The organism is Clavibacter lycopersici (assembly GCF_003576405.1).
Lineage (GTDB): Bacteria > Actinomycetota > Actinomycetes > Actinomycetales > Microbacteriaceae > Clavibacter > Clavibacter lycopersici.
In genome coordinates this window covers 1-41408 of the sequence record NZ_QWGT01000002.1, presented here as the reverse complement: position 1 = coordinate 41408, position 41408 = coordinate 1, and the positions used below count along the sequence as shown (strand labels likewise).

The following is a 41408-nucleotide window of genomic DNA, read 5'->3' as shown; positions in this document are numbered from 1 at the left end:
CCGACAGCCGCTCGAGGGCCGCCCGGTCGGCGAGCAGGTCGCGGATCGCGCGCGCCCAGTCGGCGGGATCCCGCGACGGCACGAACACGCCGCTCACGCCTGCGCGCACCGAGTCCACGAGCCCCTCCGTGCGCGACGCGACGACGGGCGTGCCGCACGCCGCGGCCTCGAGCGCCACGAGCCCGTAGGTCTCCGCCGCCGACGGCATGAGCGCGAGGTGCGCGCCGGCGAGCGTCCGCGCGGTCGCCGCCCGGTCGAGCGCGCCCGTGAAGACGACGTCGTCCTCGAGCCCGAGCGAGCGGACGAGCGCGTGCAGGCTCGCCGCGTACGCGTCCCGGCCGGGCGAGACGCCGCCGGCGATCACGAGCAGGGGCCGGGTCGCGGGATCCAGCAGGGCGAGGGCCCGGAGCGCCACGTCCTGCCCCTTGAGCGGCTGGATCCGCGCGAGCAGCACGATCCGCACCCGCCCGCCGCCGCGGCCCGACGGCTCCCGCAGGAACGCCTCCTCCACTCCCGGCGCGACGACGTGCACCGCCGCGGGATCCGCGCCGTACGCCTCCACGAGCAGCCGCTTCTCCGACTCCGCGGACGCGACCACGAGGTCGGACGCGCGCACGAGCCGCCCCTCGTCCGCGAGCCGCGACGCCGGCTCCGGGGTGTCCCCCGCCACGAGCCGGCGGTTCTTGCCCGCGGACACCGAGTGCAGCGTCAGCACGTGCGGCACGCCCCACGCGCGCGCGACCGGCAGCGCCGCCACGGCCGACAGCCAGTAGTGGGCGTGCACGACGTCGGCCGGCGGCAGCGCGGCGAGCGCGTCGGCGAACGCGTCCGTGATCCCGGGCAGCTCCTCCTTCGCGAGCGGCCCGGCTGGCCCCGCGCGCAGCGACAGCAGCTCCACGCCCGGCGCGACCGCCTGCACCCCGGGGTCGGCCGGATCCGTGGCCCGCGTGATCAGCCGCACCTCGTGCCCCTGCCGCCCGAGGCTCCGCGCGAGCTCCAGGAGGTAGACGTTGAGCCCGCCGGCGTCGCCGGTGCTGGGCCTCTGGATCGGCGACGTGTGCAGCGAGACGAACGCGATCCTCATGGGCCGATCCTACGAGCGGCCGTCCACGCGCCCGGATGCGGGCGTCGACCCCGCCGCGCGGACCCGTCCGTCACGCCGACGCCGCCCGGACGGGGGCGGTGCCGCCGCGCCCCCGATCCGGGAGAATGGCCGGATGCGGTCGCCCGGCCGCACCCCCCATCCCTCTCCCTACCCCGGGATCCCCTCTGGAGGCCCGCATGACGCGCCCTGCCGGCACCGCCACCATGCAGATCGGCGAGCTCGCCGAGCGCACCGGCCTGTCGCACCGCACGCTCCGCCACTACGACGAGACCGGCCTCCTGCGTCCGTCCGGCCGCTCCGACGGCGGCTTCCGCCTCTACACCGACGAGGACCTGGAGCGCCTGCTCCTCATCCGCCGGATGAAGCCGCTCGGCTTCTCGCTGGAGGAGATGATGCGCCTGCTCGAGGTCTCGGACGCCCTCGACGCCGCAGGTCCCGACGACGACACCGCATCGCTCCGCGCGGATCTCGCCGCCTTCATCGCCGACGCCGAGGAGCGCCGACTCCGCCTGGCCGAGCACCTCGCCATGGCCGACGAGTTCCTGGACCGGCTCCGCGCGCGCTGACCCGTCCCGCCCTCTCGCCCCGACCTCGCGGATCCCCCGCCCGACCCCGCCTCGTACCATGGGGAGGTGTCGACCATCACCCCTCCCCGCGCGCCCGCCTCGGCCTCCGCCTCCCCCGTGCTGCGCGAGGCGTCCCGCCGTCGCACCTTCGCCGTCATCTCCCACCCCGACGCGGGCAAGTCCACGCTCACCGAGGCGCTGCTGCTGCACGCGCACGCCATCGGATCCGCGGGTGCCGTGCACGGCAAGCAGGGACGCAAGTCCACGGTCTCCGACTGGATGGACATGGAGAAGGAGCGCGGGATCTCGGTGAGCTCCGCCGCGATCCAGTTCACCCACCGCGACACCGTCATGAACGTCGTCGACACCCCCGGCCACGCCGACTTCTCCGAGGACACCTACCGCGTGCTCTCCGCGGTGGACGCCGCGATCATGCTCGTCGACGCCTCCCGCGGCCTCGAGACCCAGACCATGAAGCTGTTCGAGGTGTGCCGCCAGCGCCGCATCCCGATCATCACCGTCATCAACAAGTGGGACCGCCCGGGCCGCGAGCCGCTCGACCTCATGGACGAGATCAAGGAGCGCACCGGCCTCCTCCCCACCCCGCTCACCTGGCCCGTCGGCGAGTCCGGCGCGTTCTTCGGCGTGGTCGACCGCTCCACGGGCGAGTGCGTGCACTTCACGCGCACGGCCGGCGGCGCGAGCATCGCCCCCGAGACGCGCATGTCCCCCGACGAGGCCCTGGCCGCGGCCGGATCCGCGTGGACGAACGCCGTCGAGGAGAGCGAGCTCCTGCACGAGGAGGGCCAGGACCACGACGAGGAGTCGTTCCTCTCCCGCCGCACCACGCCCGTCCTCTTCGCCGCCGCGGTGCTCAACTTCGGCGTGACCCACATCCTCGACGCGCTCGACGCCATCGCGCCCGCCGCCCAGCCGCGCCCCGACGAGCAGGACCGCACGCGTCCCGTCGAGGACGACTTCTCGGGCTTCGTATTCAAGGTCCAGTCGGGCATGAACACCGCCCACCGCGACCGCCTGGCCTTCATGCGGATCTGCTCGGGCGTCTTCCACCGCGGCATGACCGTCACGCACGCCCAGACCGGGCGCCCCTTCGTCACCAAGTACGCGCAGCAGCTGTTCGGCCGCGAGCGCTCCACCGTCGAGGACGCCTACCCGGGCGACGTCGTCGGCCTGGTCAACGCGTCCAACATCCGCGTGGGCGACACGCTCTTCGACGGCGCCCCCGTCACCTTCCCGCGCCTCCCCCAGTTCGCGCCCGAGCTCTTCCGCGTGGTCCGCTCGAAGGACACCAGCACGCACAAGCAGTTCCGCAAGGGCATCGAGCAGCTGGACCACGAGGGCGTGATCCAGGTGATGCGCTCCGACCTCCGCGGCGACCAGGCGCCCGTCCTCGGCGCGGTCGGCCCCATGCAGTTCGAGGTCGTCGTGGAGCGCATGACCAACGAGTTCCGCGCGCCGCTGCGCATGGAGCCGCTCGAGTACCAGGTCGCCCGGATCACCGACGCGGCCTCCGCGCCGGCCCTCGCGAAGACCATCGGCGTCGAGGTCCTCGTCCGCTCCGACGGCACGCACATCGCCCTCATCACGACGCCCTGGCGCCTCAAGGCGATCCAGCGCGACAGCCCCGAGCTCACGCTCATCGACGCCGCGACGGCCCTGCCGGACGCGTGATGACCGCGATGCGCGCATGACCCCCTCAGCCGGTCACGGCCTCAGGGGCGGCCGGCCGGTCACGCTCCTCGGTCCGGCGGTCGACGACGAGACGCGGTGCGTCCACTACGGGTCGGCCCTCGACGTCGTCGCCCTCCGCGCCCCCTGCTGCGGCGCCTGGTACCCATGCCACCTCTGCCACGAGGCCGTCGCAGACCACCCGCTCCGGGTGATCCCCCGCGCGGAGCACCACCTGCCGGCCGCCCTCTGCGGTGTCTGCCGGAACACGATGACGGTGCCGGAGTACCTCGTTGCCGACGACTGCCCGTCCTGCGGGGCCGCCTTCAACCCCGGCTGCGCCCTGCACGCGCACCTCTACTTCGCCCCCTGACGGGGTCCGCGTCGCCACCTGACGACGAGCGCGGGTGCCCTTCCGCTAGCCGCCCGCAGGCATGTCCGCGAAGCGCGAGAAGTGCCCGTGGAACCCGACCGTGATGGTGCCCGTCGGGCCGTTGCGGTGCTTGGCGACGATGAAGTCCGCCTCGCCCGCGCGCGGGTTGTCCTTCTCGTAGGCGCTCTCGCGGTGCAGCAGGATGACCATGTCGGCGTCCTGCTCGAGCGACCCGGACTCGCGGAGGTCGGAGATGGCCGGCATCTTGTCGGCGCGCTGCTCGGGACCGCGGTTCAGCTGCGACAGCGCGATGACCGGCACCTGCAGCTCCTTCGCCATGAGCTTGAGGGCACGCGAGAACTCCGAGACCTCCTGCTGGCGCGACTCGACCTTCTTGCCGCTCGTCATGAGCTGCAGGTAGTCGATGACGACGAGCTTCAGCCCGACCTTCTGCTTCAGCCGCCGGCACTTCGCCCGGATCTCGACGAGGGTCATGTTCGGGCTGTCGTCGATGTAGAGGGGCGCGTCGTTGATGCGACCGCGGGTCTGCGCGATGGTCGTCCAGTCCCGCGCGTCCACGGTGCCCTTGCGCATGCTCTGCAGGGGCACGGAGGCCTCGGCGGAGAGCAGGCGCATCGCGATCTCGCTGCGCCCCATCTCCAGGCTGAAGAAGATGGAGGGCATGTCGTACTTGATGCTCGCCGCCCGCGCGAAGTCGAGCGCGAGCGTGGACTTGCCGAGCGCGGGACGCGCGGCGACGATGATGAGCTGCCCCGGGTGCAGGCCGTTGGTGAGCGCGTCGAGGTCGGCGAAGCCCGTGGGCACGCCGGTCATCTGGCCGTCCTTGCCCTTGGCCGCCTCGATCTCGTCGATGGCGACCGTGACCGCGTCCGTGAGCGGCACGTAGTCCTCGGCCTCGACGCCGCCGGTGACGCCGTAGATCTCCGCCTGCGCGTTGTTCACGAGGTCGACGACCTCGCCCTCGCTCGCGTAGCCCATCTGCACGATGCGGGTGCCGGCCTCCACCAGGCGCCGCAGCACCGCCTTCTCGGCGACGATGGACGCGTAGAAGCCCGCGTTGGCCGCCGTGGGCACGACGCTCGTGAGCGTGTGGAGGTAGTCCGCGCCGCCGGCCCGGCTCAGCTCGCCGAGCTTCGTGAGCTCGTCGGTGACCGCGATGACGTCCGTCGGCTCGCCGTGCGAGTACAGCGACAGGATCGCGTCGAAGATGATCTCGTGCTTGGGGATGTAGAAGTCGATCGCCCGCACCTGCTCGACCGCGTCGGCCACGGCGTCCTTGCTGAGGAGCATGCCGCCGATGGCGCTCTGCTCGGCGAGGAGGTCGTGCGGCGGCGTGCGCTCGTGACCGGCGCGCTTGTCGCGCTCGTCCCGTTCGCCGGCGAGACCCAGATGGGCGATGGACACGTGCGGCTCCCCTCGGTCGGCTGGGCGGATGCGCCCGCACGACCGTTCTAGCTCGGACCTCCGACACCGCTCGGGACGGCGTCGGCCGGACCGCTCGCGGGTCCTCGGCGACCCGTTCGACGGGCGCTGCCCCACGATATGGATCGACCCCGTGCGGCACCAAATGCACCTGTGGACGGGGGTGTGGACAAAGTGGGCGAAACGCCGGGCATCGTGTGGAGTACCTGGGGACAAGCCTGTGCACTACGAATGGATTTCGGCGCCGAATCAGCCTGTGACCAGGCACCGCGAGTTCCACACCCGATGTGGGAAAACTTGTCTGCACCAGGGCTTGAGAGTTCGTCTGCTAGGGCCGGGCCTGTGGATGGGCCTGGGGAACGAGGGCCCTCTGACCGGCTGCTTAACCGCCGATGGCGGTGGGCATCATGCCCACCGCCATCGACCTCGTGCAGCGTTACTTCGCGGCGACGACCTGCAGGCTGATCGTGGCGACGATGTCGTCACGGAGCCGGATCGTGGCCTCGTGGTTCCCGGTGGCCTTGATGGCGTTGGGGATCTCGATCTTGCGCTTGTCGACCTGGCCGATGCCGGACTCCTCGACCGCCTTGGCGATGTCGGACGTCTTGACGGAGCCGAAGAGGCGCCCGCCCTGGCCGGCCTTGACGGTGAGCTTGACGATCTTGGCCTCGAGGCGGCTCTTGAGGTCCTGCGCCTCCTCGATGGTCGCGTGCTCGCGAGCGGCACGCGCTGCCTTGATCTGCTCGATCTGCTTCTCGCCGCCGCGGCTCCAGATGACCGCGAAGCCCTGGGGCACGAGGTAGTTGCGGGAGAACCCGTTCTTGACCTCGACGACGTCTCCGGGGGAACCGAGGCCGGAGACCTCGGTCGTGAGGATCACTTTCGACATTCCATTACCCCTTAACGGCCGGAGCCGGCGTAGGGGAGAAGTGCCATCTCGCGCGCGTTCTTGACTGCGCGCGCGATGAGGCGCTGCTCCTGCACCGAGACACCGGTGATGCGACGAGCGCGGATCTTTCCCCGCTCGGAGATGAACTTGCGGAGGGTGGCGACATCCTTGTAGTCGATGACGCCGACGCGGATGGACTTCGCCGGGGCGGCGTTCTTGCCGCCCTTGGCTCCGCGGAGAGGCTTGCGGCGGTCGCCGCTGCTCTTTCCAGCCATGATTCTTCCTGTCTTTCGTACGTAGTGCGACGAGCCCTAGAAGGGCGTCTCGTCGTTGAAGTTGCCGGGGTTGGACCAGCCGCCGTCGCCGCCGCCGGAGTTGCCGCCGGAGCTCGCGGGGGTGCCCCACGGCTCCTCGGCCACCTGCTGCTGCTGGGGCTGCCCGCCGCCGAACTGGCCACGGCCACCGCCGCCGGAGTTGCCCCCGCCGCCGTTACCGCCGCCGCCGGCCGCGCGCGTGACCTGAGCGGTCGCGTAGCGGAGCGAGGGGCCGATCTCGTCGACCTCGAGCTCGATGGAGGTGCGCTTCTCGCCCTCCTTCGTCTCGTACGACCGCTGCTTGAGGCGGCCGGTCGCGACGACGCGCGATCCCTTGGTGAGCGAGGACGCCACGTGCTCGGCGAACTCGCGCCACACGCTCGCACGGAGGAAGAGGGCGTCGCCGTCCTTCCAGTCGTTGCTCGCGCGGTCGAAGGACCTCGGCGTGGATGCGATGGTGAAGTTGGCTACCGCCAGCCCGTTCTGCGTGTACCGCAGCTCCGGATCACTGGTGAGGTTGCCCACGACCGTGATGATGGTTTCGCCGGCCATCGACTACTCCCCGGTCTTCTCGCTGGAAGCAGCCTGCGCTGCCGGCTTGCCGGGCGTCGCCGGAGCGGCGTCCGTGGCGGGAGCCTGGGGTGCGGCGTCCGCGGCCTTGGACGTGGCGGCAGCCTTGCGGGCGGCCTTCTCGTCGGCGAGCTTCGCGGCGGAGGCGACCATGGCCATGGCCTCCTCGGCACGCAGCACCTTGGTGCGCATGACGGCCTCGGACAGGCCCAGCTGGCGGTCGAGCTCCTGCGTGGCCTCGCTCGTGGCGGTGAGCTGGACGACGGCGTAGATGCCCTCGTTCTTCTTGTTGATCTCGTACGCCAGTCGACGACGGCCCCAGACGTCGACGTTGTCGACGGTGCCCCCGCTGGTGCGGATGACGTTGAGGAACTTGTCGAGACTGGGAGCGACGGTGCGCTCATCGATCTCGGGATCCAGGATCACCATGAGTTCGTACTGATGCGTCACTAACCCACCTCCTTCGGACTTGAACGGTCGCAGACGATCTGCGACAGGAGGGTATGTGCATCTGTCCGCGCGGGGCAGGGGAATCCCGTTGCCGGGCGGACAACCTCGCAAGACTACCGGATGGGGAGGAGTCGCACCAGGCCGATGGCCGGGGTGACGCGGTTCAGGCCTGCTCGGCGGCCCACCACGCGACCAGCCGACGCTCGGCCTCGTCAGCGGGGAGCGGCCCCTCGTCGAGCCGCAGCTCGAGGAGGAAGCGGTAGGCGCGGCCCACGACCGGGCCAGGCGGCACGTCGAGGATCCGCATGATGGCCTCGCCGTCGAGGTCGGGTCGGACGGCCGCCATCTCCTCCTGCTCGGCGAGCTCGGCGATGCGGGCCTCGAGGTCGTCGTACGCGAAGCCGAGTCGGTCGGCCTTGCGGCGGTTCTGCGTGGTGACGTCGGCGCGCGTGAGCATGTGCAGGCGCTCGAGCTCGGGTCCGGCGTCCCGCACGTAGCGGCGGACGGCCGAGTCGGTCCAGCCGCCCTCCGTGTAGCCGAAGAAGCGGAGGTGCAGCTCGACGAGGCGCGCGACCGACGCGATGGTGTCGTTGTCGAAGCGGAGGGTGCGGAGCCGGCGCTTGGCCATCTTGGATCCGACCACGTCGTGGTGGTGGAAGGTGACGACGCCGCCGGGCTCGAGCCGGCGCGTGGACGGCTTGCCGATGTCGTGCAGCAGCGCGGCCAGGCGGAGCACCAGGTCCGGTGCCTCGCCCGGGTGACGGCTGCGCTCGTGGTCGATGGCCTGGTCGAGCACCTGGAGCGAGTGCTGGTAGACGTCCTTGTGCCGGTGGTGCTCGTCGGCCTCCAGCTTCATCGCCGGCAGCTCGGGCAGCACGTGATCCGCGAGGCCGCCCTCCACCAGGAGGTCGAGGCCCGCCCGCGGCTCGGGCGTGCGCAGCAGCTTGGACAGCTCGTCGCTCACGCGCTCGACCGAGATGTCGAGGATCCGCGGGGCCATGTCGCGGATGGCGGCGAGCGCGGCGTCGTCGAGGCGGAAGCCGAGCTGGGAGGCGAAGCGGACGGCGCGCATCATGCGGAGCGGGTCGTCGCCGAACGAGACCTCGGGGGCGACGGGCGTGCGGAGGACCTGGGCGAGCAGGTCGTCGATGCCGCCCGACGGATCCACCAGCACGACCTGCGGCAGGCGCACGGCGAGCGCGTTGACCGTGAAGTCGCGGCGCACCAGGTCCTCGTCGAGGGAGGAGCCGAACTCGACCTCCGGCTTGCGGGAGACGCCGTCGTACTGGTCGGTGCGGTAGGTCGTGATCTCGACCTGCTCCCCCTTCACGCGCGCGCCGATGGTGCCGAACGCGCGGCCGATGTCCCAGTGGGCGTCCGCGACGGGCTTCACGATCTCGAGGATCCGGTCGGGGCGGGCGTCCGTGGTGAGGTCGAGGTCGGTGGCGGCGCGGCCGAGGAAGGCGTCGCGCACCGGTCCGCCGACGAGGGCGAGCTCGTGGCCGGCCTCGTGGAAGGCGCGCGCGAGCACGGCGACCGGGGGCGATGCGGCCAGCTCGCGGAGACGCTCGAGGGCCTGTGCGACGCTGTGCATGGTCGGACAGTCTACGGCGGGGCGGCCACCGGCATCCGGCGTCCACGGCGAGCGCACACGGGCCGCGCGGGGCCAGCGCTTTAGAATCGCCAGATGCACGCCGCGCCTCGACACGACGCCGGCCCCACCCGCACGGACAGAGCCCTCCGGCTGATCCGGCGATCCGCCAGACGCACGATCTCCACCCTCGTGTGCGTCACGGTCGCCGCCGGGACGCTCGCCGCCGGGACGGTCGCGGGTCCGTCGACCCCGGCGCGCGCGGCCACCGACGGGGTGACGCTCACCGTCACCCCCGGGGACGAGGGGATCCTCACCCCGGGCCAGGACCTGGCCGTCACCGTGTCCGTCGTCAACGCGACGGAGGCCGCCGTGCCCGCGGGGCGGATCGACCTCGACCTCAACCGCACCGTCCTCGACACCCGCGCGAGGATCGACGGCTGGCTCGACACGGCGGCCTCCGACGCGAACACGCGCACCGGCCCGCGAATCGGCCGCGCGGACACCCCTGAGGTGCCCGCGGGCGGCACGGTCGACGTGGCCATCACGGTGCCGTCGGCGACCGTGGCGCTGCAGGGCAGCCGCGGCGGCTTCGGCCCACGCGGTCTCACGGCGGAGCTCGAGGCCGGCGGCGCGGACGTCGCGACCGGGCGCGGCGCGGTCGTCTGGAGCCCGGGCGCGGATCCGGCGCCCACGCCCGTCGCGGCCGTCGTGCCGCTCACCGTCCCGCCGAGCGGCTCGGACTTCGTCGACGCCGAGGCCCTCGCGAACTACACCGGGCAGGGGGGCACGCTCACCCGTCAGCTCGACGCGGTCTCCGGGCGGCCCGTGGCCGTGGGCATCGACCCGCGGATCATCGCGTCCATCCGGATCCTCGGCGCCGACGCCCCCGCGTCCGCCGTCGAGTGGCTGCAGCGGCTCCGCGAGATGCCCAACGAGACCTTCGAGCTCGCCTGGGCGGACGCCGACGTGACGGTGCAGGCGCAGGCGGGTGCCACGACCCTCCTCGCACCCACGGACACCACCTACGCCGTGCGGGCGAGCCGGTTCGCGGCGCCCGGATCGACGCCCGCCCCGAGCCCGACGCCCTCCGAGACCCCCTCCGCGACGGAGTCCCCCGCCGCGAGCGGCACGCGGGGCGGATCCGCCGTCTCCGGGGCCGCGGCGGCCGACACCGCATCCCCCGCCGAGACGCCGACCCCCGCGGAGCCCGAGCCGAGCCCGTCGCCCACGGAGCCGGCGCTCGCACCCGTGCCGAGCCTCGCCGACCTGACCGCCTGGGACTACACGATCTCCGGCGTCTCCTGGCCCGCGGCAGGCACCGTCACGTCGGACGACCTCGGGGTCCTGGCCGCCAGCGGCACCACCACAGCCATCCTCTCGAGCGGCGACGTGCAGTCCACCGGCACCGCGGCCGTCGGCGCGACCGGCACGATCGGCGACACCGCCGTGCTCGTGACGGACGCCCGCGTCTCCGCCCTCGTCGACAGCGCCCTGTCCGCGCAGACGGACGAGGCGTTCGGGATGACGCTCGCCCAGCTCTCGGCCACCCTCGCGGCCGACGCGCGAGCGGCCGACGGCCACGTGGTGGTCGCGGCCCTGGAGCGCGGCTGGGCGGCCTCGGGCGGGCGGCTGGGACAGCTGCTCGACGCGATCCAGGCGCTCCCCTTCAGCGACGTCGCGCAGGTCAGCGCCGCGCTCGGCAGCGCATCGACCCCCCTCCAGGTCGTGGACCACCCGGAGGATCCCGCGCGCGTGCAGCGGGTCGCCGACGCGATGTCGCTCGAGGCGCAGGTCGCCGCGTTCGCGAAGGCGGTGGAGCGCCCCGAGCTCATCACCGGCCAGCAGCGGATGCTGCTCCTCGCGACGCTGTCGAACCGCTGGCGCGATGATCGGGATGGGCAGGTGACCGTCCAGGACGGTTACACGGCCCAGGCCGACGCGCTGCTGGGATCGGTGGCCATCACGACGCGCCAGAACACCGTCATCAGCGACACGACGAGCCTCCTCATCAACGTCAGCAACGAGCTCGACCAGCCCGTCACGGTGCGGCTGTCGATCATCGCGGGCAGCGGCCGGATCCGCGTCGACGACTCCGCGCTCGTCACCGTCCCCGCGCACGGCAGCGCGTCGGCCCGCCCGCCCATCACCTCCATCTCGAACGGCGACGTCGTGGTGACCGCGCGGCTCACCACCGAGGACGGCTCCGTCCAGATCGGCGAGAGCGCGCCCGTCGAGCTCTTCATCCGGGCCGGGTTCGAGGCCGTCGTCACCACGCTGTTCGTCGCGGCCGTCGCCCTCCTGTTCGGCTTCGGCCTGTACCGCAGCATCCGCAAGCGCCGCCGCGCCCGCGCCCGGCAGCTCGCCGGCCTGCCCGAGGAGATCGATGACTGACCGGATCGCGCCGCCCTCCCCCGCGCAGGACGCGTCGTGACCGCCGCCCCCGCTCCCCGCGGCGGCATCGGCCGGGCCTCCGCCCTGCTCGCCTCGGGCACGTTCGTCTCGCGCATCCTCGGCTTCGTCAAGGCCATCGTGCTGCTGCAGACCATCGGCGCGACGCTCGGCAGCTCCAACGCGTTCTCCAACGCGAACCAGCTGCCGAACAACATCTACGTGATCATCGCCGGCGGCGTCCTCAACGCCGTGCTCGTGCCCCAGGTCGTCCGCGCGGCCAAGCACGCGGACGGCGGCGCCGGCTACATCAACAAGCTCGTCACCATCGCGATCGTCGTCCTCGGCGGGGTCACGATCCTCGCGACGGTCGGCGCCCCCGTGGTCTCGCGCCTCTACGCCGCCACCCTCCCGCCCGACGTCTTCGCGCTCGTCGTCGCGTTCGCCTACTGGTGCCTGCCGCAGATCCTCTTCTACGGGCTCTACGCCGTGCTCGGCGAGGTCCTGAACGCGCGCGGCTCCTTCGGCCCCTTCACGTGGGCGCCGGTCCTCAACAACGTCGTCGCCATCGCCGGCCTCCTCCTCTTCCAGGCCATGTTCGGATCCGGCAGCCGCCCGGTCGACGACTGGAGCCTCGACAAGATCGTCGTGCTGGCCGGATCCGCGACCCTCGGCGTCGTCGCCCAGGCGCTCATCCTCTTCGTCTTCTGGCGCCGCGTGGGCCTGCGGTTCCGCTTCGACTTCGCCTGGCGCGGCGTCGGCCTCGGCACCGCCGGCCGACTCGCCGGCTGGACCTTCGGCATGCTCGTCGTCACGCAGCTCGCCGGCATCGCGCAGTCGAACGTCGCGAACATCGCCGCCACCTCGGACAGCCCGTCGAGCACGATCCTGCTCAACGCCTGGCTCTTCTTCATGCTCCCGCACTCGATCTTCGCGGTCTCCATCGCCACCGCCTACTTCACGCGCATGAGCACGCACGCCGGCGAGGGCGACCACGACAGCATGCGGGCCGACCTCTCCTCGGCCGTCCGCCTCGTCGCGCTCATGACCGTGCTCTCGACCGTCCTCATCGCGGTGCTGGCCGGTCCCGTGGCACGCGTGATGGTCTCCGGCGACATCGGCGAGGTCCGCGGCTACGGGGTCGTCCTCATCGCGTTCATCCTCGGGCTCCCCGCCTTCAGCACCCTGTTCGTGCTGCAGCGCGCCTTCTACGCGCTCTCGGACACGCGCACGCCGTTCCTCATCCAGTGCGCGCAGGTCGTGCTGTTCATCGCCGGCGCGCTCGTCATCTCGCAGCAGCCGGTCGAGCTGATCGGCGTGGGGCTGGCCGTGCTGCAGACCGTCACCGTCACCGGGCAGGCCGTGCTCGCGGCCGTGCTCCTCCGCCGGCGCATCGGCCGCATCGACGGGCGCCGGATCCTCCGCAGCGCCGTCCGCTTCGTCGCCGCCGCCGTGCCGACCGCGCTCGTCGGCATCGGCCTCCTCTCCCTCGTCTCGGGCGGCGCGTTCGAGGGGGTGAGCGTCGCGTCGAAGGGGCAGGCGCTCCTCGTCGGGATCCCGCTGGCCGCCGTCATGACGGCCGTCTACCTCGCCGCCCTCGCCGCCATGCGCTCCTCCGAGCTGCAGCAGCTCGCAGGCCCCGTGATGCGCCGCATCCGCCGCCGCTGACCCGCCCGCGCCACCCTCCGTCGCCACCCGGTGGAGCCGGAGGAATAGCCGCTACCGTGGGTCTGTTGCAGAGGTGAGCGGGCACCGGGAAGGCGCCCCGCCGAGCAGTGGAGGAGAAGCCGTCGTGCGTCAGATCATCATCATCGGTTCGGGTCCCGCGGGATACACGGCCGCCATCTACGCCGCGCGCGCCAACCTCACGCCCCTCCTCATCGCGAGCTCGGTCGAGGCCGGCGGCGAGCTCATGAACACCACCGAGGTCGAGAACTACCCCGGCTTCACCGACGGCATCCAGGGCCCCGACCTCATGATGGCGATGCAGGCGCAGGCCGAGCGCTTCGGCACCGAGGTCGTCCTCGACGACGTCACCTCGGTCGAGCTCACGGGCGACGTCAAGCGCGTCACCCTCGGCAACGGCGACGTGCACGAGTCGCTCGCCGTCATCGCCGCCACCGGGTCCGCGTACCGCAAGCTCGGCCTCCCCGCGGAGGACCGCTTCAGCGGCCACGGCGTCTCCTGGTGCGCCACGTGCGACGGCTTCTTCTTCCGCCAGAAGACCATCGCGGTCGTCGGCGGCGGCGACAGCGCCATGGAGGAGGCCACGTTCCTCACGCGCTTCGCCGAGAAGGTCTACGTGATCCACCGCAAGGACTCGTTGCGCGCCTCCAAGATCATGCAGGACCGCGCGTTCGAGAACCCGAAGATCGAGTTCATGTGGAACGCGCAGGTCGTGGACATCACGGGTGGCGAGAAGGTCGAGGGCGTCGTCCTCGAGGACACCGTCACGGGCGAGCAGCGCCCGCTCGCGCTCGAGGGCCTGTTCATCGCCATCGGCAACGACCCGCGCACCCACCTCTTCCACCAGCAGCTGGAGCTCACCACGGAGGGCACCATCGCCGTCGAGGGCCGCTCCTCCCGCACGAACCTGCCGGGCGTCTTCGCCGCCGGCGACGTGATCGACCCGACCTACCGCCAGGCCGTCACCGCAGCCGCCTCGGGCACCGTCGCGGCGCTCGACGCGGAGCACTTCCTCGCGTCCCTGCCCGACACCCTGCTCGACGCCGCCTCAGACGGACCGGACGGCGCCGCGGGCCACGGCGCCCCGGCGGCCGGCAGCGCGGTGGATCCCGACGGCGAGCTCGTCGGCGCCGAGCAGCGGTAGTCCCCGGCGCGACGCCGCGCCCCTCATCACCGAAGGATCCGGGAACCACCCGGGCCGCAGAACCACACGAAGGAGCATTCATGTCCCACTCCCGCGACGTCACCGACGCCAGCTTCCAGGCCGACGTCCTCGACGCCGAGAAGACCGTCATCGTCGACTTCTGGGCGCCCTGGTGCGGCCCCTGCAAGGCCGTCTCCCCCGTCCTCGACCAGATCGCCGCCGAGAACCCCGGCATCGAGCTCGTCAAGATCGACGTCGACGACAACCCCGAGATCGCCATGAAGTACAAGATCACCTCGATCCCGGCCATGAAGGTCTTCCAGAAGGGCGAGGTCGTCAAGACCGTCATCGGCGCCAAGCCGAAGCCGGCCCTCGAGCAGGAGTTCGCCGACTTCCTCAAGTAGCACCCGTTCGCGCGACGAGCACCACCGGAGGGCCCGGCACCGCGAGGTGCCGGGCCCTCCGTCGTCCGACGGAGTCCGTGGGAGTCCGCCGCGTGCGTCGCTGGCAGGCCACCGGGATCACGGGCCGCCGCCCGTTAGGCTGGTCGGCAATCGGACAGTGAGAGACGTGACGTGACACCTGCAGGCAGCCCCCGCGAATCCGCGGGCACCAACCTCGACCCCTGGTTCCCCCACTACGCGGAGAGGACCTCCGGCCTGAGCGCCTCCGAGGTCCGCGCCCTCTTCGCCGTGGCCTCCCGCCCCGAGGTCGTCTCGCTCGCCGGCGGCATGCCGTTCGTCTCCGCCCTCCCGCAGGAGCTCATCGTCACCGCGATGGAGAAGGTCATGCGCGAGCGCGGGCCGGTCGCCCTCCAGTACGGGGGTGGCCAGGGCACGCCGGAGCTCCGCGAGGACATCCTCGAGATCATGGCGCTCGAGGGGATCCGCGGCAGCGTCGACGACATCGTCACGACCACGGGCTCGCAGCAGGCCCTGGACCTCGTCACCAAGCTCTTCATCGACCCGGGCGACGTGATCCTCGCCGAGGCCCCCAGCTACGTCGGCGCCATCGGCGTCTTCCGCAGCTACCAGGCTGTGGTGGAGCACGTCGTCATGGACGACGACGGTCTGGTGCCCGAGGCGCTCCGCGAGGCGATCGCCAGGATCCGCGCCGAGGGCCGCACCATCAAGTTCCTCTACACGGTCCCCAACTTCCACAACCCGGCCGGCGTCACGATGTCCGCCGCCCGCCGACCGGAGATCCTCGAGATCTGCCGGTCGAACGACATCCTCGTGCTCGAGGACAACCCCTACGGCCTGCTCTGGTTCGACCGCCCCGCGCCCGACGCCATGCGCAGCCTCGACGACGAGGGCGTCATCTACCTCGGTTCGTTCTCCAAGACGCTCGCACCGGGCTTCCGCGTCGGCTGGGCGCTCGCCCCGCACGCGATCCGCGAGAAGCTCATCCTGGCCCAGGAGTCGGCTGTCCTCTCCCCCAGCTCGTTCAGCCAGCTGATCATCTCCGAGTACCTGCACGCCTCGGACTGGAAGGGGCAGATCGACACCTTCCGCGGCGTGTACCGGGAGCGGCGCGACGCCACGCTCTCCGCCCTCCAGGAGCATCTCCCGAGCCTGTCGTGGACGGTGCCGAACGGCGGCTTCTACGTCTGGCTCAAGCTCCCCGAGCAGCTCGACTCGAAGCAGATGCTCCCCCGCGCGGTCACCGCGCTCGTCGCCTACACACCGGGTACGGCCTTCTACGCCGACGGCCGCGGCCGCGATGCCATCCGGCTGTCGTTCTGCTATCCCACGCCCGAGCGCATCCGCGAGGGCGTCCGCCGCATGGCCGGCGTCATCGACGACGAACTGGATCTCCTCTCCACGTTCTCCGGCACGGGCGCGCTCTCGTCGCGCCCGACGACCTCCGTCGTCACCCCGCCGCCCGACCTCGACTGACCCTCCGCCCCGCCCCGCCCCGCGTCCACGGACACCGACCGAAACCGGATCGAGCATCATGACCGCACACGAGCCCCTCTCCGTCGTCGTCCTGGCCGGCGGGATCTCCCACGAGCGCGACGTGTCGCTGCGCAGCGGTCGTCGCGTGGCAGATGCCCTGCGCGGCGCCGGTGTCGTGGCCTCCCTGCGCGATCCCGACGCCACGCTGCTCGACTTCCTCCGGGACACGCCTCCCGCGGTCCTCTGGCCGGTGCTCCACGGTGCGAGCGGTGAGGACGGTGCCCTCCTCGGCCTGCTCGAGCTCGCCGGCGTCCCCTACGTGGGCTCCTCCGCGCGATCGGCGCGCCTCGCCTGGGACAAGCCCACCGCCAAGGCGCTGGCCGAGTCAGCCGGCATCCGCACTCCGCGGTCCGTGACCCTGCCGAAGGACACGTTCCGGGAGCTGGGGGCCGCGGCCGTGCTGCGTCTCGTGACCGAGGCGATGCCCGCTCCGTACGCCGTCAAGCCCGCCCGCGGCGGCTCGGCGCAGGGCGTGACCATCGTCCATGACGCGGACGCGCTCCCCCGGGCCATGGTCGACGCGTACACCTACGGCGACGTCGCGCTCATCGAGCAGCTCGTCGAGGGGACGGAGGTAGCGATCGGCGTCCTCGACACCGGCGACGGACCGGCGGCCCTGCCGGCGACGGAGATCGTCCCGACGTCCGGCGTGTACGGCTACGAGGCGCGGTACAACGCGGGCCTCACCCGCTTCTTCACGCCCGCCCGCATCTCCGCGGAGGCGGCGTCTGCGGCCGCAGAGGCAGCCGTGGGGATCCACCGCGCCCTCGGCATCGGACAGATGTCGCGCGTCGACCTCATCATCGACGCGGCCGGTGAGCCGTGGTTCCTCGAGGTCAACGTCATCCCCGGTCTGACCGAGACCTCGCTGCTCCCGCAGGGCCTCGCCGCTGCGGGCGTCGAGGTGGGCGACCTCTACCGCCGCCTCGCCGAGGCAGCCCTCGGAGCGACGACCGCCCGCTGACACCCCGCGTCACTTCGCGCAGCCCCGGGATGCCCACACGGCACCTGCGGCGTCAGCTGGCGTCGGCGTCCGGGACACCCATCTCCTGCGCTATCCGCGTGAGGTCGCCCACGGTCGCGAAGTCGATGACGATCTGGCCCTTCTGCGCCGACATCGTCACCCGCACGCTCGTGTTGAGGTGATCCCCGATGCGCTGGGCCGTCTCGTCCAGATGGGCATTGCGCGCTGAACTGGCGCTCTTCCGCGGCTTCACCGTCCGCTGCCCGCGCTGCGCAGCCGCCTCCGCCGCACGGACGGAGAGATCCTCGTTCACGATCTTGTCGGCGAGGTATCGCATCGCCTCCTCGTCGCCGGACGAGAGGATCGCGCGCGCGTGGCCGGCGGACAGGACCCCCGACGCGACGCGGTGCTGCACGTCCTCGGGTAGCCGCAGCAGGCGGATCGTATTCGTGATCTGCGGCCGCGACCGCCCCAGGCGCTGCGCGAGCTCATCCTGCGTGATCGCGAAGTCCGCCAGCAGCTGCTGGTACGCGCTCGCCTCCTCCAGCGGATTCAGCTCCGACCGGTGCAGGTTCTCGAGCAGGGCGTCCCGGAGCATGGACTCGTCGGCGGTGTCCTTGATCACGGCGGGGATGGTGTCGAGCCCCAGTTCCTTGGTGGCGCGTAGCCGCCGCTCCCCCATCACCAGCTCGTAGCGCGCACGCCCGTCCCCGTCGGCTCCCAGCGGGCGCACGACGATCGGCTGCAGCACTCCGTACTCGCGGATGGAGACCATGAGCTCCTGCAGCTCGTCATGACGGAAGTCCGTGCGCGGCTGCTGCGCGTTCGGAGTGATGTCCGACGGATCCAGGTTGGCGAGCCGCGCGCCAGGGACCGCGACGAGGTCCGTGTCACCCGGAGTGGCGGCCGAGTTCGCCTGGATTCCGCTGGGCGCGCCGGCACCGATGCTGTCCGGGAAGAACACATCCACGGGTCGGCTGCGCTCGTCGGAGGTCGGGATGAGGGCGCCGATGCCGCGTCCCAGGCCGGTTCTCTTGGTTGCCATTACTTCTGGGCTCCTCGGTGTGCGATCTCGGCCGCAGCCTCCAGGTAGGAGAGCGCGCCGGGGGAACTGGGGTCGTAACTGATGACGCTCTGGCCGTAGCTGGGTGCCTCGCTGATGCGCACAGACCGCGGGATGAGCGTGGTGAGCGTCTCGCGCGGGAAGTGCTCGCGCACCTCCGCGGCGACCTGCTGGGCGAGGTTGGTGCGCCCGTCGTACATCGTCAGCAGGATGGTGGACATCGCCAGATCGGGGTTGAGGTGCTGCGCGATGAGTTCGATGTTGGAGAGCAGCTGGCTCAGCCCCTCCAGCGCGTAGTACTCGCATTGGATCGGGATCAGCACCTCCTTCGCGGCACTGAACGCGTTGATCGTCAGCAGGCCCAGCGATGGCGGGCAATCGATGAGGACGTAGTCGAAGTCACGGCCGTGGTCCGAGGCGAGGAAGGCGTCCAGCGACCGCCGGAGTCGGCGTTCGCGGTGCTCGAGGTTGACGAGTTCGATCTCCGCTCCGGCGAGATGGATCGTCGCGGGGACGCAGAAGAGCGTGTCGAACTCCGGGCTGCCCTGCACGGCGTCCTGGATCGGCGCATCGGCGACGAGCACGTCGTAGACGCTCGTCAGATCGCTGGAGCGGTCGGCGCCCAACGCGGTCGAGGCATTGCCCTGCGGATCCAGATCGATGACGAGCGTGCGTGAGCCCGACTTCGCGAGGGCCGCGGCCAGGTTCACCGTCGACGTGGTCTTTCCGACGCCACCCTTCTGGTTCGCGATGGTGAAGACGCGGGTGCTCGTCGGTCGCGGTAGGACCAGACCAGCCAGCGCCTTGCGCCGCCGGCTCGTCTCAGACAACTCGCGAGCGATCGGGCTGAGGTCGTCATCCATGGGTTGCCCTCGATCCGTCGGCGTCGGCTGTCGTCGCGCGGCACTTGACCACATGTTTCACGTGGAACATAACCGCCCGCCTACTGTCGTGCGACCCGAATCCCGTTCTGACCGGGAAGTTCGATACCAACCCCCTGCTACGGCAGGTCATGCGACACGCGCCCGGATCACGCGAGTCACTTCCTTGACCTCTCCCGAGCCGAGAGTGAGGACCTCCACGTCCTCGAGGTGGTGCTTTCGGATGGCCTTGCTCGCCGCTTCGACTTCCTTCTCAGCGTTCGCACCCTTCATCAAGACCAGCTCTCCCCCCGTCTTCACGAGCGGAACGGTCAAGGGGATCAACTTGGAGAACGCACTGACGGCTCGCGCCGTCACCTGATCCAGCGAGAGATCCTGAGCCACATCCTCGGCACGCGCGCGCTGCACCAGCACGTTGCTCAGATCGAGGTGACTGACCTGCTCCTCCAGCCATGCGACACGGCGCTCCATGGGTTCGATCAAGACGAACTGCACATCCGGCCGGGCGATGGCGAGGACGAGCCCAGGCAATCCCGCACCGGTACCGACGTCGCCGACGAGGCCGGGCCGCAGCAGCGGCGCGACCAGGACCGAGTTGAGGATGTGTCGCGTCCAGAGGCGTGGGGGTTCCAGTGGACCTATCAGCCCCAGTTCCTCGCCCCTCTCCCCCAACTGGGACGCGAATTCGCGCGCCACGAGGATGCGGTCTCCGAAGAGCGCCTCAGCGACGGCTGGCTCGCGTTCGATGACGGCGTGGTCAGGCATCGGGTGTCCATCCTGTGATCGGTCGCTCTGCACTACCGGCAGCTAGGTCGGATCGCCACATCGCGGTCTTCGTCGATGTCAGCTGCCCGTGCGAGTTTAGCGTTGATCGCCGACACTCCTGCGTCGAGGCCGGCGCCGACGCGCGGCCATAGGGCGGAGCACCGATCCACAGCGCGAACGGTTTCACGTGAAACCAATCTGTTAGTCGGCGTCGCTACGCCTTCGCGGAAGTCCCGTCGCCCATCTGCGACAGTCCAGGTCCTCCGGCCAGCAGCGGCTCCAGAGTGCTCCGTGTTTCACGTGAAACATGTGAACCCCGCGCGCCGTCACCGAGATGATCGACGTAGTCCTCGTTCCTTCCGGTCATAACCTGCACGACCAGCAAACGTGGTCGGAGCAGGAGCACGATGCAAGATCTGCCCGATAGGACACCAGACGGCAGCTGACCGGAGATGCCGAGAGCCACGTCACCAGGAGCCAGATGCAACAATGTCCCGGAGACGAAGACACCCTGAGCGGCTATCTTGATAACACGCTCGTGCCATCACAGCCGCTGGTCGTCTATTGCCCACTGACGAAGGAGGCCCGGTCCGATGGGACCGGGCCTCCCCGCGATGTCTGTGCTGCCTGCGGCTCACGCCTTGGTGATCACCGTGTGACGATCTCGACCTTCACCCTCGGACTCCGACGTGTAGCCACGTTCGGAGACGATGTCGTGCACGAGCTTCCGCTCGTACGACGACATCGGCGGAAGCGACGCACTCGCGGACCCGGCCGAGATGCGCTCGATGGCGCGATCGACCAGTTGCGCCAGCTCCACCTGACGGGCGTCTCGAGATCCTCCGACATCGAGGATCAGACGGCTGAACACGCCGGTCTTGTTTTGCACGGCCAGGCGGGTCAGCTCCTGGAGCGCCGTGACGGTCTCGGGATCGGACAGCAGGCGCAGGTCCTCGGAGTCCGCCGCGTCGACGGACACGTACGCGCGGCCGCCGCGCTGATCGATGTCGATGTCGCCGTCCAGGTCGCAGATGTCGAGGAGCTCCTCGATGTAATCCGCCGCGATGTCACCTTCGTCTGCCCCAGAGACCACGACCTCGGCCGGGTTCCCTTCCGCGGGGGACACCGCGGTCTCCTCGGCCTCCGTCGACGCGCCGACAGGGTCGATGCCATTCGCCACGTCGGTCATCGGCTCTTGGATCCCGCCTGCTTCTTGGCCCGGTTCTTGCCGACCGGCTGCTGACGCTGAGCCGGCTTGCGCTCCTCCACGACGATGGTGGACGACTCAGTGGACGCCTCAGGTGCGACGAGCTTGCCCTTGCGAGCCAGACGCGCCTCACGCGCTCGTGCCGCCTCGCTGCCGGGCGTGGGCATGTTGCGGATGACGAGGAACTGCTGGCCCATGGTCCAGAAGTTCGAGACGAGCCAGTAGAACATGACGCCGAGGGGGAATGCGATGCCGGACACCGCGAAGACCAGGGGGAGGATGTACAGCAGGATGCGCTGCTGCTTGAACATCGGGCTGGCCTTGGTCTCCTCGGACATGTTCTTGGCCATGATCTGCAGCTGCGTGATGAACTGCGACGCGCTCATGAGGATGACCATGGTCGTCGCGATCACGATGACCGTGATGTTGCCGTTGGCCGTGGAGATGGCCGACTGCAGGGGAGCGCCGAGGAACGACGACTCGCCGAACGAGCGGGAGAGCTGCGCGTTGAGCAGCCCGATGCCCGGGAGCTCCTCGACGGCCGCCCGGTGGAGCACCGAGTACAGGGAGAAGAAGATCGGCATCTGGAGCAGGAGCGGGAGGCAGCTGCTGAGCGGGTTCGTCCCGGTGTCCTTGTAGAGCGCCATGGTCTCGCGGGACATGGCCTCACGCGAGAACTGGTCCCGCTTGCCCTTGTACTTGTCCTGGATCTTCTTCAGCTGCGGCGCGACCTCCATCATGCGGCGCTGGTTCTTGATCTGCCGGACGAAGATGGGGATGAGCGCCGCGCGCACCACGAGCACCAGGCCCACGATGGAGAGCACCCAGGTGGCGCCGTTGTCGGGATCCAGCCCGAGGGTGGTCCAGAGCGTGTGGAAGCCGACCAGGATGAGTTCGATGACCCACTTGATCGGCCACAGGATCGTTCCGAGGAAGTCCATGAGGTGGTCGTTAGCCCTTTCCGTGGCTGGGTGCGACGACGAATCCGAGCCTCGTGCGCCGGTAGTGCTGGACCCGACGAGCCGGGACGTCGTCGATGCCGCCCTCCGCCCAAGGGTGGCAGCGGCATACGCGCCATGCGGCGAGGAAGCCCCCGCGCACGAGCCCGTGCTCCTGGACCGCCTCGAGGCCGTACGCGGAGCAGGACGGGTAGTACCTGCAGACCTCCCCGTAGAGAGGAGAGACCACACGCCGGTAGAGGCTGATGAGGGCGATGGCCGCGTTCCGGGGCGCCAGGACGATGGAGGTCAGTGCCCTCTTCATGTCGTCCTCACGGCCCGCGTCACGGCTGATGCGATCTCCTCCTGCAGGGTATCCCACGGAGTCTCCTCCATGCCTGGCAGTACGCGGATCACGACCGACACACCGGATGGGAGCGTCGGGAGGAGGCCCGCCGAGACCGCCTTCAGACGCCGACGGATCAGATTCCGCGTGACGGCGTTGCCCACCTTCTTCGACACGATGAACCCGAAGCGGGTGGGGGTGCCATCGGCACCGCGGAGCGCGCAGACGACGGCTGTGCCGGTAGACGACCGGCGTCCCCGCCTGACGACGGTGCGGTAGTCCGCACCGCTCGTCACGCGGTTCCGCCGGGCGAGCACGTGCTACGCAGAGAGCTCGGTGCGCCCCTTGCCACGGCGGGCGGCGAGGATCGCACGGCCGGCGCGGGTGCGCATGCGGAGGCGGAAGCCGTGCTTCTTGGCCTTCTTGCGGTTGTTCGGCTGGAAGGTGCGCTTGCTCACGGTGAGTCTCCACTCAGGTTGGTCCACGGGGCCGACGAGTGCGGCTGGGAAGATGGGGCAGCCTCGAGGGGCTGGGTCAACTGCCTAAATCTACGGGCCGGGCGGCCTGCGGTCAAACCCGAGAGCGGGATCGTGATTATCCACACGGACCGGCCATCGGCCGGTATCGACATGCCGTCATCGATAGGGTCGATTTGTCCTGATCTCCGACTGTGGCTACCGTGTGGCGTGGCCGCGACGCGTCGGGGATCGCCCGCGCGGTGCTGACGGCCCGTTCGCACACAGGGTGGATAACCCTGTGAGTAACTATGCTGTCCGCGGTCGCGGTACCCGGATGGTCCGCACCCTCGGAGCCTCCGGGGACGGACGCCGCATGCATGACCGCGACGCCCTTCCAGCGTCGACAGCAGTCCGCGCACCGCGTGGCGGCCCCGGCACCAGCCGCGGGACCGAGCCTGGTGACGGCAGATGGGGAAACATGTCCGACCGCTCCGACCCGACGCACGCGATCTGGCAGAAGGTGCTCTCCGCCCTCACGGCGGACGACCGGATCACCCCGCAGCTGCACGGCTTCATCAGCCTGGTGGAGCCCAAGGGCGTGATGACCGGCACCCTCTACCTCGAGGTCCCGAACGACCTCACCCGCGGGATGCTCGAGCAGCGCATCCGCGTGCCCCTGCTGAACGCCATCGGCTCGCTCGACGAGGCGGCCGGCGTCAGCAACTTCGCCATCGTGGTCAACCCCGAGATCGCGCAGGACGCGTTCGCCCAGCACCCCGAGCCCGCGGAGCAGCCGTACATCGAGACCCCGACCATCACCGCGCCCACGGACAACCCGGGCCTCCCGGCGTCCCCCTCCCGCGGCGACTCGCGTCTCAACCCGAAGTACGGCTTCGACACGTTCGTCATCGGCGGCTCCAACCGCTTCGCCCACGCGGCGGCGGTCGCGGTAGCCGAGGCGCCGGCCAAGGCGTACAACCCCCTCTTCATCTACGGCGACTCCGGCCTCGGGAAGACCCACCTGCTGCACGCCATCGGCCACTACGCCATCAGCCTGTACCCCGGGATCCGGGTGCGGTACGTGAGCTCCGAGGAGTTCACCAACGACTTCATCAACTCGATCGCCAACAACCGGTCGTCGCTGTTCCAGTCGCGCTACCGCGACAACGACATCCTGCTCATCGACGACATCCAGTTCCTCCAGGGCAAGGACTCCACCCAGGAGGCCTTCTTCCACACCTTCAACACGCTGCACGACCACAACAAGCAGGTGGTCATCACGAGCGACCTGCCGCCGAAGCACCTCACGGGCTTCGAGGACCGGATGCGCTCGCGCTTCGAGTGGGGCCTCATCACCGACGTGCAGGCGCCCGACCTCGAGACGCGCATCGCGATCCTGCGGAAGAAGGCGCAGAGCGAGAAGCTCCAGGTGCCGGACGACATCCTCGAGTACATGGCCACCAAGGTCACCTCGAACATCCGCGAGCTCGAGGGCACGCTCATCCGCGTCACGGCGTTCGCGAGCCTGAACAAGACGCCCGTGGACCTCGCGCTCGTGCAGACGGTGCTCAAGGACCTGATCACGCTCGACGAGGACAACGTCATCGCGCCGGTCGACATCATCAACCACACCGCGGCCTACTTCAAGCTCACGGTCGACGACCTCTACGGCTCGTCCCGCTCGCAGGCGGTCGCCACCGCGAGGCAGATCGCCATGTACCTGTGCCGCGAGCTGACGAACCTCTCGCTGCCCAAGATCGGCCAGCTGTTCGGCAACCGCGACCACACGACGGTCATGTACGCCAACAAGAAGATCACCGAGCTCATGAAGGAGCGGCGGTCGATCTACAACCAGGTGACCGAGCTCACGAGCCGCATCAAGCAGAACCACCGCTACAGCAAGATGTGACGCCCGCTGGGCGTGCTCGAGCGTGCCAGGCGAGAGGAAGGGGTCGGACCGCGGGGTCCGGCCCCTTCTGCGTGCACGGAGGCCGGCGCACGACGTCGGACGACGTCGAACCAGGGGTCATGCGGCCGCGCACGAGCTCGGATCCGTCCTGGAGCGCCGTTCCCCACAGTGTGCACAGAGTGTGGATAACTGTGGAGAACCGCCGGAGCGGATGTGGGTTCGCGGACCGCGCCTGTGGAACCGGCGTCGTGGCGGCGGCGCCGTTCCGCCGAGTCCCCAGGCCGCTCCACACCCGTCCCACAAGTTCCAGACGTGTAGTTCCCGCTCAACCACCGGGACGCGGGGAGTTGTCCACAGATTCCACAGCGGTTAAGACTATTGATCCTTAAACCCTTCATTGGATGTCGCCCAAGAACCTCAGGGTGTGGACGGATCCCGGGTCCCGGGTGCCCCCCACGGCACGGCTAGCATTGACCGACAAATCTTCCGCTCATCGAGGGGTCCACAACGTGAAGTTCCAAGTCAACAGGGACGTCTTCAGCGAGGCGGTGTCCTTCGCCGTCAAGCTCCTGCCGCAGCGCACGACCCTCCCGATCCTGAGCGGTGTGCTCATCGAGGCGACCGAGGACGGACTGACGCTGTCGTCGTTCGACTACGAGGTCTCGGCTCGCACGCAGATCCAGGCGGACATCGAGGAGCCCGGCCGCGTGCTGGTCTCCGGGCGTCTGCTCGCGGACATCGCCAACCGGCTCCCGAACGCCCCGGTGCGGTTCACCACCGAGGAGTCGAAGATCAGCGTGTCGTGCGGATCGGCGCACTTCACGCTGCTGAGCATGCCCGTCGAGGAGTACCCGACGCTGCCGCAGATCTCGGAGCAGTCGGGGCTCCTGCCGGCCGAGCAGTTCGCCGCTGCCGTCTCGCAGGTCGCGGTCGCCGCGTCGCGGGACGACGTCACGCCCGTCATCACGGGCGTCCAGCTCGAGGTGGGGGAGACGAGCCTCGGCCTCATCGCCACCGACCGCTACCGCGTGGCCGTGCGCGAGATCGACTGGGACGGCGGCGACTCCACGTCCGACGGGACCAGCCGCACCGCGCTGGTGCCGGCCCGCACCCTCCAGGAGATCGGCAAGACCTTCGGCCACAGCGGGACCATCTCGGTCGCCATCACTGACACGGACGACCGCCAGCTCATCGCCTTCAGCGCCGACAGGAAGACCGTCACCTCGCTGCTGATCCGGGGCAACTTCCCGCCCGTCAAGCGCCTCTTCCCCGAGACGGTCGACAACTACGCGGTCATCAACACCGCCGACCTGATCGAGGCGACGCGACGCGTGCAGCTGGTGCTCGAGCGCGAGGCCGCCCTGCGCTTCACCTTCACGATCGACGGGCTCACGCTCGAGGCCATCGGGTCCGAGCACGCGCAGGCATCGGAGAGCATCGACGCCCTCCTCACCGGCGTCGACACCGTGGTGTCGCTGAAGCCCCAGTTCCTGCTGGACGGCCTCGGCGCCGTCCACTCCGAGTTCGTCCGCCTCTCGTTCACGAAGACGGACAACCCCAACAAGCCCGGCCCCGTGCTCATCACGAGCCAGTCCTCCAAGGACCAGGCCGGCGCTGACAACTACCGGTACCTGCTGCAGCCGAACCTGCTGCTGCGCTAGACCGCGATCAAGGAGAGAACATGCACATCGGACTCGTCGGACTCGGCAAGATGGGCGCCCGCATGCGCGCGCGCCTCGAGGCGAACGGCATCGAGGTGACCGGCTACGACACGAACCCCGACGTCTCCGACGTGGCCACCCTCGAGGACCTCGCCGCTGCCCTGCCCACCCCGCGCCTCGTCTGGGTCATGGTCCCGGCCGGCAAGGTCACGCAGAACGTCGTGGGCGACCTCGCCCGCATCCTCCAGCCGGGCGACCTCGTGATCGACGGCGGCAACTCCAAGTTCACGGACGACTTCGCGCACGCCGGTCTCCTCAAGGAGAAGGGCATCGACTTCGTCGACGCCGGCGTCTCGGGCGGCGTCTGGGGCCTCGAGAACGGCTACGGCCTCATGGTCGGCGGCCCCAAGGAGCAGGTCGAGCGGGCGATGCCGGTCTTCGACGCGCTGCGTCCTGAGGGTCCGCGCGAGGAGGGCTTCGTCCACGTCGGCGACTCCGGCGCGGGTCACTACGCGAAGATGGTCCACAACGGCATCGAGTACGCGATGATGCAGTCGTTCGCGGAGGGCTACGAGCTCCTCGCGGCGCGCACGGACATCATCAAGGACGTCACCGGCACGTTCGAGGCCTGGCAGCGCGGGACGGTCGTCCGGTCCTGGCTGCTCGAGCTCCTGGTCAAGGCGCTCAAGGAGGACCCGGGCTTCGCGGACATCGAGGGCTTCGTGCAGGACTCCGGCGAGGGCCGCTGGACCATCGAGGAGGCCCTCGACAACGCGGTGCCCATGCCCGCCATCAGCGCGTCGATCTTCGCGCGCTTCTCCTCCCGCCAGGAGGACTCCCCGGCCATGAAGGCCGTCGCGGCGCTGCGCAACCAGTTCGGCGGCCACTCGGTGCAGAAGAAGTCCTGACCACCGGATGATCGTCCGTCACCTCTCCCTGGGTGACTTCCGCAACTACACCCGCGCGGACGTCGAGCTCCTGCCCGGTGCCACCCTCTTCGTGGGCAGCAACGGGCAGGGCAAGACGAACCTGGTGGAGGCGCTGGGCTTCCTGAGCACGCTCGGGTCGCACCGCGTCTCCACCGACCAGGCACTGATCCGCCAGGGTGCGGAGTCCGCGGTGATCCGGGCCCTGCTGCAGCACGCGGGCCGTGAGCTCCGGGTCGAGGTGCAGATCAACCGCACCGGGGCGAACCGGGCGCAGGTGAACAGCACGCCGACCAAGCCGCGGGAGCTGCCGCGGTACTTCTCGAGCGTGCTGTTCGCGCCGGAGGACCTCGCGCTCGTGCGCGGGGACCCGTCGGGCCGGCGACGGCTGCTCGACCAGCTGCTCGTGCTGCGCACGCCCCGGCTCGCGGGCGTCCTCTCCGACTACGACCGGGCGCTGAAGCAGCGCAACACCCTGCTCAAGTCGGCCCGCGCTCGCGGGATGAAGCCGGACCAGCTCGGCACGCTCGACATCTGGGACGAGCGTCTCGTGGCCATCGGGTCCCAGATCATCGCGGCCCGCGGTGCCCTGGTCGAGGCGCTCCAGCCGGAGCTCGCCCGGGCGTACCTGGCGGTCGCGGGCTCCGACCACGGCCCGTCCGCGCGTCCCGAGCTGAGCATCCTCGCCGACGACCCGGGGGAGGACGACGTCGCGGACGAGTCCGGCGCGCGCGACGGAGCCCGGTTCACCCGGACCGAGGACGTGCTGCCCGTCTTCACCGCGGCCCTCGCGCGGATGCGGCCCCGCGAGCTCGAGCGGGGGCTGACCCTGGTGGGTCCGCACCGGGACGACGTGCTGTTCCGGCTCAACGGGTTACCGGCGAAGGGCTACGCCAGCCATGGGGAGTCGTGGTCGTTCGCCCTCGCGGTGAAGCTCGCGTCGGCCGAGCTCCTGCGGCGCGACTCGCAGACGGGTGACCCGGTGCTGATCCTCGACGACGTCTTCGCGGAGCTCGACCAGGCCAGACGCGGGCGCCTCGCCGAGGCCGTCACCGGCTTCGAGCAGGTCCTGATCACGGCCGCGGTGTTCGAGGACGTGCCGGCGCACCTCGCCGCGAACGCCGTGCACATCCGGGCGGGGGAGATCGTCGAGGCGCCGTCGTCCGAGCAGGAGCCGGTCGACGAGGACGGGGGAGCGGCGTGATCCCCCGCGCACCCGACGGCGGCCCGATGCCCGAGTCGGAGGCGGTGGCCGTCTACCGCCGGTTCCGCCGCGTGTTCGGCGACGCGTCCGTGCGGTCGCCCTCGGCGCGGAAGCGCCGGGAGCAGAAGGCGGGCAGCTCGCCCTTCCAGCCGGGCCGGGATCCGGACTCGCTCGGCAGCGTCATGGACTCCCTCACCTCGCGCATGGGCTGGACGTCGTCCCTCTCTCAAGCCGAGCTCATGGCGGCGTGGACCACGATCGCCGGCGAGGAGACGGCCGTCCACTCGTCCCCGGTCGGCATCGAGGACGGCCTCCTCACGGTCGAGTGCGAGTCGACGGCGTGGGCGACGCAGCTCCGGCTCATGCGCGTGGAGATCACGACGCGCATCGCCGAGCGGTTCCCCGACGCGGGCATCCGGTCGATCCGCTTCCAGGGGCCGAACGCCCCGTCCTGGAAAAAGGGTCCCAGGTCGATCCCAGGGCGGGGTCCGCGCGATACCTACGGCTAGGGAGGCGAATCAGGTCACCCCCGTCGGGAAAGCGCCGCAGCGGGCCGGATAGGAGGTGCGGAGCCTACTACTGCGATAGAATGAGGGGTCGCCCGCAGTCCAGGGACGACGGTCGCCGGATCACCTCGTGATAGACGCGCGACCGCCGTCGGGCAGGGGCGCGTCGACGCGGCAGGAGCCACCACTTCATGACATCGGATGCCTCACAGGACCTCCCCGACGACTCCACCCCCGACGAGGTGGAGGTCGAGGAGACGCACAACGACTCCGACCACATCACCCGCCAGCAGGTGAGCAACGACTACGGCGCCAACGAGATCCAGGTGCTCGAGGGCCTCGAGGCAGTGCGCAAGCGGCCCGGCATGTACATCGGGTCCACCGGGCCGCGCGGTCTGCACCACCTCGTGAGCGAGATCGTCGACAACTCCGTCGACGAGGCCCTCGCCGGGTTCGCCAGCGACATCCAGATCACGATGCGCAAGGACGGCGGCATCCGCGTCGTCGACGACGGCCGCGGCATCCCCGTGGACATCCACCCGGTCGAGGGCATCTCGACGGTCGAGCTCGTCCTCACGAAGCTGCACGCCGGCGGCAAGTTCGGCGGCGGCGGATACGCGGTGTCCGGAGGCCTGCACGGCGTGGGCAGCTCCGTCGTGAACGCGCTGTCGGAGCGCCTCGACGTCGAGGTCCGCCGCCAGGGCGCGGTGTGGCGCCAGAGCTTCACCATCGGGGTGCCGGACGCACCGCTGCAGAAGGGCGAGGGATCCAGCGAGACCGGCACGACCATCACGTTCTGGCCGAGCCGGGAGATCTTCGAGACCGTCCAGTTCGACTACGACACGCTGCGGGCGCGCTTCCAGCAGATGGCGTTCCTCAACAAGGGCCTCGCCCTCACGCTGCACGACGAGCGCGAGGAGGACGGCGCCGAGCACCGCACCGAGAAGTTCCTCTACGAGCGCGGCCTCGTCGACTACGTCGAGCACCTCGTGAAGGCGAAGAAGACCGAGGTCGTCAACGCCGACGTCATCGCCTTCGAGTCCGAGGACACGGTCAAGAAGATCAGCCTCGAGGTCGCGATGCAGTGGACCACCTCCTACACGGAGAGCGTCCACACCTACGCGAACACCATCAACACGCACGAGGGCGGCACGCACGAGGAGGGGTTCCGGGCGGCGCTCACCACGCTCGTCAACCGCTACGCGCGCGAGAACAAGCTGCTGCGCGAGAAGGACGAGAACCTCACGGGTGACGACGTCCGCGAGGGCCTCACCGCCGTCATCTCCGTGAAGCTCGGCGAGCCGCAGTTCGAGGGCCAGACGAAGACCAAGCTCGGCAACACCGAGGCGAAGGCCTACGTGCAGCGCATAGTCGGGCAGCAGCTGGGCGACTGGTTCGAGAGGAACCCGGCGCAGGCCAAGGACATCATCCGCAAGGGCATGCAGGCGTCGCAGGCGCGGCTCGCGGCGCGCAAGGCGCGCGAGCAGACCCGCCGCAAGGGCCTGCTCGAGTCGGGCGGCATGCCCGGCAAGCTCAAGGACTGCCAGAGCAAGGACCCGGCGCTCAGCGAGGTGTTCCTCGTCGAGGGCGACTCGGCCGGCGGATCCGCGGTGCAGGGTCGCAACCCCACGACGCAGGCGATCCTGCCGCTGCGGGGCAAGATCCTCAACGTGGAGAAGGCCCGCCTCGACCGCGCGCTGCAGAACAACGAGGTGCAGTCGATGATCACCGCGTTCGGCGCGGGAATCGGCGAGGACTTCAACGCCGAGAAGGTCAGGTACCACAAGATCGTGCTGATGGCCGACGCGGACGTCGACGGCCAGCACATCACCACGCTGCTGCTCACGCTGCTGTTCCGCTACATGCGCCCGCTCATCGAGCTCGGCTACGTGTACCTGGCGCAGCCGCCGCTGTACCGGCTCAAGTGGTCCAACGCGGAGCACCAGTACGTCTACACGGACGCGGAGCGCGACGCGCTGCTCGCGCACGGGCAGGCGAACGGCAAGCGCATCCCGAAGGACAACGGGATCCAGCGCTACAAGGGCCTCGGCGAGATGGACTACAAGGAGCTGTGGGAGACCACCATGGATCCCGCCACCCGCACGCTCATGCAGGTGACCCTCGACGACGCGGCCGGCGCGGACGAGATCTTCTCGACGCTCATGGGCGAGGACGTCGAGTCCCGCCGGAGCTTCATCCAGCGCAACGCCAAGGACGTCAGGTTCCTCGACATCTGATCGACCGGGCGGCGGCACGGCTCGATGCCGACCGCCGCCCGGCGCCGACCCCACGATCCACCGACCTCTGAACGGGACCTCCATGGCCGACGACAACACTCCGGACGACGAGCAGGGCACGGGGGCGACCCCGGACGACGAGCAGGCGGCGTCCACCGACGACGCGCTGCCCCAGGAGGGCGTGACGCCGGCGTCATCGGCCGCCGCCGCCTCCGAGTCGCTGCCCGCCGCGATCCTCGACCCCGACGCGCGCGTCGTCGTCACCCACGACCGCATCGAGCAGGTGGACCTCCAGCTCGAGATGCAGCGCTCGTTCCTCGACTACGCGATGAGCGTCATCGTGCAGCGCGCGCTCCCCGAGGTGCGCGACGGCTTGAAGCCCGTGCACCGCCGCGTCATCTACGCCATGTACGACGGCGGCTACCGCCCCGACCGGTCCTTCTTCAAGTCGGCCCGCGTGGTCGGCGAGGTCATGGGCCAGTTCCACCCGCACGGCGACTCCTCCATCTACGACGCGCTGGTGCGCCTCGTCCAGCCGTGGAGCCTCCGGTACCCGCTCGCGCTCGGGCAGGGCAACTTCGGCTCGGCCGGCAACGACGGCGCCGCCGCCCCGCGGTACACCGAGACCAAGATGGCTCCGCTCGCCATGGAGATGGTCCGGGACATCACCGAGGACACGGTCGACTTCCAGGACAACTACGACGGCCGCACGCTCGAGCCCAAGATCCTGCCGTCGCGCTTCCCGAACCTGCTGGTCAACGGATCCGTGGGCATCGCGGTCGGCATGGCCACCAACATCCCGCCGCACAACCTCCGCGAGGTCGCGGCCGGCGCCCAGTGGCTCCTCGCCCACCCCGACGCGAACCGGGAGGAGCTCCTCGAGGCGCTCCTCGAGCGGATCAAGGGACCGGACTTCCCGACGGGCGCCCAGGTGCTCGGCACCAAGGGCATCATCGACGCGTACCGCACGGGTCGCGGCTCCATCACGATGCGCGCGGTCGTCGCCGTCGAGGAGATCCAGGGCCGGGTCTGCCTCGTGGTCACCGAGCTGCCGTACCAGGTCAACCCCGACAACCTCGCGATCAAGATCGCCGAGCTCGTCAAGGACGGCAAGCTGGGCGGCGTCGCGGACATCCGCGACGAGACCTCGGGCCGCACCGGCCAGCGCCTCGTCATCGTGCTCAAGCGCGACGCGGTCGCCAAGGTCGTGCTGAACAACCTGTACAAGCACACGCAGCTGCAGGAGAACTTCGGCGCCAACATGCTGGCGATCGTCGACGGGATCCCGCGCACGCTCGCGCTCGACGGCTTCATCTCGGCGTGGGTCGACCACCAGGTCGACGTCATCGTCCGGCGCACGCAGTACCGGCTCAACGAGGCCGAGGCGCGCGCCCACATCCTGCGCGGCTACCTCAAGGCGCTGGACGCGCTCGACGAGGTCATCGCGCTCATCCGGCGGTCCGAGACGGTCGAGGTCGCCCGCAGCGGCCTGATGAAGCTGCTCGACATCGACGAGCTCCAGGCGAACGCCATCCTCGAGATGCAGCTCCGCCGGCTCGCCGCGCTCGAGCGCCAGAAGATCCAGGACCAGGCGGCCGAGCTCGAGGAGCGCATCGCCGAGTACAAGCACATCCTGGCGACGCCGTCCGTGCAGCGCGAGATCATCAGCACCGAGCTGCAGGAGATCACCGACAAGTACGGCGACGACCGGCGCACGGAGATCATGCTCGGCTTCGACGGCGACATGAGCATGGAGGACCTGATCCCCGAGGAGGAGATGGTGGTCACCGTCACGCGCGGCGGGTACATCAAGCGCACGCGCATCGACAACTACCGCAGCCAGCATCGCGGCGGCAAGGGCGTCCGCGGTGCGCAGCTCCGGGCCGACGACGTGGTCGAGCACTTCTTCGTGACGACCACGCACCACTGGCTCCTCTTCCTCACCGACAAGGGCCGCGTCTACCGCGCGAAGGCGTACGAGCTCCAGGAGGCCGGCCGGGACGCCAAGGGCCAGCACGTGGCGAACCTGCTCGCCATGCAGCCGGACGAGGAGATCCAGCAGGTCCTCGACATCCGCGACTACCAGGTCGCGCAGTACCTCGTGCTCGCCACCCGCGACGGTCTGATGAAGAAGACGGCGCTCACGGAGTACGACACGAACCGCACGGGCGGCATCATCGCGATCAACCTCCGCGACGGCGACGCGCTCGTGTCCGCGCTGCTGGTGGACGAGGACGACGACCTCCTGCTCGTCTCGCGCAAGGGCATGTCGCTGCGGTTCTCCGCCGACAACTCCGCGCTCCGACCGATGGGCCGATCCACCTCCGGCGTCAAGGGCATGACCTTCCGCGGCGACGACACGCTCCTCAGCGCATCGGTCGTCGGCGAGCAGGGCTACGTGTTCGTCGTCACCGAGGGCGGCTTCGCCAAGCGCACCGCCGCGGACCAGTACCGCGTGCAGAACCGCGGCGGCATGGGCATCAAGGTGGCCAAGCTGCAGGACGCCCGGGGCGACCTCGCGGGGGCGCTCATCGTCGCCGAGGAGGACGAGATCCTCGTCGTGCTCGCCAGCGGCAAGGTGGTACGGTCTGTCGTGGCCGAGGTCCCGGCGAAGGGCAGAGACACCATGGGTGTCGTGTTCGCCCGGTTCGCGGACGACGACAGGATCATCTCACTGGCCAAGAACTCCGAACGCAACCTGGTGGTCCCCGAAGCTGCGCCCGACGCGTCCGACGGTACCGCTGCTGGAAAGGGAACACCTGATGAGTAGTGTCGCCGAGAAGCTCGCGAAGAAGTCGTCGCGGGCCACCACCACCAAGCAGGTGCGTCTCAAGCTCGTGTACGTCGACTTCTGGTCGGCGCTGAAGCTCGCGTTCCTCTTCTCCGTGGTGCTCGGCATCATCACCGTGGTGGCGACGTTCCTCATCTACGTCGTGCTCCAGACCACGAACGTGTTCGGCACGGTCGACCAGCTGTTCCAGGAGGTGTCCGGATCCGCGGACTTCTCCCTCCAGGACGTCTTCGGCCTGGGTCAGGTGCTCGGGTTCGCGATCGTCGTCGCCGTCCTCAACATCGTCGTCGGCACCGTGCTCGGAGCCGTGGCGGCGCTGCTCTACAACCTGAGCGTGCGCATCACGGGCGGCGTCCTCGTCGGCTTCACCAACGCGTAGCCGATTGGGAGAAACGGGCAGGCGTACGGTAACGTAGTCCTGCCCGATGGGGATATAGCTCAGTTGGTTAGAGCGCTTCACTGATAATGAAGAGGTCCCAGGTTCAAATCCTGGTATCCCCACCAACACCTCCGGATTCGCACGATCCAGGGGCATGGCGGGAATCGAGCCGGTCGATCGCAGCGCGATCCGAGGCTCGCCGATCGGGGTCATAGCTCAATTGGTAGAGCGCCTGCTTTGCAAGCAGGAGGTCCGGGGTTCGATTCCCCGTGACTCCACATCTCGCCCGTCGTCGGGTCTCCCACGTGCTCGCCGTCCCGGCTCGAGCCGCTCGCCCGTCGTCCCCGCGGCACGACGAGGGCCCGGACACCTCTCGGTGTCCGGGCCCTCGGTCTGCTGCTGTGCGGCGATCAGCTCGCGGGCTGGTCCTTCGCGGTCGCGTCGACGGCCTCGGGCTCGTCGTCGGCGATCCACAGGTCGTCGTCCGCGCGGAACGTCTGGTACAGCGCGTAGCCGACCCCGCCGACCACGACGACGCCGAGCGCGATGAGAGCCACTCCGCCGAAGCCGAGGCCCTTCTTCGCGGGCGCCACCTGCGGTACGTAGCGGCCGACGTAGGAGCGGCCGTTGTCGACGTAGTGCTTGCCGAACTCCTGGGCCTTGGACGACACCTTGTTCGCCTTCTTGACGGCGTCCTTCACCTGCTTGCTGTTGCGGATGCCCTCGGTCGCGGCGACCGCGGATCCGGCGGCACCGGCGACGGCCGGCAGGACAGTGTGCGTGAAGCCCTTGTAGGCCGAGTCGGCCACGGTGCGCACGCGCTCGGCGCCCGCCTCGTAGCCGGGACGGATGTGGTCGTCGACACCGCGCTTGACGGCGGGGACGACGTGCTGGTCGGAGAGCTTGCGCGCGGTGTGCGCGGCCTCGGCCACGACGACGTTGGCCCGGTCGAGGACCTCGCGCTGCTCCTTGAGGACGGCGGCCGCGTGGGTGCGGAGCTTCGCCAACTCCTTCTTGTTCTTGCGTGACAGACCCAAGGGGACCTCCATCGGTGTGATTTCGCCAGGAATCCCAGTCTGGCACGGGTGCCTCTGCGGGCAAACACGACGGACGCTGTGCGTCCGCCGAGTCCCAGCTCCGCCGTGAGACCATTGCTCCATGTCTGCGCACACTCACGTCGCCACCATGACGACCAACCACGGCACCATCGTCCTCAACCTCTTCGGGTCCCACGCACCCCAGACCGTCGAGAACTTCGTCGGCCTCGCCACCGGCGAGAAGGAGTGGACCCACCCCCAGACGGGCAAGAAGTCGACCGACCCGCTCTACGACGGCGTGGTCTTCCACCGCATCATCAAGGACTTCATGCTCCAGGGCGGCGACCCGCTCGGTCAGGGCACGGGCGGCCCCGGCTACCAGTTCGACGACGAGATCAGCCGCGACCTCGACTTCTCGAAGCCCTACATCCTGGCCATGGCCAACGCCGGCACCCAGGGCGGCCGCGGCACGAACGGCTCGCAGTTCTTCATCACCACGGCCCCCACCACCTGGCTCCAGGGCAAGCACACGATCTTCGGCGAGGTGGCGGACGACGCGTCCAAGAAGGTCGTCGACGCGCTCAACGCCGTCCCGACCGACGGCCGCGACCGTCCCCGCGAGGACGTCGTCATCGAGAGCGTCACCGTCGAGAAGGTCTGATGACCGACTCACCCCGTACGGCGGCCGACCGCTGCTACCGGCACCCCGACCGGCAGAGCTTCGTGCTGTGCCAGCGATGCGGGCGGACCATCTGCCCCGAGTGCCAGACGCCGGCCGCCGTCGGGGTGATCTGCCCGGAGGACATGAAGGAGCAGCGTCGCACCGCTCCCCGCACCCGGGCCTCGTTCGTCACGCGGATGACGCGGAGCTCCGCTCCCGTCGTGACGTACGCGATCATGGCGGTCTGCGCCGTGGTCTGGATTCTGCAGGTGCTGCCCGTCGTGGGCGACTACGTGACCACGTCGCTGTGGTTCGCGCCCGTGTACGGCAGCGTCGCCTCCGGCGACTACGAGCCGTGGCGCATGCTCACGAGCGCGTTCACGCACTCGCCGTCGAGCATCCTGCACATCGTCTTCAACATGCTCTCCGTCTTCGTCTTCGGCCGCGTCCTCGAGCCCATGCTCGGACGCGCCCGCTTCCTCGCCCTGTTCCTGATCTCGGCGCTCGGCGGATCCCTCGGCGTCGAGCTCATCGGCGCCGCCATGGGCGAGCCGCTGCAGGCCGTGGTCGGCGCCTCCGGCGCGATCTTCGGGCTCATGGGCGGCTACTTCGTCCTCGCCCGGAAGCTCGGCGGCAACGTCGGCCCGCTCCTCGGCATCATCGCGGTCAACCTGCTGCTCGGCTTCGTCATCCAGGGGGTCTCCTGGCAGGCCCACGTCGGCGGCCTCGTCACGGGCGCGCTCGTCGCGTTCGTCCTGCTGCGGACGCGGGACGCCCGTCAGCGAGGTGCCCAGATCGGCTCCCTCGTGGGCGTCGCCGTCGCGATCCTGGTGGCGGCCGCCGTCTTCCCCGTCGCCCTCTGATCTGACCGCACGTGAGCGCGCCGCCCTCGGGGGCGGCGCGTTCGTCGTACCCGGGGCGTCGGATCCGGCCGGCCGTCCGGCGCGAGCGAGGTTATCCACAGGCCAGTCCACAGTGGGGATAGTTACACGCGTGTGATTAGGGGCACCCAGGAGACGTGCCGTGCGGTGCGCGAGACCGGGCACCGGTGGACGCATCGCGACAGCCATGGGCTTCCGCGGGTAACCCTCGCTGCCGGTGGGATTCGCCCGCGGGGTGCTCGATGTTCTCCACATGTGTGGAGCGTTGTGCACAGGGGAGCTGTGGACAACACTGAGCGCCGGTCCTCAGCGGCCCTAGACGTAGAAGAGCCCGTCACCAGCGGGTGGTGACGGGCTCTTCGGTTCGCGCTGGTGTCAACGCCACCTGGTGGTCATGAGGAAGCCGACGAGGATGAGGCCGAAGCCGATGAGGATGTTGCCGACGCCGAGGTCGGGGATGGGGAACGCGTTGAGGCTGACGTAGTAGACGATGAGCCACGCGAGTCCCACGAGCATGAAGCCGAACATGATGGGCTTGAACCACACGGGGTTCGGGGCGTCCTCGTCGCGCACGCGTTCCTGGCGGGAGGGTCTCGTCGTCTTGTCGCGGGCCATGCGGCGATTCTAGCCGTACCCTCCTCCACCGGGCCGGGAGGACGCCCGGCTCCACGGGGCCTCGGTGGCGGCCTCGCGTGCATGCGGGCCACCTACAATCGGCACATGAGCGCTCAGGATCCTGCCCCCACCCGCCGCGCGGCGCGGCGCCGCGGCAGGCGGGGCGATGCGCTCCTCGGCACCGTCGGCGTCCTGGGCGAGCTGCTCCTCACGGCCGGGGTGCTCATCATGCTGTTCCTGGGGTGGCAGCTGTGGTTCAACGACATCGTCGTCAGCAGCGGACAGCGGGACCAGGCCCTGGAGAACAGCCGGAGCTGGGCCTCGGCGACGCCGGACGCGGCGGCCTCCCCCGACCCGACGGCCTCGCCCGCGGCTCCGGGGGATCCCGTCATCACCGCGGCGCCCGCGTCGGACGCCACCGACTTCGGGAACATCTACATCCCGCGCTTCGGGCCGGACTACGTGGTGCCGGTCGCGACCGGCGTCGGCCTCGGCAACGTGCTGAACCTCGGCAAGATCGGGCACTACCGCGAGACGCAGATGCCGGGCGAGGTGGGCAACTTCGCCGTCGCGGCCCACCGCACCACCTACGGCAAGCCGTTCAACCAGATCACGGACCTGCGGGTGGGGGATGCCATCGTCGTCGAGACGCAGGACGGCTGGTACACGTACCGCTTCCGTACACTCGAGTACGTGAAGCCCACCGGAGTCGAGGTGCTCGACGAGGTGCCCCAGGCACCCGACGCACAGCCGGGGGACCGCATCCTCACGATGACGAGCTGCAACCCGCTCTTCTCGGCCGCCGAGCGCGTGGTCGCCTACAGCGTCTTCGAGTCGTACCAGCCCCACGCATCCACGCCCGCCGCGCTGGCCGGCACGTCGTTCGCGAAGGCGGGCTGATGTACGCGGCGTTCTGGCGCGTCCTGCCCGGCCCGGTGTGGATCCGTCTGCTCATCGTGCTCGTGCTGCTCGCGGTCGTGCTCTTCTCCCTCGTCACCTGGGTCTTCCCCTGGGTCGACTCCATCGTCAACACCCAGGAAGTCACGGTGCATCAGTGACACGCGTCCTCGTCATCGACAACTACGACAGCTTCGTCTACACGCTCAACGGCTACCTGCAGCAGCTGGGCGCCGAGACCGTGGTCATGCGCAACGACGACCACGCCGACACCGACATGGCCGGCGTGATCTCGGAGTACGACGCGGTCCTCGTGTCTCCCGGTCCGGGCAAGCCGGCCGACGCGGGCGTCTCCATCCCCACGGTCACGGCGGCCCTCGCGTCGGGCACGCCGCTCCTCGGCGTGTGCCTCGGGCACCAGGCGATCGCGGAGGCGTTCGGCGCCACGGTCACCAACGCCGAGGAGCTCATGCACGGCAAGACCTCGCTCGTGACGCACGACGAGGGCGAGTTCTACCTCGGTGTGCCGCAGCCGTTCACGGCCACGCGGTACCACTCGCTCGCCGTCGTCGACGGCACCGTCCCGTCCGACCTGGTGGTCACGTCCCGCACCGAAGGCGGGGTCATCATGGGCCTGCGCCACGAGGCGGCGCCCATCGTCGGGGTGCAGTTCCACCCCGAGTCCGTCCTGACGGAGGGCGGCTACCGCATGCTCGGCAACTGGCTCGAGGGGGCTGGGCTCGTCGGGGCCCGCGACACCTCCACGACGCTGTCACCTCTCGTCCGCGTGGCCTGAGCCCCGCAGTAGCCGTCTGACCCGCCGGGTCACCGTGGCCGCTCATCGGTGGCCACGAGGCGCAGCGTCGCGCCGACCGCACCGGGTCGGGGCGGAGGACGAGGCTCAGCCGGCGCTGGGAGCCGGGGCTGGCGTGCCCGACGTGGGTGCGGGCGTGCTGCGGACCGCGCCCGTGCAGTAGGTGAGGGCGACCGTGGAGCGCTGGGCGACATCGCCGGGCGGCACGGACTGCTGGATGACGGGGGATCCGTCCGCCCGGCCGCACGACGGATCGCGTCGCGTGGTCACGACGAGATCCGACTCCTCGAGGAGCCTCTGCGCGTCGACCAGCGGCTGCCCGAGCACGTCCGGCAGTGCCACCTTGCCGTTGGACAGGATGAGCTTGACGGCCGATCCCTCGTCCACCTGCTGGGAGGACGCGGGCTCCGTCTGCATGACCACGCCGTCCGGGACCGTCGGGGAGGACTGTCGCACCACCTCGCCCACCTTCAGCCCGGCCGCCTCCAGGTTGGCGGTGGCCGTGCCCTCGTCCATGTTCATGACGTTGGGCACCTGGACCTCCGGCGGACCGGAGGAGACGAAGACGTCGATCTCGGTCTTGGAGGCGACGTTCTCGCCCGCGTCGGGGTTGGTGCGCAGGACGATGCCCTCGGCGACCGATGTGCTGGGCTCCTCGCGCTCGAGGGGGACGAGGTCGGCCTCCTCGAGGGCTGCGGCGGCGCTGGAGTACGTGGAGCCCGTGACGTCCGGCACGGTGGGGCTGATGTCGGGGGGGCCGATGGAGCTCAGGTTGGTGACCCAGATGACCACGGCGATGAGGATCACGACGACGACGGTGACGCCGGCCCAGATCCAGGGGACCGGCGGGCGGCTCTGGGTGCGGACGGTGCGGTCGTCGTCGACGCCGAGCTGGCGGAGCGCCTGCTGGGACGAGGAGGGGCCAGCGGAGGCGCCGAAGAGCGTGGCGCCCACGTCGTTCGTCGGCGCCTCGCGGGGCGCGAGCGTGCCCGCGGCGGCGCGGTCGAGGTCGGTGCGGAAGTCGCCCGCCGTCTGGAAGCGCGCGTAGCGGTCCTTCGCCATGGCGTGCAGCACGACCTGGTCGAGCTGCGGGGAGACGGCCTCCTGGACCGTGCTCGGGGCGACGGGCGTCTCGCTGACGTGCTGGTAGGCGACGGCCACGGCCGTGTCGGCGCGGAAGGGCGCCTGGCCGGTGAGCATCTCGAAGAGGACGACGCCGGCGGAGTAGAGGTCGGTGCGGGCGTCCACCGACTCGCCCTTCGCCTGCTCGGGGGAGAAGTAGCGGGCGGTGCCGAGGATCGCGGTGGTCTGCGCGATGGTGGCGGAGGTGTCGGACACGGCGCGGGCGATGCCGAAGTCCATGACCTTCACCTGGCCGGTGGGCGTGACCATGATGTTGCCGGGCTTGATGTCGCGGTGGACGACGCCCGCGCGGTGCGAGTACTCGAGGGCGGTGAGCACCTGGCCCATGATGCGGACGGCCTCGTCGGGGTCGAGCGGCCCGTCGGTGATGACGTCCTTGAGGAGGCGCCCCTCGACCCGCTCCATGACGATGAAGGGGACCGTGTGGGACGCGCCGTCCTGGTCCGTGACGACGTCCTCGCCGGCGTCGAAGACCCGCACGATGGTGGGGTGCGACATGCGCGCGGCCGCCTGGGCCTCCTGGCGGAAGCGGCTGCGGAAGGCGGGATCCTCGGCGAGGCCCCGGCGCAGCACCTTGACGGCGACGCGGCGCCCGAGGCGGGAGTCGACGCCCTCGAAGACGTCGGCCATGCCCCCGCGACCCAGCAGCGCCCCGACCTCGTAGCGGCCGCCCAGCACACGCGTGTCGGTCACGGACTGCCTCTCGTCGGGATCGGGATTCGGACGGGGATGAGCTTACCGGGGGTCCGCTGGGGATCCGGGCGGCTCAGGCAGGCGTGGACGGGGACCGGCCGACCCGCCGCAGCCCGCCTCAGATGAGCGCCGGTCAGGGGATCCGGTGGGAGCTGGAGACGAGCGAGCGGTCGTCCGTGCGACCCGGTGCGGGGGTCGGCGCCATGCCGGTCGTGCCGCCCTCGCCGCCGCCCGTCCCGCCGCCGGTGCCGCCGCCGGTGCCG

At 70.2% G+C, this 41408-nt stretch carries 39 protein-coding genes, 2 tRNA genes and 1 pseudogene; 24 read left to right on the top strand and 18 right to left on the bottom strand.

Features of this window, described 5'->3' with window-relative positions; genetic code table 11:
* On the bottom strand, positions 1-1084 hold a 1084-nt coding region (locus DZG00_RS00520; protein ID WP_147359895.1), incomplete at its 3' end, for a glycosyltransferase.
* Between the two features lie 197 nt (positions 1085-1281).
* Here DZG00_RS00520 and DZG00_RS00515 point away from each other — a divergent pair.
* From DZG00_RS00515 to DZG00_RS00505, 3 genes are all read left to right on the top strand, one after another.
* Positions 1282-1671, top strand: a complete 390-nt coding sequence (locus DZG00_RS00515) for a MerR family transcriptional regulator (RefSeq protein ID WP_119381775.1) — start codon at positions 1282-1284, stop codon at positions 1669-1671.
* A 66-nt stretch (positions 1672-1737) separates the two neighbouring features.
* Positions 1738-3363: a peptide chain release factor 3 gene (locus DZG00_RS00510; RefSeq protein WP_119381776.1), complete on the top strand. Its 1626-nt coding sequence runs from the start codon at positions 1738-1740 to the stop codon at positions 3361-3363.
* 16 nt (positions 3364-3379) lie between these two features.
* A complete protein-coding gene (locus tag DZG00_RS00505) occupies positions 3380-3733 on the top strand; it encodes a CHY zinc finger protein (RefSeq protein ID WP_119381777.1) in 354 nt (117 codons plus the stop codon).
* Between the two features lie 45 nt (positions 3734-3778).
* Here DZG00_RS00505 and dnaB read toward each other — a convergent pair whose 3' ends face one another.
* The 6 genes and pseudogenes from dnaB to DZG00_RS00475 form a co-directional block, all read right to left on the bottom strand.
* A complete protein-coding gene (gene dnaB / locus DZG00_RS00500; RefSeq protein WP_012039646.1) occupies positions 3779-5158 on the bottom strand; it encodes a replicative DNA helicase in 1380 nt (459 codons plus the stop codon).
* Positions 5159-5612: 454 nt separating this feature from the next.
* Complete coding sequence (rplI, locus tag DZG00_RS00495; protein WP_012039647.1) at positions 5613-6065, bottom strand: 50S ribosomal protein L9; 453 nt, start codon at positions 6063-6065, stop codon at positions 5613-5615.
* Between the two features lie 11 nt (positions 6066-6076).
* The gene (gene rpsR, locus DZG00_RS00490; RefSeq protein ID WP_012039648.1) at positions 6077-6340 is read right to left on the bottom strand and encodes a 30S ribosomal protein S18; all 264 of its coding nucleotides are present in this window, start codon (positions 6338-6340) and stop codon (positions 6077-6079) included.
* 36 nt (positions 6341-6376) lie between these two features.
* Entirely contained in the window at positions 6377-6931 is a 555-nt protein-coding gene (locus DZG00_RS00485) for a single-stranded DNA-binding protein (RefSeq protein ID WP_043583663.1), read from the bottom strand.
* A 102-nt stretch (positions 6932-7033) separates the two neighbouring features.
* Positions 7034-7378: pseudogene (rpsF, locus tag DZG00_RS00480) on the bottom strand (30S ribosomal protein S6); the annotation flags it as partial.
* Positions 7379-7562: 184 nt separating this feature from the next.
* Complete coding sequence (locus DZG00_RS00475; protein ID WP_119381778.1) at positions 7563-8993, bottom strand: CCA tRNA nucleotidyltransferase; 1431 nt, start codon at positions 8991-8993, stop codon at positions 7563-7565.
* A gap of 93 nt (positions 8994-9086) precedes the next feature.
* On the opposite strand from DZG00_RS00475, the gene DZG00_RS00470 reads away from it, so the two are divergent.
* From DZG00_RS00470 to DZG00_RS00445, 6 genes are all read left to right on the top strand, one after another.
* The gene (locus DZG00_RS00470; RefSeq protein ID WP_119455305.1) at positions 9087-11384 is read left to right on the top strand and encodes a DUF6049 family protein; all 2298 of its coding nucleotides are present in this window, start codon (positions 9087-9089) and stop codon (positions 11382-11384) included.
* A 36-nt stretch (positions 11385-11420) separates the two neighbouring features.
* The gene (gene murJ / locus DZG00_RS00465) at positions 11421-13049 is read left to right on the top strand and encodes a murein biosynthesis integral membrane protein MurJ (RefSeq protein ID WP_119381075.1); all 1629 of its coding nucleotides are present in this window, start codon (positions 11421-11423) and stop codon (positions 13047-13049) included.
* Between the two features lie 124 nt (positions 13050-13173).
* Positions 13174-14211, top strand: a complete 1038-nt coding sequence (trxB, locus tag DZG00_RS00460; RefSeq protein ID WP_119381074.1) for a thioredoxin-disulfide reductase — start codon at positions 13174-13176, stop codon at positions 14209-14211.
* Between the two features lie 80 nt (positions 14212-14291).
* The gene (gene trxA, locus DZG00_RS00455; protein WP_012039655.1) at positions 14292-14615 is read left to right on the top strand and encodes a thioredoxin; all 324 of its coding nucleotides are present in this window, start codon (positions 14292-14294) and stop codon (positions 14613-14615) included.
* A gap of 171 nt (positions 14616-14786) precedes the next feature.
* Positions 14787-16109 (top strand): aminotransferase-like domain-containing protein, encoded by a 1323-nt coding sequence (locus DZG00_RS00450; RefSeq protein WP_119381073.1) that lies wholly within the window; start codon positions 14787-14789, stop codon positions 16107-16109.
* Positions 16110-16167: 58 nt separating this feature from the next.
* Complete coding sequence (locus tag DZG00_RS00445) at positions 16168-17133, top strand: D-alanine--D-alanine ligase family protein (RefSeq protein ID WP_119381072.1); 966 nt, start codon at positions 16168-16170, stop codon at positions 17131-17133.
* A 52-nt stretch (positions 17134-17185) separates the two neighbouring features.
* Here the strand turns inward: DZG00_RS00445 and DZG00_RS00440 are convergent, their stop codons facing one another.
* From DZG00_RS00440 to rpmH, 8 genes are all read right to left on the bottom strand, one after another.
* Positions 17186-18178: a ParB/RepB/Spo0J family partition protein gene (locus tag DZG00_RS00440; protein WP_119381071.1), complete on the bottom strand. Its 993-nt coding sequence runs from the start codon at positions 18176-18178 to the stop codon at positions 17186-17188.
* Positions 18178-19059, bottom strand: coding sequence for a ParA family protein (locus tag DZG00_RS00435; RefSeq protein ID WP_119381070.1), 882 nt, complete (start codon positions 19057-19059; stop codon positions 18178-18180). Before DZG00_RS00435 ends, DZG00_RS00440 begins: the two co-directional genes overlap by 1 nt.
* A 147-nt stretch (positions 19060-19206) precedes the next feature.
* Complete coding sequence (gene rsmG, locus DZG00_RS00430) at positions 19207-19842, bottom strand: 16S rRNA (guanine(527)-N(7))-methyltransferase RsmG (RefSeq protein ID WP_119381069.1); 636 nt, start codon at positions 19840-19842, stop codon at positions 19207-19209.
* Positions 19843-20476: 634 nt separating this feature from the next.
* Positions 20477-21031: a Jag family protein gene (locus DZG00_RS00425; protein ID WP_119381068.1), complete on the bottom strand. Its 555-nt coding sequence runs from the start codon at positions 21029-21031 to the stop codon at positions 20477-20479.
* Positions 21028-21990: a membrane protein insertase YidC gene (yidC, locus tag DZG00_RS00420; protein WP_119381067.1), complete on the bottom strand. Its 963-nt coding sequence runs from the start codon at positions 21988-21990 to the stop codon at positions 21028-21030. The genes DZG00_RS00425 and yidC overlap by 4 nt, the downstream gene beginning before the upstream one ends.
* A gap of 10 nt (positions 21991-22000) precedes the next feature.
* Complete coding sequence (gene yidD, locus DZG00_RS00415; RefSeq protein ID WP_119381066.1) at positions 22001-22312, bottom strand: membrane protein insertion efficiency factor YidD; 312 nt, start codon at positions 22310-22312, stop codon at positions 22001-22003.
* Positions 22309-22650 (bottom strand): ribonuclease P protein component, encoded by a 342-nt coding sequence (gene rnpA / locus DZG00_RS00410; protein WP_119381065.1) that lies wholly within the window; start codon positions 22648-22650, stop codon positions 22309-22311. The genes yidD and rnpA overlap by 4 nt, the downstream gene beginning before the upstream one ends.
* A 3-nt stretch (positions 22651-22653) precedes the next feature.
* Positions 22654-22791 (bottom strand): 50S ribosomal protein L34, encoded by a 138-nt coding sequence (gene rpmH / locus DZG00_RS00405; RefSeq protein ID WP_012039665.1) that lies wholly within the window; start codon positions 22789-22791, stop codon positions 22654-22656.
* 478 nt (positions 22792-23269) lie between these two features.
* Here rpmH and dnaA point away from each other — a divergent pair, with 478 nt between their 5' ends.
* The 10 genes from dnaA (at position 23270) to DZG00_RS00355 (ending at position 34682) form a co-directional block, all read left to right on the top strand.
* Positions 23270-24700 (top strand): chromosomal replication initiator protein DnaA, encoded by a 1431-nt coding sequence (dnaA, locus tag DZG00_RS00400; protein ID WP_119381064.1) that lies wholly within the window; start codon positions 23270-23272, stop codon positions 24698-24700.
* Positions 24701-25209: 509 nt separating this feature from the next.
* A complete protein-coding gene (gene dnaN / locus DZG00_RS00395) occupies positions 25210-26361 on the top strand; it encodes a DNA polymerase III subunit beta (RefSeq protein WP_119381063.1) in 1152 nt (383 codons plus the stop codon).
* Positions 26362-26381: 20 nt separating this feature from the next.
* Positions 26382-27269: a phosphogluconate dehydrogenase (NAD(+)-dependent, decarboxylating) gene (gene gnd / locus DZG00_RS00390; protein ID WP_119381062.1), complete on the top strand. Its 888-nt coding sequence runs from the start codon at positions 26382-26384 to the stop codon at positions 27267-27269.
* A 7-nt stretch (positions 27270-27276) separates the two neighbouring features.
* Positions 27277-28491, top strand: a complete 1215-nt coding sequence (gene recF, locus DZG00_RS00385) for a DNA replication/repair protein RecF (protein WP_119381061.1) — start codon at positions 27277-27279, stop codon at positions 28489-28491.
* Positions 28488-29000: a DciA family protein gene (locus DZG00_RS00380; RefSeq protein WP_119381060.1), complete on the top strand. Its 513-nt coding sequence runs from the start codon at positions 28488-28490 to the stop codon at positions 28998-29000. The genes recF and DZG00_RS00380 overlap by 4 nt, the downstream gene beginning before the upstream one ends.
* A gap of 188 nt (positions 29001-29188) precedes the next feature.
* Positions 29189-31234, top strand: coding sequence for a DNA topoisomerase (ATP-hydrolyzing) subunit B (gyrB, locus tag DZG00_RS00375; RefSeq protein WP_233548747.1), 2046 nt, complete (start codon positions 29189-29191; stop codon positions 31232-31234).
* Between the two features lie 82 nt (positions 31235-31316).
* Positions 31317-34004, top strand: coding sequence for a DNA gyrase subunit A (gene gyrA, locus DZG00_RS00370; RefSeq protein WP_119381059.1), 2688 nt, complete (start codon positions 31317-31319; stop codon positions 34002-34004).
* Positions 33997-34404, top strand: coding sequence for a DUF3566 domain-containing protein (locus tag DZG00_RS00365; RefSeq protein WP_011931227.1), 408 nt, complete (start codon positions 33997-33999; stop codon positions 34402-34404). Before gyrA ends, DZG00_RS00365 begins: the two co-directional genes overlap by 8 nt.
* A gap of 48 nt (positions 34405-34452) precedes the next feature.
* A tRNA-Ile gene (locus DZG00_RS00360) sits at positions 34453-34529 on the top strand.
* Positions 34530-34609: 80 nt separating this feature from the next.
* Positions 34610-34682, top strand: a tRNA-Ala gene (locus DZG00_RS00355).
* Positions 34683-34814: 132 nt separating this feature from the next.
* Here the strand turns inward: DZG00_RS00355 and DZG00_RS00350 are convergent.
* Positions 34815-35441, bottom strand: a complete 627-nt coding sequence (locus DZG00_RS00350) for a hypothetical protein (protein ID WP_233548739.1) — start codon at positions 35439-35441, stop codon at positions 34815-34817.
* Between the two features lie 121 nt (positions 35442-35562).
* Between DZG00_RS00350 and DZG00_RS00345 the strand changes: the two genes are divergently transcribed.
* Together DZG00_RS00345 and DZG00_RS00340 are read left to right on the top strand one after the other, a co-directional pair.
* Positions 35563-36102: a peptidylprolyl isomerase gene (locus DZG00_RS00345; RefSeq protein WP_015488823.1), complete on the top strand. Its 540-nt coding sequence runs from the start codon at positions 35563-35565 to the stop codon at positions 36100-36102.
* A complete protein-coding gene (locus DZG00_RS00340) occupies positions 36102-36965 on the top strand; it encodes a rhomboid family intramembrane serine protease (protein WP_119381057.1) in 864 nt (287 codons plus the stop codon). The genes DZG00_RS00345 and DZG00_RS00340 overlap by 1 nt, the downstream gene beginning before the upstream one ends.
* Positions 36966-37358: 393 nt before the next feature.
* Here DZG00_RS00340 and DZG00_RS00335 read toward each other — a convergent pair whose 3' ends face one another.
* Positions 37359-37598: a cell division protein CrgA gene (locus DZG00_RS00335; protein WP_015488825.1), complete on the bottom strand. Its 240-nt coding sequence runs from the start codon at positions 37596-37598 to the stop codon at positions 37359-37361.
* A 105-nt stretch (positions 37599-37703) separates the two neighbouring features.
* On the opposite strand from DZG00_RS00335, the gene DZG00_RS00330 reads away from it, so the two are divergent.
* The 3 genes from DZG00_RS00330 to DZG00_RS00325 are packed head-to-tail and all read left to right on the top strand — an operon-like array spanning position 37704 to position 39291.
* Positions 37704-38498, top strand: a complete 795-nt coding sequence (locus DZG00_RS00330) for a class E sortase (RefSeq protein ID WP_119381056.1) — start codon at positions 37704-37706, stop codon at positions 38496-38498.
* Complete coding sequence (locus DZG00_RS17110) at positions 38498-38656, top strand: hypothetical protein (protein WP_199688878.1); 159 nt, start codon at positions 38498-38500, stop codon at positions 38654-38656. The genes DZG00_RS00330 and DZG00_RS17110 overlap by 1 nt, the downstream gene beginning before the upstream one ends.
* Positions 38653-39291 carry an anthranilate synthase component II gene (locus tag DZG00_RS00325; RefSeq protein WP_119381055.1) on the top strand — a complete coding sequence of 213 codons (639 nt, stop codon included), beginning with the start codon at positions 38653-38655 and terminating at the stop codon, positions 39289-39291. Before DZG00_RS17110 ends, DZG00_RS00325 begins: the two co-directional genes overlap by 4 nt.
* 105 nt (positions 39292-39396) lie before the next feature.
* On the opposite strand, the gene pknB is transcribed toward DZG00_RS00325, so the two are convergent.
* A complete protein-coding gene (gene pknB / locus DZG00_RS00320) occupies positions 39397-41145 on the bottom strand; it encodes a Stk1 family PASTA domain-containing Ser/Thr kinase (protein ID WP_119381054.1) in 1749 nt (582 codons plus the stop codon).
* Between the last annotated feature and the right edge of the window lie 263 nt (positions 41146-41408).

What these genes read in the sequence shown, in the direction of transcription:
- DZG00_RS00515 (WP_119381775.1), top strand. Translation starts at nt 1,282, where the DNA reads ATGACGCGCCCTGCCGGCACCGCCACCATGCAGATCGGCGAGCTCGCC.
- DZG00_RS00505 (WP_119381777.1), top strand. Translation starts at nt 3,380, where the DNA reads ATGACCCCCTCAGCCGGTCACGGCCTCAGGGGCGGCCGGCCGGTCACG.
- rplI (WP_012039647.1), bottom strand. Translation starts at nt 6,065, where the DNA reads ATGTCGAAAGTGATCCTCACGACCGAGGTCTCCGGCCTCGGTTCCCCC.
- rpsR (WP_012039648.1), bottom strand. Translation starts at nt 6,340, where the DNA reads ATGGCTGGAAAGAGCAGCGGCGACCGCCGCAAGCCTCTCCGCGGAGCC.
- DZG00_RS00485 (WP_043583663.1), bottom strand. Translation starts at nt 6,931, where the DNA reads ATGGCCGGCGAAACCATCATCACGGTCGTGGGCAACCTCACCAGTGAT.
- DZG00_RS00475 (WP_119381778.1), bottom strand. Translation starts at nt 8,993, where the DNA reads ATGCACAGCGTCGCACAGGCCCTCGAGCGTCTCCGCGAGCTGGCCGCA.
- DZG00_RS00470 (WP_119455305.1), top strand. Translation starts at nt 9,087, where the DNA reads ATGCACGCCGCGCCTCGACACGACGCCGGCCCCACCCGCACGGACAGA.
- trxA (WP_012039655.1), top strand. Translation starts at nt 14,292, where the DNA reads ATGTCCCACTCCCGCGACGTCACCGACGCCAGCTTCCAGGCCGACGTC.
- DZG00_RS00445 (WP_119381072.1), top strand. Translation starts at nt 16,168, where the DNA reads ATGACCGCACACGAGCCCCTCTCCGTCGTCGTCCTGGCCGGCGGGATC.
- DZG00_RS00440 (WP_119381071.1), bottom strand. Translation starts at nt 18,178, where the DNA reads ATGGCAACCAAGAGAACCGGCCTGGGACGCGGCATCGGCGCCCTCATC.
- DZG00_RS00435 (WP_119381070.1), bottom strand. Translation starts at nt 19,059, where the DNA reads ATGGATGACGACCTCAGCCCGATCGCTCGCGAGTTGTCTGAGACGAGC.
- rsmG (WP_119381069.1), bottom strand. Translation starts at nt 19,842, where the DNA reads ATGCCTGACCACGCCGTCATCGAACGCGAGCCAGCCGTCGCTGAGGCG.
- DZG00_RS00425 (WP_119381068.1), bottom strand. Translation starts at nt 21,031, where the DNA reads ATGACCGACGTGGCGAATGGCATCGACCCTGTCGGCGCGTCGACGGAG.
- yidC (WP_119381067.1), bottom strand. Translation starts at nt 21,990, where the DNA reads ATGGACTTCCTCGGAACGATCCTGTGGCCGATCAAGTGGGTCATCGAA.
- yidD (WP_119381066.1), bottom strand. Translation starts at nt 22,312, where the DNA reads ATGAAGAGGGCACTGACCTCCATCGTCCTGGCGCCCCGGAACGCGGCC.
- dnaA (WP_119381064.1), top strand. Translation starts at nt 23,270, where the DNA reads ATGTCCGACCGCTCCGACCCGACGCACGCGATCTGGCAGAAGGTGCTC.
- gnd (WP_119381062.1), top strand. Translation starts at nt 26,382, where the DNA reads ATGCACATCGGACTCGTCGGACTCGGCAAGATGGGCGCCCGCATGCGC.
- recF (WP_119381061.1), top strand. Translation starts at nt 27,277, where the DNA reads ATGATCGTCCGTCACCTCTCCCTGGGTGACTTCCGCAACTACACCCGC.
- gyrB (WP_233548747.1), top strand. Translation starts at nt 29,189, where the DNA reads ATGACATCGGATGCCTCACAGGACCTCCCCGACGACTCCACCCCCGAC.
- gyrA (WP_119381059.1), top strand. Translation starts at nt 31,317, where the DNA reads ATGGCCGACGACAACACTCCGGACGACGAGCAGGGCACGGGGGCGACC.
- DZG00_RS00365 (WP_011931227.1), top strand. Translation starts at nt 33,997, where the DNA reads ATGAGTAGTGTCGCCGAGAAGCTCGCGAAGAAGTCGTCGCGGGCCACC.
- DZG00_RS00345 (WP_015488823.1), top strand. Translation starts at nt 35,563, where the DNA reads ATGTCTGCGCACACTCACGTCGCCACCATGACGACCAACCACGGCACC.
- DZG00_RS00340 (WP_119381057.1), top strand. Translation starts at nt 36,102, where the DNA reads ATGACCGACTCACCCCGTACGGCGGCCGACCGCTGCTACCGGCACCCC.
- DZG00_RS00335 (WP_015488825.1), bottom strand. Translation starts at nt 37,598, where the DNA reads ATGGCCCGCGACAAGACGACGAGACCCTCCCGCCAGGAACGCGTGCGC.
- DZG00_RS00330 (WP_119381056.1), top strand. Translation starts at nt 37,704, where the DNA reads ATGAGCGCTCAGGATCCTGCCCCCACCCGCCGCGCGGCGCGGCGCCGC.
- DZG00_RS17110 (WP_199688878.1), top strand. Translation starts at nt 38,498, where the DNA reads ATGTACGCGGCGTTCTGGCGCGTCCTGCCCGGCCCGGTGTGGATCCGT.